Source organism: Pseudomonas sp. RP-B7 (genome assembly GCF_059803535.1).
Genome location: NZ_JAPFHC010000006.1, coordinates 57,672 through 115,342, shown reverse-complemented (window position 1 = coordinate 115,342; position 57,671 = coordinate 57,672). Strand labels below are relative to the sequence as shown.

Annotated in this window: 47 protein-coding genes (2 of these 47 cut by a window edge); 21 read left to right on the top strand and 26 right to left on the bottom strand. The window is 62.9% G+C overall.

Annotated features, from left to right (window positions below):
- The 4 genes from OPU96_RS08270 to OPU96_RS08255 all read left to right on the top strand — a co-directional run.
- Positions 1–547, top strand: partial view of a TonB family protein gene (locus tag OPU96_RS08270; RefSeq protein ID WP_192298017.1) — the 3' portion only. It extends 200 nt beyond the left edge of the window; only the last 547 of its 747 coding nucleotides appear in the window; its start codon lies off the left edge, out of view; the stop codon is at positions 545–547.
- A gap of 249 nt (positions 548–796) precedes the next feature.
- Positions 797–1,717, top strand: a complete 921-nt coding sequence (locus OPU96_RS08265; protein WP_226454684.1) for a hydrogen peroxide-inducible genes activator — start codon at positions 797–799, stop codon at positions 1,715–1,717.
- 8 nt (positions 1,718–1,725) lie between these two features.
- Positions 1,726–3,801 carry an ATP-dependent DNA helicase RecG gene (recG, locus tag OPU96_RS08260; RefSeq protein WP_192298019.1) on the top strand — a complete coding sequence of 692 codons (2,076 nt, stop codon included), beginning with the start codon at positions 1,726–1,728 and terminating at the stop codon, positions 3,799–3,801.
- Between the two features lie 77 nt (positions 3,802–3,878).
- Positions 3,879–5,279, top strand: coding sequence for an aminoacyl-tRNA deacylase and HDOD domain-containing protein (locus OPU96_RS08255; protein WP_192298020.1), 1,401 nt, complete (start codon positions 3,879–3,881; stop codon positions 5,277–5,279).
- Between the two features lie 131 nt (positions 5,280–5,410).
- Here OPU96_RS08255 and OPU96_RS08250 read toward each other — a convergent pair whose 3' ends face one another.
- The 13 genes from OPU96_RS08250 to tagH form a co-directional block, all read right to left on the bottom strand.
- Positions 5,411–5,785, bottom strand: a complete 375-nt coding sequence (locus OPU96_RS08250; RefSeq protein WP_058424462.1) for a hypothetical protein — start codon at positions 5,783–5,785, stop codon at positions 5,411–5,413.
- A 123-nt stretch (positions 5,786–5,908) separates the two neighbouring features.
- Positions 5,909–6,838 (bottom strand): type VI secretion system-associated lipoprotein TagQ, encoded by a 930-nt coding sequence (gene tagQ / locus OPU96_RS08245; protein ID WP_192298022.1) that lies wholly within the window; start codon positions 6,836–6,838, stop codon positions 5,909–5,911.
- 83 nt (positions 6,839–6,921) lie between these two features.
- Complete coding sequence (locus OPU96_RS08240; protein ID WP_192298023.1) at positions 6,922–8,631, bottom strand: formylglycine-generating enzyme family protein; 1,710 nt, start codon at positions 8,629–8,631, stop codon at positions 6,922–6,924.
- Positions 8,624–9,808 carry an ABC transporter permease family protein gene (locus OPU96_RS08235; RefSeq protein ID WP_226454687.1) on the bottom strand — a complete coding sequence of 395 codons (1,185 nt, stop codon included), beginning with the start codon at positions 9,806–9,808 and terminating at the stop codon, positions 8,624–8,626. Before OPU96_RS08235 ends, OPU96_RS08240 begins: the two co-directional genes overlap by 8 nt.
- Positions 9,808–10,512, bottom strand: coding sequence for an ABC transporter ATP-binding protein (locus OPU96_RS08230; RefSeq protein WP_305392807.1), 705 nt, complete (start codon positions 10,510–10,512; stop codon positions 9,808–9,810). Before OPU96_RS08230 ends, OPU96_RS08235 begins: the two co-directional genes overlap by 1 nt.
- Positions 10,512–13,478: a serine/threonine-protein kinase gene (locus OPU96_RS08225; protein ID WP_498558953.1), complete on the bottom strand. Its 2,967-nt coding sequence runs from the start codon at positions 13,476–13,478 to the stop codon at positions 10,512–10,514. The genes OPU96_RS08230 and OPU96_RS08225 overlap by 1 nt, the downstream gene beginning before the upstream one ends.
- Positions 13,475–14,194 carry a PP2C family protein-serine/threonine phosphatase gene (locus OPU96_RS08220; RefSeq protein WP_226454689.1) on the bottom strand — a complete coding sequence of 240 codons (720 nt, stop codon included), beginning with the start codon at positions 14,192–14,194 and terminating at the stop codon, positions 13,475–13,477. Before OPU96_RS08220 ends, OPU96_RS08225 begins: the two co-directional genes overlap by 4 nt.
- The gene (gene tagF / locus OPU96_RS08215; RefSeq protein ID WP_226454690.1) at positions 14,195–14,848 is read right to left on the bottom strand and encodes a type VI secretion system-associated protein TagF; all 654 of its coding nucleotides are present in this window, start codon (positions 14,846–14,848) and stop codon (positions 14,195–14,197) included. It abuts the gene before it with no gap.
- Positions 14,845–18,345, bottom strand: coding sequence for a type VI secretion system membrane subunit TssM (tssM, locus tag OPU96_RS08210; protein WP_498558952.1), 3,501 nt, complete (start codon positions 18,343–18,345; stop codon positions 14,845–14,847). Before tssM ends, tagF begins: the two co-directional genes overlap by 4 nt.
- A complete protein-coding gene (locus OPU96_RS08205) occupies positions 18,342–19,631 on the bottom strand; it encodes a DotU family type VI secretion system protein (RefSeq protein WP_226454692.1) in 1,290 nt (429 codons plus the stop codon). Before OPU96_RS08205 ends, tssM begins: the two co-directional genes overlap by 4 nt.
- A 6-nt stretch (positions 19,632–19,637) precedes the next feature.
- A complete protein-coding gene (tssK, locus tag OPU96_RS08200; RefSeq protein ID WP_192298030.1) occupies positions 19,638–20,972 on the bottom strand; it encodes a type VI secretion system baseplate subunit TssK in 1,335 nt (444 codons plus the stop codon).
- Between the two features lie 18 nt (positions 20,973–20,990).
- Positions 20,991–21,500 (bottom strand): type VI secretion system lipoprotein TssJ, encoded by a 510-nt coding sequence (gene tssJ / locus OPU96_RS08195; protein WP_192298031.1) that lies wholly within the window; start codon positions 21,498–21,500, stop codon positions 20,991–20,993.
- A gap of 53 nt (positions 21,501–21,553) precedes the next feature.
- Positions 21,554–22,879 carry a type VI secretion system-associated FHA domain protein TagH gene (gene tagH, locus OPU96_RS08190; protein ID WP_498558951.1) on the bottom strand — a complete coding sequence of 442 codons (1,326 nt, stop codon included), beginning with the start codon at positions 22,877–22,879 and terminating at the stop codon, positions 21,554–21,556.
- 393 nt (positions 22,880–23,272) lie between these two features.
- On the opposite strand from tagH, the gene tssA reads away from it, so the two are divergent.
- The 12 genes from tssA to OPU96_RS08130 all read left to right on the top strand — a co-directional run bounded on the left by tssA (position 23,273) and on the right by OPU96_RS08130 (position 40,742).
- Positions 23,273–24,289: a type VI secretion system protein TssA gene (gene tssA / locus OPU96_RS08185; protein WP_192298033.1), complete on the top strand. Its 1,017-nt coding sequence runs from the start codon at positions 23,273–23,275 to the stop codon at positions 24,287–24,289.
- Between the two features lie 54 nt (positions 24,290–24,343).
- Positions 24,344–24,850, top strand: coding sequence for a type VI secretion system contractile sheath small subunit (gene tssB / locus OPU96_RS08180; RefSeq protein WP_010207547.1), 507 nt, complete (start codon positions 24,344–24,346; stop codon positions 24,848–24,850).
- A gap of 2 nt (positions 24,851–24,852) precedes the next feature.
- Positions 24,853–26,349: a type VI secretion system contractile sheath large subunit gene (gene tssC, locus OPU96_RS08175; RefSeq protein WP_122485224.1), complete on the top strand. Its 1,497-nt coding sequence runs from the start codon at positions 24,853–24,855 to the stop codon at positions 26,347–26,349.
- Between the two features lie 174 nt (positions 26,350–26,523).
- Entirely contained in the window at positions 26,524–27,012 is a 489-nt protein-coding gene (locus tag OPU96_RS08170) for an Hcp family type VI secretion system effector (RefSeq protein ID WP_017735732.1), read from the top strand.
- A 78-nt stretch (positions 27,013–27,090) separates the two neighbouring features.
- A complete protein-coding gene (gene tssE, locus OPU96_RS08165) occupies positions 27,091–27,606 on the top strand; it encodes a type VI secretion system baseplate subunit TssE (protein ID WP_192298034.1) in 516 nt (171 codons plus the stop codon).
- Complete coding sequence (tssF, locus tag OPU96_RS08160; RefSeq protein WP_463983695.1) at positions 27,603–29,462, top strand: type VI secretion system baseplate subunit TssF; 1,860 nt, start codon at positions 27,603–27,605, stop codon at positions 29,460–29,462. The genes tssE and tssF overlap by 4 nt, the downstream gene beginning before the upstream one ends.
- Positions 29,426–30,469, top strand: coding sequence for a type VI secretion system baseplate subunit TssG (gene tssG, locus OPU96_RS08155; protein ID WP_192298246.1), 1,044 nt, complete (start codon positions 29,426–29,428; stop codon positions 30,467–30,469). Before tssF ends, tssG begins: the two co-directional genes overlap by 37 nt.
- Entirely contained in the window at positions 30,462–33,116 is a 2,655-nt protein-coding gene (gene tssH / locus OPU96_RS08150) for a type VI secretion system ATPase TssH (RefSeq protein WP_498558950.1), read from the top strand. Before tssG ends, tssH begins: the two co-directional genes overlap by 8 nt.
- 158 nt (positions 33,117–33,274) lie before the next feature.
- Positions 33,275–35,215, top strand: coding sequence for a type VI secretion system Vgr family protein (locus tag OPU96_RS08145; protein WP_305391752.1), 1,941 nt, complete (start codon positions 33,275–33,277; stop codon positions 35,213–35,215).
- Positions 35,216–35,230: 15 nt separating this feature from the next.
- Positions 35,231–35,662, top strand: coding sequence for a DcrB-related protein (locus OPU96_RS08140; protein WP_226454697.1), 432 nt, complete (start codon positions 35,231–35,233; stop codon positions 35,660–35,662).
- 12 nt (positions 35,663–35,674) lie between these two features.
- Positions 35,675–40,123 (top strand): RHS repeat-associated core domain-containing protein, encoded by a 4,449-nt coding sequence (locus OPU96_RS08135; RefSeq protein WP_498558949.1) that lies wholly within the window; start codon positions 35,675–35,677, stop codon positions 40,121–40,123.
- Between the two features lie 19 nt (positions 40,124–40,142).
- Positions 40,143–40,742, top strand: a complete 600-nt coding sequence (locus tag OPU96_RS08130) for a hypothetical protein (RefSeq protein ID WP_226454699.1) — start codon at positions 40,143–40,145, stop codon at positions 40,740–40,742.
- Positions 40,743–40,822: 80 nt separating this feature from the next.
- Here the strand turns inward: OPU96_RS08130 and OPU96_RS08125 are convergent, their stop codons facing one another.
- The 6 genes from OPU96_RS08125 to OPU96_RS08100 all read right to left on the bottom strand — a co-directional run bounded on the left by OPU96_RS08125 (position 40,823) and on the right by OPU96_RS08100 (position 45,114).
- A complete protein-coding gene (locus OPU96_RS08125; protein WP_305391754.1) occupies positions 40,823–41,356 on the bottom strand; it encodes a hypothetical protein in 534 nt (177 codons plus the stop codon).
- Positions 41,353–42,639, bottom strand: a complete 1,287-nt coding sequence (locus OPU96_RS08120; RefSeq protein WP_498558948.1) for a PAAR domain-containing protein — start codon at positions 42,637–42,639, stop codon at positions 41,353–41,355. The genes OPU96_RS08125 and OPU96_RS08120 overlap by 4 nt, the downstream gene beginning before the upstream one ends.
- Positions 42,640–42,682: 43 nt before the next feature.
- Positions 42,683–43,117: a DUF1795 domain-containing protein gene (locus OPU96_RS08115; RefSeq protein WP_192298042.1), complete on the bottom strand. Its 435-nt coding sequence runs from the start codon at positions 43,115–43,117 to the stop codon at positions 42,683–42,685.
- A 177-nt stretch (positions 43,118–43,294) separates the two neighbouring features.
- Positions 43,295–43,570, bottom strand: a complete 276-nt coding sequence (locus tag OPU96_RS08110; protein WP_003213368.1) for an HU family DNA-binding protein — start codon at positions 43,568–43,570, stop codon at positions 43,295–43,297.
- A 191-nt stretch (positions 43,571–43,761) separates the two neighbouring features.
- Positions 43,762–44,910 carry an NAD(P)/FAD-dependent oxidoreductase gene (locus OPU96_RS08105; protein WP_498558947.1) on the bottom strand — a complete coding sequence of 383 codons (1,149 nt, stop codon included), beginning with the start codon at positions 44,908–44,910 and terminating at the stop codon, positions 43,762–43,764.
- Between the two features lie 36 nt (positions 44,911–44,946).
- Complete coding sequence (locus OPU96_RS08100) at positions 44,947–45,114, bottom strand: rubredoxin (RefSeq protein WP_003213373.1); 168 nt, start codon at positions 45,112–45,114, stop codon at positions 44,947–44,949.
- 196 nt (positions 45,115–45,310) lie between these two features.
- Here OPU96_RS08100 and OPU96_RS08095 point away from each other — a divergent pair, with 196 nt between their 5' ends.
- A complete protein-coding gene (locus OPU96_RS08095) occupies positions 45,311–45,874 on the top strand; it encodes a chorismate--pyruvate lyase family protein (protein WP_498558946.1) in 564 nt (187 codons plus the stop codon).
- Positions 45,874–46,764, top strand: coding sequence for a 4-hydroxybenzoate octaprenyltransferase (ubiA, locus tag OPU96_RS08090; protein ID WP_192298045.1), 891 nt, complete (start codon positions 45,874–45,876; stop codon positions 46,762–46,764). The genes OPU96_RS08095 and ubiA overlap by 1 nt, the downstream gene beginning before the upstream one ends.
- A gap of 126 nt (positions 46,765–46,890) precedes the next feature.
- On the opposite strand, the gene OPU96_RS08085 is transcribed toward ubiA, so the two are convergent.
- On the bottom strand, positions 46,891–47,268 hold the full coding sequence (locus OPU96_RS08085; RefSeq protein ID WP_192298046.1) for a COG4315 family predicted lipoprotein: 378 nt from the start codon (positions 47,266–47,268) through the stop codon (positions 46,891–46,893).
- A gap of 153 nt (positions 47,269–47,421) precedes the next feature.
- On the opposite strand from OPU96_RS08085, the gene phoB reads away from it, so the two are divergent.
- The 3 genes from phoB (at position 47,422) to OPU96_RS08070 (ending at position 51,089) form a co-directional block, all read left to right on the top strand.
- Positions 47,422–48,111: a phosphate regulon transcriptional regulator PhoB gene (gene phoB, locus OPU96_RS08080; protein ID WP_003231714.1), complete on the top strand. Its 690-nt coding sequence runs from the start codon at positions 47,422–47,424 to the stop codon at positions 48,109–48,111.
- Between the two features lie 82 nt (positions 48,112–48,193).
- The gene (gene phoR, locus OPU96_RS08075; protein WP_230412680.1) at positions 48,194–49,480 is read left to right on the top strand and encodes a phosphate regulon sensor histidine kinase PhoR; all 1,287 of its coding nucleotides are present in this window, start codon (positions 48,194–48,196) and stop codon (positions 49,478–49,480) included.
- Positions 49,481–49,748: 268 nt separating this feature from the next.
- Positions 49,749–51,089 carry a hemolysin family protein gene (locus tag OPU96_RS08070; protein WP_305391758.1) on the top strand — a complete coding sequence of 447 codons (1,341 nt, stop codon included), beginning with the start codon at positions 49,749–49,751 and terminating at the stop codon, positions 51,087–51,089.
- A gap of 3 nt (positions 51,090–51,092) precedes the next feature.
- Here OPU96_RS08070 and OPU96_RS08065 read toward each other — a convergent pair whose 3' ends face one another.
- From OPU96_RS08065 to OPU96_RS08040, 6 genes are all read right to left on the bottom strand, one after another.
- A complete protein-coding gene (locus OPU96_RS08065) occupies positions 51,093–51,755 on the bottom strand; it encodes a M23 family metallopeptidase (protein ID WP_226454703.1) in 663 nt (220 codons plus the stop codon).
- Between the two features lie 220 nt (positions 51,756–51,975).
- Positions 51,976–52,890 carry a response regulator gene (locus OPU96_RS08060; protein ID WP_226454704.1) on the bottom strand — a complete coding sequence of 305 codons (915 nt, stop codon included), beginning with the start codon at positions 52,888–52,890 and terminating at the stop codon, positions 51,976–51,978.
- Positions 52,891–53,058: 168 nt separating this feature from the next.
- Entirely contained in the window at positions 53,059–53,820 is a 762-nt protein-coding gene (phoU, locus tag OPU96_RS08055) for a phosphate signaling complex protein PhoU (RefSeq protein WP_192298051.1), read from the bottom strand.
- A 70-nt stretch (positions 53,821–53,890) separates the two neighbouring features.
- Complete coding sequence (pstB, locus tag OPU96_RS08050; protein ID WP_192298052.1) at positions 53,891–54,724, bottom strand: phosphate ABC transporter ATP-binding protein PstB; 834 nt, start codon at positions 54,722–54,724, stop codon at positions 53,891–53,893.
- A gap of 140 nt (positions 54,725–54,864) precedes the next feature.
- Positions 54,865–56,535: a phosphate ABC transporter permease PstA gene (gene pstA / locus OPU96_RS08045; RefSeq protein WP_192298053.1), complete on the bottom strand. Its 1,671-nt coding sequence runs from the start codon at positions 56,533–56,535 to the stop codon at positions 54,865–54,867.
- Between the two features lie 15 nt (positions 56,536–56,550).
- Positions 56,551–57,671: the 3' portion of an ABC transporter permease subunit gene (locus OPU96_RS08040; protein ID WP_192298247.1), read on the bottom strand. 913 nt of this gene lie beyond the right edge of the window; 1,121 of the gene's 2,034 nt are visible here — the last part of the coding sequence; the start codon falls outside the window, past its right edge — the gene reads right to left on this strand; it ends in the stop codon at positions 56,551–56,553.

Below are 57,671 nucleotides of genomic sequence, written 5' to 3'. Positions count from 1 at the left end.
GCAACCGCCAGCGCCGGTGGAAGAGCTGCCATTGCCGAAACTGGCCGAGGCACCCAAGCCGACAATCCAGGTGCCCAAGCCGGTCAAGCCCAAACCGAAACCGCAGCCGCCCAAGCCGGTGGAGAAAAAGGTCGAGCCGGTCAAGGAGAAGCCTTCCGAAGAGCCGCCGAGCGACGCTCCACCGACCCAGGCACCGGCTGAAAAATCGGCCCAGCCCGTGCCCGGCCCATCGCCACAACAGATTGCCGCCAAGGCATCCTGGGAAGGCACCCTGCTGGCGCACCTGCAGAAATACAAGAAGTACCCGCCCGGCGCCCAGGCCCGTGGCAAGGAAGGCCTGAACCGCCTGAAGTTCGTGGTGGATGCAGACGGCAACGTGCTGTCCTATGAGTTGGTGGGTCGCTCCGGCAACGCCGACCTGGACCGTGCGACCCTGGACATGATCCGTCGTGCCCAACCGCTGCCCAAGCCGCCAAGCGACATGCTCAAAGGTGGCACCATCGAGATCGTTGCACCGTTCGTGTACAACATCGAGAAGCGCCGCTAAATACCGCGCGCAAGCGCGGCCTATGTGGGAGCGGGCTTGCTCGCGAAAGCGGAGTGTCAGTTGATACATTCATCACTGACACACCGCTTTCGCGAGCAAGCCCGCTCCCACATTTGATTTCATCGCTGCATAAAGTCTCTTTCCCACAAAATCCCCGGCATTCCCCGCTCAATCCCCAGCAAACTTCTGATAACGTGTGTCTATCGATTGCAGCCGGTATGCTTGGCCGCAACCTCATGGACGCCCGCTATGACTCTTACAGAATTACGCTACATCGTGACCCTCGCCCAAGAGCAGCACTTTGGCCATGCGGCCGAGCGTTGCCATGTCAGCCAGCCGACGCTGTCGGTGGGCGTGAAAAAGCTTGAAGACGAACTCGGTGTGCTGATTTTCGAGCGCAGCAAAAGCGCCGTGCGCCTCACACCCGTGGGCGAAGGCATCGTGGCCCAGGCGCAAAAAGTCCTGGAGCAGGCGCAAAGCATCCGCGAGCTGGCCCAAGCCGGTAAAAACCAGCTGACCGCCCCGCTCAAAGTCGGCGCCATCTACACCGTCGGCCCGTATCTGTTCCCGCACCTGATCCCGCAACTGCACCGCGTCGCGCCGCAGATGCCGCTGTATATCGAAGAAAATTTCACCCACGTGCTGCGCGACAAACTGCGCAACGGCGAGCTGGACGCGATCATCATCGCCCTGCCATTCAACGAGGCCGACGTGCTGACCCTGCCGCTCTACGACGAGCCATTCCAGGTGTTGATGCCCGCCGACCACCCGTGGACCAAAAAAGACACCATCGACGCCGCCCTGCTCAACGACAAGAGCCTGCTGCTGCTTGGTGAAGGCCACTGTTTCCGCGATCAAGTATTGGAAGCCTGCCCGACCCTGACCAAGGGCAACGACGGCGCCAAACACACCACCGTGGAATCCAGCTCCCTGGAAACCATCCGCCACATGGTCGCCTCCGGCCTGGGCATCTCGATCCTGCCGCTGTCGGCAGTCGACAGCCATCACTACGCCCCCGGCGTGATCGAAGTGCGCCCACTGACACCGCCGGTGCCATTTCGCACCGTAGCGATTGCCTGGCGCGCCAGCTTCCCACGGCCAAAGGCCATTGAGATCCTCGCCGACTCGATCCGCCTGTGTTCGGTGGCCAAGCCGCCTGTTGCGAGCTAAGTAACCGTATGACTGAGCTGTCGCAGGTATCGGTGACGGCACTCAAGGGTGTCGGTGAAGCCATGGCCGAAAAACTGGCCAAGGTCGGCCTGGAGAATCTCCAGGACGTGCTCTTCCACCTGCCCCTGCGCTACCAGGACCGCACCCGCGTGGTGCCCATCGGCCATTTGCGCCCTGGGCAGGACGCGGTGGTCGAAGGCACCGTCAGCGGCGCCGACGTGGTGATGGGCAAGCGACGCAGCCTGGTGGTGCGCTTGCAGGATGGCACCGGCGGCCTGAGCCTGCGCTTCTATCATTTCAGCAATGCGCAGAAGGAAGGTCTCAAGCGCGGCACCCGCGTGCGCTGCTACGGCGAAGCGCGGCCCGGTGCATCCGGCCTGGAGATCTACCACCCAGAGTACCGGGCCATCACCGGCGACGAGCCGCCTCCGGTGGACACCACCCTCACCCCGATCTACCCGCTCACCGAAGGCCTGACCCAACAGCGCCTGCGCCAGTTGTGCACGCAGACCCTGACCCTGCTCGGCCCGAAAAGCCTGCCCGACTGGCTGCCGCTGGAGCTGGCCCGCGACTATCAACTGGCGCCGCTGGACGATGCGATCCGCTATCTGCATCACCCGCCCGCCGACGCCGATGTCGATGAGCTGGCCCTTGGTCACCACTGGGCCCAGCACCGCCTGGCCTTCGAAGAACTGCTGACACACCAGCTGTCCCAGCAACGCCTGCGCGAAAGCATGCGCTCACTGCGCGCACCGGCGATGCCCAAGGCCACCAGGTTGCCTGCGCAATACCTGGCCAACCTCGGCTTCACCCCGACCGGAGCCCAGCAGCGCGTCGGCAATGAAATCGCCTACGACCTCAGCCAGCAAGAACCGATGCTGCGCCTGATCCAGGGCGACGTCGGCGCGGGCAAGACCGTGGTCGCCGCCCTCGCGGCCTTGCAGGCGCTGGAAGCCGGCTACCAGGTCGCGTTGATGGCCCCTACCGAGATCCTCGCCGAGCAGCACTTCATCACCTTCAAGCGCTGGCTTGAACCCCTGGGCCTGGAAGTGGCATGGCTGGCCGGCAAGCTCAAGGGCAAGAACCGCGCCGCGGCGCTGGAGCAGATCGCCGGCGGCGCACCGATGGTGGTCGGCACCCACGCGCTGTTCCAGGACGAAGTGCAGTTCAAGAACCTCGCCCTGGTGATCATCGACGAACAGCACCGCTTCGGCGTGCAACAACGCCTGGCCCTGCGCCAGAAAGGCGTGGGCGGGCGCATGAATCCGCACCAGCTGATCATGACCGCCACGCCGATCCCACGCACCCTGGCGATGAGCGCCTACGCCGACCTCGACACCTCGATCCTCGACGAACTGCCCCCCGGCCGTACCCCGGTCAACACCGTGCTGGTCACCGACACCCGCCGCGTCGAAGTGATCGAGCGCGTGCGCGGCGCCTGCGCCGAAGGCCGCCAGGCGTACTGGGTGTGCACACTGATCGAAGAGTCCGAAGAGCTGACCTGCCAGGCCGCCGAAACCACCTATGAAGACCTCACCAGCGCCCTCGGCGAGCTCAAGGTCGGGCTGATCCATGGCCGCATGAAACCCGCGGAAAAAGCCGCGGTGATGGCCGAGTTCAAGGCCGGCAACCTGCAACTGCTGGTCGCCACCACGGTGATCGAAGTCGGGGTGGACGTGCCCAACGCCAGCCTGATGATCATCGAAAACCCCGAGCGCCTGGGCCTGGCCCAACTGCACCAACTGCGCGGCCGCGTCGGCCGGGGCAGCGCCGCCAGCCATTGCGTATTGCTGTACCACCCACCGCTGTCACAGATCGGCCGCCAGCGCCTGGGCATCATGCGCGAGACCAACGACGGTTTTGTCATCGCCGAAAAAGACCTCGAACTGCGTGGCCCCGGGGAAATGCTCGGCACGCGCCAGACCGGCCTGCTGCAGTTCAAGGTCGCCGACCTGATGCGCGACGCCGACCTGCTACCCGCCGTGCGTGATGCGGCGCAAGCCTTGCTGGAGCGTTGGCCGGAACATGTCAGCCCGTTGCTGGACCGCTGGCTCCGACATGGGCAGCAATACGGCCAAGTGTGACGCTGCGCGCACTTATACGACCCCCATGTGTATCAAGCTGGTTATACTCCAACGACTGTAAGAAATTGGATCAGGCCATGTCAGAAGTTGCCCACGCCACAGCCCCACTGACCACTCCGCCGGTCATTCAGGCGCTGCTCGCCAAACTCGCCATCCCCTACACGGAAGTCACCGAACACCTTGGCTTGAACCCTGCGCGCAAGGTCCAGGCGGTGTTGTTGGAAGATGCCGTGGGCGCTCTGATGGTGCTGTTCCCGCAGAACCAACTGCTCGACCTCAACCGCCTCGCCGAACTCACCGGCCGCCGCCTCACGGCCGTGGCGCCGGATCGCGTCGCGCGCATGCTCGGCAAGCACGACCTGAGCCTGTTGCCCGGCCTGCCGGCACTGACCAGCTCGCCGTGCCTGTACGAAGGCAGCCTGCTCAACGAGCCGAACCTGCTGGTGCATTCGGGTGAAGCCGGGTTGCTGCTGGAGATCGCCAGCGAACACTTCAAGAGCATGCTCACCAAGGCCAGCGCCGCGCAGTTCGGCGAGCCCCTGAGCAACATCCGGCCGAACCTCGACCGCCCCAATGATGACCGTGAGGAAATCACCCAGGCGATGCAGGCGTTCACCGCCCGCCGTATCCAGCAGCGCCTGGAAGCGACCCTTGAGATCCCGCCGCTGGCCGACACCGCGCAAAAGATCATCAAGCTGCGCGTCGACCCCAACGCCACCATCGATGACATCACGGGCGTAGTGGAAACCGACCCGGCCCTGGCCGCCCAGGTGGTGAGCTGGGCCGCGTCGCCGTACTACGCTTCGCCGGGCAAGATCCGCTCGGTGGAAGACGCCATCGTGCGCGTGCTGGGCTTCGACCTGGTGATCAATCTGGCACTGGGCCTGGCCCTGGGCAAGACCCTGAGCCTGCCCAAGGACCACCCGCACCAGGCCACGCCGTACTGGCACCAGTCGATCTACACCGCCGCCGTGATCGAAGGCCTGACCCGCGCCATGCCACGCGCCCAGCGCCCGGAAGCCGGCCTGACCTACCTGGCCGGCTTGCTGCACAACTTCGGTTACCTGCTGCTGGCCCACGTGTTCCCGCCGCACTTCTCGTTGATCTGCCGGCACCTGGAGGTCAACCCGCACCTATGCCACAGCTACGTGGAACAGCACCTGCTGGGCATCAGCCGCGAGCAGATCGGCGCCTGGCTGATGCGCTACTGGGACATGCCGGACGAACTGTCCACTGCCCTGCGCTTCCAGCACGACCCGACCTATGACGGTCAGTACGCCGAGTATCCGAACCTGGTGTGCCTGGCCGTGCGCTTGCTGCGCAGCCGAGGCATCGGCTCCGGGCCGGACGAAGCCATTCCTGACGAACTGCTTGAGCGCCTGGGACTGACCCGGGACAAGGCGGAGGAAGTGGTGGGCAAGGTGTTGGATGCCGAGGTGCTGTTGCGCGAACTGGCCTCACAGTTCAGCCAGCCCTGACTCTGTAGCCTGTCAGACCGCTTTCGCGAGCAAGCCCGCTCCCACAGTTGACCGAGTTCCAACATGAGAATGCGGTCGAATGTGGGAGCGGGCTTGCTCGCGAAGAATCCACCTCGGTCTACCTGAAAACCCTACTTCTTTTTCTTCGGCTTCAAATACTTGGTCAACCCCTGGAACCAGATCACCAGCGCCGGGTTGCCCTTGATCTGGATCGACTTGTCCTGAATCCCCGTCATGAACGCCAATTGCTTGTTCTTCGCCTGCATCGTGGCGAAGCCGTAGGCAGCGTCCTTGAACGCGATGGCAAACGCCGGCGTCGGGTGGACACCCGAACGGCTGGTGATGCGTTGGTCTTTGACGATGAAGTGACGGGCGACTTTGCCGTCGAGGGTCTGCAACTGGAAGGCCAGGTCTTTATCACCCAGTTGTTGCTGGAAGGCAGGGTTGGTGCGGCTGGCTTTGCCCATCATCAGGCCCAGCACCCACAGGAGAAGACGGAATTTCATGCACACGGCCTCGGGTAATTATTGAGTGGCCGCAGCAGTGTAGCGATTTGCAAAAAGAACGCCACCGATCTGGCGCATTAGCGGAAGATCGGCTGGCGTTTGACGCTTATAGCAGCATGTTACTTAAACGTTTGGGCAAGGAACCGGCGCCCAGTCGGCCAGGTTCGGATCGCGGCAGCTGCCTTCGAGCTGAGCTTTACCGGCGCTGGCGACCTTCTTGCTTTCATCCTGCTTGGTCTGGGCGGTCTGGAAGGTCTTCTCGGTGCTCACCGCTTCTGTTGGTACGGTTGGAAGCGGCGGCTTTTTCGGCGGCTTGGAGCCTGTGCCTTTCTTCTTGCCCGCGGCTACCACAGGTGTCGTTGTATCGGCCTTGGCCACGGTGACCACGTCGGTACGCTGTACGCCAACCTGTTGCAGGTCTTTCTCGTAGGCCTGGGTGTAGTTGTTCAGGTCTTCGGCCGCTTTACCGTTGACCGCAACGATCAGGTCATTGGATTCCTTCAGGCCCGCGACGATTTCCGCCAGGCGCTTGCGGCCTTCGGTGTCGTTGACGGTCTTGGCTTTGCGATCAGCCACCAGCTTGGTGAACGCGCTCTGGTAGCACTGCTGGGACGCCTTGGCGTACGCGGTGCTGCGGTCGATGTCGGAGGCGCTTTTGTTCACATCAGCCGCATACGAGGCAATACGCTGGTTGTCATCGGCGATCTGCTTCTGGCGCTCGGTGTAGTAACCCGCTGCGCCGCCCGCCAGGGCACCGCCCGCAGCACCGATGGCGGCGTTACGGCCACGTTTTTCCTTGTCGCCGGTCAGGACGCCGAGCAGGGCACCGCCGGCAGCACCGATGGCCGCGCCGGTGACAACCGACTTGGTCATGTTCGAGTCGGTGGCGCGCAAGTGCTGCACCGGCTCGTAGCAGTTGGGGTAGTACTCGACCTTGGTGCTCGACGCGACCTTGGAGGCCGGCGACGTGGCGCAACCGGTCAGCACGGTGCTGAAGCCGGCTGCGATCAGCAGCAAGTGACGCTTGGAAACCGCCTTACGGGAAAAAAGCATAGGTGTGTTCTCTTTTAAGTTTGACTTGCCCAGCACGGCCACGGCCGCCTGAGTCCCTTCCAAGCTCGCTCTACAGCCAGCGCTCATCGCTGACCGCTCGCTGCGAGCAATTCCTTCAAGATCGTTGCCGGGTCGGCCCGCTGTTGCTTGCGGTAGTTGCCGACATGGCGAACGAACAGTGTCGCGCGCGTCACCAGGCTCTTGCCGAGCACCGGCTTGCGATCCAACTCTTCCTTGATCCGTTGAAACTGCGCCTGGATCACCGCATCGGTATAACGCGTGCCGGTGGCCAGGTTGTCGATATAGATCGCCACTGCGCCGTCGAGGGCACTGCGGCCATTGGCGATGGCCATGTCGAACAGTTGCGCGCTGGCCTCGTCCTTTTTGTCGAGCGCCTGCTGGCGACTCTTCTGCAGGTTCGCCAGGCGGATGTTGTAGTTGGCGATGGTCTCGGCCACCAGCGCGGCCGATTGAATCAGGTTGCCCGCCGCTTCCTCGCGTTGCTGGGCGATCAGCGAGACGTTGCGCTTGAGCTCCTCGTTGACCAGCCCCAGCTCGGCTTGCAGCTTGGGGTCGACGCTGGCGGCGATGATGCTGTCCAGGCGCTTGGTCGGGTCCTGGGCGTCGTCGATGGCGTCGGTCAGCGAGGCCAGGCGGCCCTCTTTCTGCCACTGGGCGAACAGCTCCTTGTAGCGCGAACGCGGTGCCGACAGCGCGCCGATCGCCACGCGGAAACCGGTGGTCTCGTTGCTCTGCTCGGTGCCATCGGCGCCAAACAGCGGGTATTCACGGCGCATGCCGGTGAACAGCGTGCCCTCACCTTCCAGGTAGTTGCCGCCCTTGACCACAAAGCCACCGTAGGTGCCCTGGCGACGTCCGGCGTGCACCAGTTGGAAGGATTCCTGGACCATCTCGGCGGCGTTGCCGATCACGTCGAACATCCCAATGGGATTGGGCAGCTTGGTGCCGATGGGCATCAGGCGTGCAGCCTGGCCGGTGCCGCCGGCGACCTGGTTGAACACTGCGTAGTCGCCCAGCGGGCCGTCGCTGTCGCTGCCTTCGGCGCGGCGCGGGAACAGGCGCCCTTCCAGGTCCTGACGGCTCACCGCCTGGCCACCGCGTGCAGCGAACTCCCACTCGACTTCGGTAGGCAGCCGCACAAAACCGACGCCGCCATCCTCTGCCGACGAACCACGCCCGCTCACCGGCAGCAGGTCGCGGTGGTACTTCATCAGCCACGCGCTGTACACCGCCGAAAAGCGTTCGGCCTCAAAGCGCGACAATTTCACCTTGGGCAAACGCCCGGCCATCCCGGTCGGCGCATCGCACGCCGGCGCAGGCTCGCCACTGGCCAGGGACTGCGCCTGGGACATGACCTGGGCGTACTGGCGCGCAGTCACTTCGTACTTGCCGATGAAGTACAGCATGGGCTTGAGCGGGGTCTTGGCGTCGGTCTTCGGCATCAAGGGCGCGATGACTTTGTTCCAGTCCTTGGGCAAGTCCTTGAGGGTGAACTGGCCGTTGATGAAGTCGCGGCGGTAACCGGAAATAAACGATTGCTGGTAACCCGCCTCGCCTTCGGCAAAGGGGTAGCCGAGGCTGATCTCGCGGTCATCCAGGGTGCCCTGGGCCAACACGTAGGCGTAGCGGAACACCATGTTGCCTTCGCAGGGCAGCGGCAGGCTGACATCCCCTTCCAAGGGCTTGGGGTTGTCGAGCTTGTCACTCGCCTCATCGGCCCAGGCCATCGAGGCCAGGGTCAGCGCCACACAGGCGCCCAGTAACTTATACATCTCTGATTCCTTCAGAAGCCTGGATACGCGCCACTCGCCAACCACCACAAGCCGCCGCCACGGCGCTGACGCCGAGGACCGCAACCAGGGCCAGGCCGTAATGGCGCGCCAGCAGGTGGCTGGCGTACTCGCCCGGCACCTGCACGAATAATTCATTCAAACCCGCCTCGGCCAGGCCATACAGACCGGCACTGAGTACGGCGGCAAAACCCGCGCTGTATAGCGCCTGCACCACCACGAACACCAGCAGCCCACCCGTGGAAAACCCCAGCAGGCGCAACACCGACAACTCCCGGCGCTTGCGCGCCACGGCGGCCAAGGCCCCGGCGAAGATCGCCGCAAACGCCCCTGCCAACGCCAACCCGCAGATCACCCAGAACACGATAGACAGGTTGCGGCTCAACGACTGCACCTGGGCGATGGTCTGCGCCTGGGTCGACACCAACAGGTTCTGCCCGGCGAAGTACACGCGCAGCGGTTCCACATCGGTGAGGTTGCGGGCGTACAGGCGGAATGCCGGGTACACACGCTGCTCACTCACACCCACCGCTTCACCGGCCCAACCCAACGCCGGCACTGCGCGGCCATCACGGTAGTCTTCCGCCGCTTCCAGCAAACCCAGGTCGGCAAACAAACCGTCACGGGCAAAGGCCTCCAGCGGCAACACCGCCAGCACCTGTACGCGTGTGCGCTGGGCTTCGACACGCCCGGCCACCTGTCGCGCAAAGCTGGTTTCCAGCCAATCGCCAGGCCGCGCCGCAAGCTTTTCGGCAGCGGTGTGGCTCAGCACGACCTGGTCCAGGCCCCGGGGCACCGGCAAGCCGGCCAGCAGCGGATCACCCGAGGCGCTCGGCAGCATTTCCAACGCCAGGCTGCCCACCTGCACCGTCGCTGCAATCTGCCGCGTACGCGGGATGGCGAAGGCTACCTCACTGCGCTCGCCCAGTTGCTCGATAAACGCACTGCTGAATCGACCACCGCCCAGCGGAATAATTTCACGGGTAGCGGGGTCGGTCTCCAAACGTTCGGTCAAACTGCTAACCAGTCCAAATTTCAGGCCGAATAACACCAGCAACGGCGCGATAACCGCGACCAACGCCAGCACCGAACAGGCCGACAGCCACGCATCGTTGCGGTAATCCTGCCAGGCCAGCGACGCCACCAAGCCGATGCGCATCAGCACGCCTCCCCGAGGGTCGCGGTGACGCCGCCGTCGGTGTCGCGACGGCAACTGATGCGCCGCACCGGCAAGCCGCTGGCGCGGGCCAGGGGCTCGTCATGGGTGGCGATCACACAGGCTGCCTGGTGCTGGCGAGCCTGCGCGAGCAGCGCCTGCATCACGCGCTCGGCGTTCAGGGGGTCGAGGGACGCCGTGGGTTCGTCCGCCAGCACCAGTTGCGGCGCATGGGCCAGGGCGCGGGCACAGCTGACGCGCTGGCGCTGGCCTACCGACAACGCCGCCGGCTTCTTGGCCAACTGGTCGCCGATCTCCAATTGCTCGGCCAGGCGCGTCACGCTGCCATCGTCCTTCAAGCCCAGCAGTTGCCGGGACAAGGCTATATTCCCACGCACATCGAGAAAGCCCAGCAGGCCGCCGGTTTGCAGCACATACCCCAAGTGCTGGCTACGCAGCGCGGCCAACGCGGATTGCCGATCAGCGCGCCACAGCCCGGCAATGTCCTGCTGATGAAACTCAAACTGCCCGACCTGATCCGGCGCCAATACCAGCGCCAGCAGGTCCAGCAAAGTGCTTTTGCCGCAACCGCTGGGCCCGACAATCGCCACTTGCTCGCCGGCACGCAGTGCCAGCGCCGGGATCACCAGGCTGTAGCGCTGGCTGCCGACGCCCCGGCTCTTGTGCACCGCGCTCAGGTTCAGCATCACGGCAACGTCGACAACGGCACGCGGTACAACGCGTCGCCCGGCTCGGCATCACCGAAACGGACCCAGTTGGCCAGGTCGTTGTGGAAGGTTTCGTAGAGGCGGATTTTCGAATCCAGCTCGTCGATAAAATCTTCCTGCTCGGCCACGCTCAACGACAACCACAAATCCTGGGTCATGTTCAGCGACTTGCTGCGGTACGGCAGGCCCTCCAGGTATTCGCCGAGAATGCCGCCGTCGGCCAGGTTGCCGCCCTTGCGCAGGGCTTGCGGGTCGCGGCTCATGTAGGCCGAGGCGCTGGCGATTTCCTGGAAGAAGTCCTTCGGCGAGGTCTGGGTCTTGCGCGCCGCATCGACGATCAGTTTCAGCGACTGCTGCAAGTCGTTGAGCTGCAACTTAGTCAGCATCACGCACACCTGGAACGCCGGCAGCGCCGGGTTGGTCAGGTCGCGGTCGGCGGTCCAGGCGCTGACCAGTTGCGGCGCCTGGCTCGCGGTTTTGCGCCCGAGGAAATCCATGTGCATGGCGTAGCCGACGGCGGCGGATTTGTCCGCCAGGCTCGGCGCGCTGCTCAGCAACGGCACCGGCTGGGGCGTGTTGCTGCGCACCTGGTGCACGAGGTTGGCGAACACCGTGCCGATCTCATCCACACGCTCACCGAGCTTGCGCACATCGCCACCGGGCACCGGCGTGTACAGGTCGCCGATCTGCGGGTTGGCGTCGGCGGTGAGGATGCGGTACTGGCTCTCGGCACCGGCGTGGGTTTTCTTGCCAACGTCGGTGCGCAGGTGCAGGGCGTAGATCTTGATCTGCTTGCCCAGCGCGGCCTGGCGCACTTCGGCTTCGTTCATCTGGGTGGCGGCGAACGGGTCGTTCTTGCGCAGCGCACCGGCGTCGGTGACCAGCAGGATGATGCGCCCGCCATAGCCGGACCAGTCCATGCCGTCCACCGCCTGCATCACCCCGGCGAACGCGTCTTCGTTGAAGGAATGGCTGGACACCGTGGACGCCTTGACCTGCCGCGCCATGTCGAGGAAGTGCTGCGGGTCGCGGCCTTGATCCAGGCTGATCAGGGTCTTGGCCACGTATTCCAGGCCCGGCGTCTTCTTCACGCTGCTGCGGAAACCCACCATGCCAAAGCTGACGCTGTCCAACTCGCCACGTTCGGCGATGCGGGTTTGCAGTTCGTGCACCACGTCGCGGATCTGGTCGATGTAGGGCTGCATCGACACCGTGGTGTCGACGACCAACACCACGGCGGTGCGAAAGGCGTCGGCGTTGGCGCTGATCACCGGCGTTGCGGGTTTTGCCACCGCGCTGCTGCCGGGATCGATGGACGCCACATTCAGCAACTGCACCGGCTGGCCGTTTTCGTCGAAGCTCTCTTTGGAGTCGAAGATCGGCAACAGGTAGAACTGGTTCTGCGGCACGGCACTGGCTGCGGGCTCCAACGCCAGGATCTGGCTGTTGTCTTCGCTGTTTTTCTGCGCCTTGGCCAGCACGCCTTTGGCTGCGGAAGGATCAGCCAGCAGTTTTTCCACTTCGCCGGATTGGCGCAGGAACATCACCGGTGCCCGGCCCGAGCGCTCGGTAAATTTCAGCACCAGGCTTTGTTTCCAGTCACTGACCTGTGCCGCCGGCAACCAGCCGTCGCTGCGCCCATCGGTGGCCGCGCCGACACGTACCCACGGGCTGCCATCGACGTCTTTGCGTTGGTAGACGTAGAGCACGGAGAACGCCGGCAGGGCCTTGCCTGGCGCGCCGCCGGCATCCGTTGACAGTTTCGCGCCCGGCTTGCTGAGCACGCGCTGGAACAGGGTCTTCTTGCCCGCCATCAACAGCGGGCGCTGGCCACCATCGACTTCGGCGACCGCTGGCGGCGGTGGCGTGACTTTCGGTACCTCGGCGGCAGGTGGCTTGGCCACCGGCTCGTCGCTGCCGCTCAACCACCAGTAACTCGCGCCACCCATTGCCAGTGCAACCGCCACTGCCACTGCCGCCAGCGCCAACACCGGCCCACGGCGCTGCTCGCTGTGCTGGGTCGGTGGCACCACGGGTTGGCGCACCGGCTGGGGTTTCTCGGTGGGGATTTCGATCGACTCTGGGGTGATGCCCCCCAGGTCAAAACTCATCGGGATCGGCAACGGCCGCACCAGCGTGGCTTCCGGGGAGTCCGCCGGCAGGTTGTCCAAGGCCCGCAACAGCGCCGCCGCATCCGGGAAACGCTCAGCCGGGTCCTTGGCCAACAGTTTGCGCAGCACGTCCTGATAACGGCCGTGATGCACCGGCAATTCCGGCAGCGGTTCGGTCAGGTGCGCCAGCGCCGTCGACAGCGCGTCGGTGCCGCTGTAGGGCAGCTTGCCGACGAGGATTTCATACAACACCACGCCCAGCGCATACAGGTCGGCGCGGCCATCGATCTCCTGGCCCCGCGCCTGTTCCGGGCTCATGTAGCTCGGTGTGCCCACGGCAAAACCGGCCTGGGTGAACTGGGTGCGGTCGTCCAGGGATTTGGCGATGCCAAAATCCGACAACACCGCCGTGCCGTCGGCGCGAAACAGAATGTTCGCCGGCTTCACGTCGCGGTGCACCAGGCCCTGGGCGTGGGCATAGCCCAGCGCCGAGGCGATCTGGCGGATCAGCGTCACCCCCTGCTCCGGCGTCATGCCGGCAGCGATGCGCTCCTTGAGCGTGCCGTTGGGCAGGTATTCCATGGCCATGTAATACAGCTCACCGACGTTGCCGATGTCATGGATGGTCACCGTGTGCGGATGCGACAGGCGCGCCAGGGTCTTGCCCTCGCGCAGGAATCGCTCGCAGAAGGTCGGGTCGGCCGCCAGCGCCGCCGCCATCACCTTCAACGCCACCTTGCGCTCCAGCGAACGTTGGGTCGCCAGGTACACGCTGGCCATGGCGCCTTCGCCGATTTCGCCGTCGATGTCGTAGCCGGGGATCAGGATATTCATGCCGAGACCTTCACGACGATGGTGGTGATGTTGTCCGGCGCGCCCCGGTTGAGACCCAGGTGCACCAGGCTGCGGACGATTTCGTCCGGCGCGTCGTGGCTGAGGACTTCGCGGATTTCGTGGTCTTCGACGGTCTTGTTGAGGCCGTCGCTGCACAGCAGGTAGCTGTCGCCGGGGGCGATCAGCAGGTCGACCACCGCCAGTTCCAGCTGCGCCTCGACGCCGATGGCGCGGGTGACAATGTTTGCGCGCGGGTGCACGCGGGCGTCGGCTTCGCTGAGCAGGCCGCTGTCTTGCAGGTCTTGCACGTAGCTGTGGTCGCGGGAAATGCGCTCCAGCACGCCGTCACGCAGGCGGTACAAGCGGCTGTCGCCGGCCCACACGCACACGCCGCGCAAACCGCGTGCGGCGAGCAACACCACGGTGCTGCCCATCAAGGTCACGCCACGGTTGACGGTTTCTTCGCGCACAGCGGCGTTGATGCGTACCAGGTCGTTGCGCAGCGCCGCCGAATACTCCTCAAGGGAACGGCCCGGCGCCACACTGCGCAGGCTGTCGACGATCAGGCTGCTGACATAGTCCCCCGCCGCATGCCCGCCCATACCGTCGGCCACCACCCACAGGCGGTTTTCCGGCAGATCCAGACAGGCGTCTTCGTTGACTTGGCGCACCATGCCCACATGGCTTTTGCTCGCGGATTTGTACGTCGCCCCCATCTACACCACACCTTCTTGTCCGAGCAAAAACTGCGCAAAATCGCCGGCGGCAGGCAGGCCCTGACACCGCAATAAACCGGGTGAAATACGTTGCGAACCTCGGCCCCACCACAGGCTCGCACCTTCGCAGGCCTGTTCGGCGAGCGCGGTCATGCGGCTATGGGGCTCAGTGGCGGACACCCGTTGCAGGCCGGCGAAGCGGCTGTCTACCGCACGCAGCTCAAGGGTCGGGACGCCCAGTTGGTCGAGGCCAGCGTTGAAGCTTTCAAAGCTTGCACCGCTGTCCAGTGTGCTCAGCAGCAGCTCTTCGGCCTGCTCGAACCAGGTGTCCGGCCCGCCCACCAGGGACGCCGGATTGGTGTCGTGATCCAGCAGCGCAACCACCGCCAACGGGAAATAGCGCCCGACCCGATCAATGCTCGGCATCACCACCCCTGCCGCTGCGTCCGGCCCGCACACACCCGGCGCCAGGACGAAGCGCCACAGCGGGCTGACCAGATACACGTTGAGCCAATCGGCGCCGAGGCTGTTCTGACTGGCGAGCAAACCGGCCGCCAGCCAGCTGTCCCACGGGCCGACAAAGCTCTGGGGCAAGGCGCGGCTGACAAAGTCGCCACGGCTGGCCAATTTGCCGTAGAAACCCAGCGTCGTCATAGCCGCTCCGGCAGGCTGAAGCCACTGAGTACGCGGCTCTTGAACGGGTTGAAGGCGCTGTTGGCGCGCAATTCGTAGGCGATGCTCGCGCCATCCACACGCAGGCGCAGGTTGAAACGGTCTGGCGAGTTGCCCGGGGTCAGGTCCGATTGCTCCAGCAGACGGAACCAGGCCCATGGCCCATCAAGGGTCACGCCGGAGCGGCCACTGGCGGCAGGGGGCATGATCGAGATGCGCACCACGCCGATGCTGCCGGGGTTCGGCCACTGCATGGCCACCGGGCGGCTCGGGCCGTGGTCGTAGCTCAGTTGCTGGCCGTCGAGGTCGAGCAGGAACTGGGTGATGGTCGGGTCCATCGACACCGGTTTGAGTTCGAAACGCACAATCGGCTGCGTACCGCCTGCGCGGAAGAACGCATCACGGATCGTCGCGGCGCGCTGGAAGGTTTGCAGCACGCCCGGCGCAATCCCGAGCTTCTGCGCCGCGCCCGGCTGCCAGCGCCAGGTCTGGGTGGAAGTGTCCACGTAAGGCTGCAGGTATTTGCGGAAGTAGTTATCCATCACCCCGCCCACGCCGAAGAACATGCCGAAGTCGTCCAGGGTCGCATCCCGCGCACTCCCCGGCGCCAGGGGATAACGCCCGGCCAGGGACTGGCGGTAGACGTTGACCACTTCGCTCATCCAGGCCGCGTTCAGTTGGTTGCGCACCCCGCCCATCATGCTGTTGGTGGTGGAGTTGACCACCGACTTGACCATGCCCTGCACCAACGGCGGCTGGCGTTCGGCATTCAGGCTGACCCGCGTGGCCGCAGCCGCCGCCTGGTTCTTCGCCTCGCCGAGCAACGCATCGCCGCTGGCGCCGACCATGGCGCTGACCTGCACGTACAGCGCGTTCATATCCGCGAGCAAAGCGTCGATGGCCGCCGGTTCACCTTCGTTCTTGCTGACGATGCTGTTGAGTTCGGCAAAGTGCGCCGTCACCGGATCATCCGAGGCTTGCGCAGCGTTAGCGCTCGGTTGTTCCTGGCCGAGCAAGCTGCCCAGGCGCTCCTTGAGCTTGTCGACGCCACCTTCCACCGGCACGCCTTTGGCCGCCAGTTGACGCTCCTCGGCCTGCAGATCGGTTTCCTTGGCCACCGCCACCAGCAGTTTTTTCAGCGGCGAGGTCGGGCCGGAAATCACCCGCAGTACATCGGCGGCCTGGGCCACGCTGGTGATTGGCACAAAGTCGATGTCGGCGAGCAGTGCATCCCACTGACGCTGGTAGTCCTGGAAGTACAGGCGGCGCACGTCGGCGGCCAGGCTCACCACATTTTGCTGGTCGGCCTGTTCATGGCCCAACACCCATTGCTCTTCGGCGAGGGTGCCGGTCTGGTTCAGGCTGCTCAGCAGGAACGCCTGGCGATACCCCTTGGCCGTGAAGAAGCCACTCAACGGCTCGCCCAGCGGCTTGCCGCTCTTGCGGCTGAACACCAGCGCGGCATCGCGGCCGGCGGCTTCGTTGAGGCGGAAATCCGCGATGCCTTCCGGCAGTTTCTGGCGCTTGACCCGGTCGTAGACGCGCTGCGCCACCGGCAGCTGTTGCAGTTGCCGACGCAGGTCGTCGATCAAGCGTGGATCAAGACGCGCACTCGGCGGATGACGATCGAACAGTGCCTGCAAATGCCCGCTCAACGCCTGGCGCTGCTCGGCCGGCAGATCACGCGGCAGGTTGCGGTCCCAGTCCAGGGCAATCCAGGCCTTGATGAAATCTGGATCGTAATGCTCGCTGTCAGCCAGCATCAGGTAGGCCTTGAGGCCTTCGTAGAGGAAGTCGGAATTGCCGCCCGCGTGCAGTTGTTCTTCGATGCGCGTCACCAGGCGCGGCGCGAGCACGGCGATCAACAGCTTGCGGTAGACGCTGGCGGACTCGGCTTCAAGCATGTCGCCCTGGTACAAGCCCAAGCCTTCTGACCAACTCGGCGAATCCCCAGCAAGGTTCTTCACCGCATTGAGCAACGGCAGTACAGCGAGCACTTCGCGTTGTGCCGGGCTCAGGTTCTGCACGGTCTGGCCCAGCGGCGCGACCTTCTGGTCGACCTGGGCGATATACGCCTGGTTGGCGCGATAGCTCACCCACCACAGGCTGCTGACCACCAGCACCAACGCCACGGTGGCCGCCAGTACGCCACGGGCGACCCACTTGCGCCGCCGCTCGACCTTGGGATTCACCCCCACCAGGCCGCGTTCGGCAAACGCCACGGCGGTGAAGAGTTTTTCGATGAAGTAACTGCGTCCGGTGCCGCTCTGGCGCGCCAGGTGCTGGCGGTCCAGGTTCATGCTCTGGGCCATCGCGCCGATCAGGCGGTCAATCGGGCTGCCTTCCTGGGTGCCGCTGGTGAAGTACACGCCGCGCAGCAATACGCGCTCTTCAAAGGCGTTGGGTTTGAACACACCTTCAAGAAAGCTTTGCAGGCAATCCTTCAACGCACCGAACTGCTGCGGGAAGCCGTAGATCAGGTCGCGTCGCGCCGGGTCGCGTTCCTGTTGCAGACGCTCCACCAGGCGTTCGTTGAGGCGCTGTTCGAGACCGGCGAATTCGCTTTGCAGGTGCGCCAGCGGGCTGTCGCTGTTCTTGCCGTCGTCCAGGGCAAAGGTCATGCCCCACACCTGGGCACGTTCTTCCTTGCTCAGGTTGTCGAAGTACTCCATGAAGCCCGGCACCAGGTCGAGCTTGGTGAGCATCAGGTAGATCGGGAAACGCACGCCCAGCTGGGTGTACAGCTCCTGGATACGCAGGCGGATCGCCGCAGCGTGGGCGGCGCGCTCGGCGTCGCTGCCGAGCAGCAGGTCCGACAGGCTGATGGCGATAAAGGCGCCATCGATGGGACGGCGCGAGCGCTGCTTCTTCAGCAGGCTGAGGAAGCCCAGCCACGCGGCTTTATCCACTGTGGAGTTGCTGTCCTGGGTGGTGTAGCGGCCAGCGGTGTCGAGCAATACCGCTTGGTCGGTGAACCACCAGTCGCAGTTGCGCGTACCACCGACGCCACGTACCGCACCGGCGCCCAGTTGGGCGGCCAACGGGAAATGCAGGCCCGAATTGACCAGCGCGGTGGTCTTGCCCGAACCCGGCGGGCCGATGATCACGTACCACGGCAGTTCGTAGAGATTGCGTCGCTCATCGCCGCCGAGCTTGGCTTTCTTCAGCAGCGCCAGGGCTTCGTCCATGCGCTGGCGCAGGGTGCTGAGTTCCTCGGCGGTGGCGACCGAGTTTGGATCGACCGGGGTTTCAGCGGCGAGGCTGCGCATCACTTCGGCGGCCTGACGGCGTGCCTGGATGATGCGCCACACGCGGTAGGCCAGCCACACGCCGAACACCAGGATGATCAGCGCCCAACGACGGCCTTGCGGGACCAACACATCGAGCAACGGCCCGACAAACCAGATGATCAAACTCAGGGCAATCAGCCCGAGCACTGGGATCACCCAGCGAATCATGAAACTGAAAAACGCCTTCACTCGACGCCCTCCGCCAATACGGTGATTTCAACCCGACGATTGCGGGCACGGCCTTCGGCGGTGCTGTTGGTAGCCACCGGCTCGGTGTCGCTGCGCCCTTCGGCGCTGAAGCGTTCGGCCTGGCCGGTCTTGGCCGCCAGGATCTCCAGCACCGACTTGGCCCGCGCCTCGGACAACGCCCAGTTGGACGGGAAGCGCAGCGTGGCGATCGGACGGTTGTCGCTGTGCCCGGTGACACGCACCTGGCCCTTCACTTTGCGAATCGCATCGGCGATGCGCAGCATCAGTGGCTGGTAGTCATCGACAATGCTGGAGCTGGCCGACGCGAACAGCTCATCGCCGCGAATGGTCACCACCGAACGGTCCACCGCATCCTCGACGGCGACGCGCCCGGCCTTGATGTCCTCGACCAGGAAGCCGGCCAGACGCGGCCGCTCGATCACTTTCGGCTGCGCCACCGGGCGGTCGATGGCCTGCACCGGGATCTCGCCCAGGGCATGAATATTCTTGAACACCGGCTCGGCATCCGCCGCCAGCTTGAGCCGCAGACCAAACAGCAACGCCAGCAGCAGCGCCACGCCGATGGCCACGGCGATCCACGGCGGCATGAATTGCGCTAGGCGATCACGCGCCACGGTCACCCCACGCCAGTGCGGCGACAGCTCGCGCTCGTGTTCACCGCGGGCACTGCGGATGGCCGCTGCGGTGCGTTCGCGCAAGGCTTCCAACTGGCTGCGCCCGTCGTTCATCACGCGGTAGCGGCCTTCAAAACCCAGGCACATGCACAGGTACAACAGCTCCAGCAGGTACAGGCGTTCCCGTGGGCTTTGCAGGCAATGGTCGAGCAACTGGAAGACTTTCTCGCCGCCCCAGGCTTCGTTGTGCACGGTGATCAGCAGGCTTTGCTTGCCCCAGTCGCTGGCGCTGCCCCACGGCGTGCTCAACACGGCTTCATCGAGGGCGGTGCACAGCGCGTAACGCGCCAGCAGCACCTCGTTGCGGGCAATGCCGGCGGCCTCGGCGCGCTCTTCGAACTGGCGCAGGTACGCCAGCAACTGCGCACGCAGGCTGGCCGGTGCCGGGTGAGCGATGGTGTTGCGCAGGCGCGTCAACAACGCCAGCAGCGGGCCGGCGGCGCTTTCCAACGGGTTGAGGCCCTGGCTTTTGCCAGTGAGCATCGGCGCGGCCGGCATCGCCAGGGGCGAGGGTTCGGCACGCGCAGGCTCCGGCGCACGGCCACCGGGGCGCGGCATGAACTGGGTGCGGTCGTCATCATTGGGGTGCATCGCGGATTATCCTCGGATCGCCCAGAAGGCCAGGTTCAAGCCCGGGAACTGCCCGGCGATGTGGAAGGCAAAACCACCGGAATTCTGCAGCTGCTGCCAGTGCTCGCTGCCACGGTCCAGCTCGTAATAGGTACTGCCCGCGTGGTACGGCAGTTGACGCGGCGCCACCGGCAGCGGCAGCAGGCCGATGCCCGGCAGTTGCAGGTTGACCATGTCGCGGATGTGCTCCACCGAGCCGACCTTGCTTTGCTGGCCGAAGCGCGCGCGCAGGGTTTCGCCGGGCACATCGGCACGCACCACGAGGATGAAATTGGCGCTGTCGAGCAGGGTCTTGTCGGCCAGCATCGCCACGTGGATGCCGTAGGCTTTCTCGACAATCGGGATCGGCGTGGCTTTGCTGTCGATCAGCATCGACAGCGCTTCACGCAGTGCGGCCATGACCGGGGCGAAGCTCACGGCCAGGTCGTCGTGCTGGTATTGCGGGTATTCCTGGGGGCGACGGCCTGAGGTGGAGAAGGTCGAAAACTCACCGGCCAGGCTCACCAGCTCGCTGAAAAACCGCTCCGGGTGCAGCGGGCTGAGTTGGCTGAAATGCTGGATCAGCGGCTGGGCGCGGTTGACCAGTTGCAGCAGCATGAAGTCGGCAATCTCCGACGCGCCACCGGCGCCCGATGCAACCACGCGCCCGGCCAGGGCTTCACCGCGCTGGTGCAGCAGGCCCAGCAGTTCGCTGCGAAAGGCCGCCAGCGGTTTGCTCGCGGCTACATCGAGAACCGGCGGGATGTAGGTGTCATCGAGGACCAAGGCGCGGTCGGCGCGTTTTTCCTTGATGCGCACCAGGCCGATGGCGGCGTAATCGCTGATGCCGTCCTGCGCGGTCAGCAGGCGCAGGGCGCGGGAGCCCACCGCCACCGGCGCACGGTTTTCGAACGGCGCGTTGTCGTCACGCACTTCGCGCACCTGGCTTACGTAGCGGGCGGCTTCCAGGGCTTCGCCTTCGTCCACGGTGTCGCGGGCACCGGCACGCTTGAGCGGCAAGGCCAGGTACACCAGGCCGTCGCGCAGGTGGTCGTCGATGTTCAGCGGGCTCGGCGCCAGGTCATCCTGGGGGATGTTGAACGGCGTGCCGTCGGGCAACAGGCCGCGTGCCGAGATGATTGCCAGCTTGCCCTGGGCCAGCAGGCCCTGGTCGATCAGCAGTTCGGAAAAGCCCCAGGCCCCTGCAGACAGCGGGCGGCTGCGGGCGTCGATCAGGTTTTCCAGGTAACGGTCATGCTGCTGGAAGTGCTGCGTTCCGATGAACATGCCTTCCGACCAGACCACGCGATTGTTCCAGGACATGGGGGCTCCGATTGCTTTTTATTGGGCAGGGCTGGATGGGGTGACCGCGATGTCGGCGCGCACGGCACGCACATCGAGGCTGATCTGGTATTCGGTGTATTGGCGCGCCGGCACGTTGATCACCGTGCGCCATTGCGCGCGGTCCAACTCGCGGTAACCCACCAGCAGGCCGATCTGGCGCGTGGACGGGTCGAGGTCGCGCTGGATGCTCAATTGCTGGCCGGGCTGCACCACCACTTCGTCCTGGTCCAGCAGGTCGAGGCCGAGGGTGGACTGGGCGCGGTCAGCCAGTGCGAAGTAATCGGAACGGGCGAAGGTAGCGGCGTTTTTCAGTTCGAAGATGCGCACCCGCACCGGGGCGGCCTGGCCGTTGGCGCCGGGGTTGAGGCCTTCGATGGCGTGGAAATGCAGCTCGATGGCGGCCGTGTTTGCCTCATCCTCGACGGGCGCTGCGGGTGCGGCGGCATCTTTGGCACACGCCGTCAGCAGCAGCATCGTGGCGACTGCGAGTAAAAACCTGGGAATCATCCTGCGTCCTCAATGACGTACTTAGCTTTCCGTTAATCCATGTACTGCGATGTTTAGCGACGCTGTCGTGCGCTGTGCTCTTCGTAGGCGCGGCTGAACTCGCGGCCGAACAGGTCCTGGAAATCTTCCTGGGCCTCGCGGGAAATATTGCTGTAGAGCTCGGTGAACTGCTGCCAGTACTGGGCCTGGCGCGAACCGTTGAAAATGCTCGAGAGCCCGCCGGGCTTGCCCATACGCTCTTCCAGCTGCGCCGGCTCAAAGCGCGTGAGCAGGTGTTTGATCGCTGCTTCAACACCAGCCATCACCGCCAGTTGGTGGGCACGCAGGTCGTTGAAACTGTCGCGCACGGCGGCATCCGGTGCCATAAACGCCTGGTTGCCGTGGCGCAGTAGAAGCAGTAACGCTTCGTCGGCGTTCGGCGCGAATTTCAACGGATTGTTTTCGGCAGGCTGGATCATCGTCTGCTGCATGCGGAACTCGCCCTTGAGGCTGGCGCGGGCGCGCAATACGTCGATCAGGCCGTCGACCATCAGGCGGTAGCTGCGGCCGATGTTTTCCATCTGCGCTTCAGCCTGGGCCTTATCGAGGTTCAACTGCTCAAGGCCGGCGCCGCGCAGGAAGGCTTGCAGCAGGTCGGGTTGTGCCGGGTTGGCGACCGGCGCTTCGATCACGGGTGGCGGCTGCACGACTGGCGCAGGCGCTGGTGACGGTGGCGGTGGCGCGGACACGACCGGGGCGGGCGCGTCGCCAAACAGGTCCCAGTCTTCGGGAATCACCGCACCGGATACCACGGGCTTCTCGACGACAACCGGCGTCGGCGGACGGAAATCATGCTGCTCGGACGGCACATGATCGGCGACGGTCGGCGGCGGCACGGCGGTGGGGCTGAGGAAGTCGAACAGGTCCGGCAGGGTGTCCATCGACGAGGCGCCCTGGAACTGCGGCGCGATCACAGGCGCGGGCATCGGCGCAGGCTTGCTCGCCACCGCGCCCATCAGCGCTTCGAAACTGTTCGAGGAATCGCCGACAAACGGCTGACTGTCGACGGCCTGCACATTGAAGTCGATGCGGGCCTGGATCTCGTAATCGCCGATACGGATCAACTCACCATCTTGCAGCGGCTCGCTATTACCTCTGCGCAGACGGATGCCGGCGTTAACCAACTCCACACCATTTGTACTGTTATCGGTTAAATAATAACGACCATCTTTGTATTGAATAACGCAATGCTGGGAAGACACCAGGCGCTCGGGGTCAGGCAATACCCAGTCATTATCCGCGCTGCGGCCAATAGCCATCACGCCCTGATTCATGGACTTTTCGGGGCATTGCCCAGGGGTAATCTTGTGATAACTAGTGATAGTCAAACACAGCGCCATCTTGCCTCCTTGCTGATACTTCGCGCGCGGTCGACTCCCGGGACAGCGGTTCCCGAGAAATCCCCATCAGGTCGTGCAATCGACCATCAAAACCAGCCAATGCCAGCATGATCGCTGATCTTAACTGGGCTCCATGACAAAAATCCTATCCCGGTGCGCCGTTCGACCCATCAGTCGCGCAGGTTGTTAAACACCGCACATCTGTCACAGAGGGCGAATAGCTTACCTTGACAAGGCATAAGTACTACACCAAAAATGCACAACTTCTCGAATACCAGTGATGGCACAGTAGTGGCATCTTGCTTATATGACCGAGAAAACATGCAAAGTTCCCCGCGCAACTAATGCATGAATTGCCCGCCATCTAACGGGCTGATAGGGAGATCGAATTCAGTGGATGTGCCGTTGCTGCTCACCGCCGTTTCCGCGACTTCGCCGTGTGGTGAAGACATGGAATATGACGCAGACTTTCTTCAACTTGAGCGTGCCGCCAAGGGCCAACCCGAGCGCAGCATGGGCGACTCCATCCTGCCCGCTGAACCGCCGGAATGGCGCAGCATCCAGCAGCAAAGCCTGGACTTGCTGCAGCGCAGCAAAGACCTGCGCATCACCCATTTCCTAGTGCAAAGCAGCCTCGCCCTCCAGGGTGTGGCCGGGCTTGCCGAAGCCCTGTCGCTGATCAACGCACTGCTGCGTGACTACTGGGCCGACCTGCACCCGCGCCTGGATGCCGACGACGACAACGACCCCACCGTGCGCATCAACGCCCTCACCGGCCTGACCTGCGACACCAACATTCGCCTGCTGCGCGAAAGCATCCTCACGCGCTCGCGCACCTTCGGCCCGGTGAGCCTTCGCGCAGCGCTCAACGCCAGCGGCCTGCAAAACTTCGCCGATGAAACCCTCGGCACCCAGCAGCTCAACGCCGCCTTCCTCGACAGCGACCCCGAGCACCTGCAAGCCACCCGCGACGCCCTGAGTGCAGCGCGGGCGGCCTGCGAAGCCATCGAGCAGCAGGTCAACGAGCAGGTCGGTTCCGCCCAGGGCGTGGACCTCAGCGCCTTGAAGCAGCCGCTCAAGCAGGCGCTGCAAATACTCAATCAAGCGGTGCCCGGCACCGAAGGCAGCAGCGAGCCCGAGGCCGTCAGTGACGACAGTGCCCCCTCGGTCGAATACGCCGCCCCCGCAGCACCGCGCCCGGTGGGCGACATCGCCAGCCGCGATGACGTGCTGCGCAGCCTCGACAAGATCCTTGCGTACTACACCCGGCACGAGCCTTCGAGCCCGCTGCCGGTGCTGTTGAACCGGGCGAAGAATCTGGTGCACGCCGACTTCGCGGCCATCGTGCGCAATCTGATTCCCGACGGCATGTCCCAATTTGAAAACCTGCGCGGCCCGGACGGCGAGTAAACCGCCCGGCTGTGCAGTAACAACACCGTCGCTCAAGCGACCAGGAGCAGCAACGTGGCGAAGCAAAGTTCTCAGAAATTCATCGCGCGCAACCGCGCGCCTCGAGTGCAGATCGAGTACGACGTCGAGCTCTACGGCGCCGAGAAAAAGGTCCAGCTGCCCTTCGTGATGGGCGTGATGGCCGACCTCGCCGGCAAGCCCGCCGAGCCTCTGGCGCCCGTGGCCGACCGCAAGTTCCTTGAAGTGGACGTCGACAACTTCGACTCGCGCCTCAAGGCCATGCAACCGCGCGTGGCCTTCCACGTGCCGAACGAGCTGACCGGCGAAGGCAACCTGAGCCTGGACATCACCTTCGAAAGCATGGACGACTTCAGCCCGGCCGCCGTGGCCCGCAAGGTCGACTCGCTGAACCAACTGCTCGAAGCCCGCACCCAGCTGGCCAACCTGCTGACCTACATGGACGGCAAGACCGGCGCTGAAGAAATCATCATGAAGGCGATCAAGGACCCGGCACTGCTGCAAGCACTTGCCAGTGCGCCCAAGCCTGCAGGGGACCAGTAATCATGACTGACAATACCGCCCGCGAAGGCTCCCAGATCCTGGGCGCCACCGAAGAAGCCAGCGAGTTCGCGAACCTGCTGCTGCAAGAGTTCAAGCCCAAGACCGAGCGTGCCCGCGAAGCCGTGGAAACCGCCGTGCGTACCCTGGCAGAACAGGCCCTGGCGCAGACTGACCTGGTGTCCAACGACGCGATCAAGTCGATTGAATCGATCATCGCCGCCATCGACGCCAAGCTCACCGCTCAGGTCAACCAGATCATCCACCACCAGGATTTCCAGCAGCTGGAAAGCGCCTGGCGCGGCCTGCACTATCTGGTCAACAACACCGAGAGCGATGAGCAGCTCAAGATCCGCGTGCTCAACATCTCCAAGCCGGACCTGCACAAGACCCTGAAGAAATTCAAGGGCACCGCGTGGGACCAGAGCCCGATCTTCAAGAAGATGTACGAAGAAGAATACGGCCAGTTCGGCGGCGAACCGTACGGCTGCCTGGTGGGCGACTACTACTTCGACCAGTCGCCGCCGGATGTCGAGCTGCTGGGCGAGCTGTCGAAAGTCTGCGCCGCGATGCACTCGCCGTTCATCGCCGCCGCTTCGCCGACCGTGATGGGCATGGGCTCGTGGCAGGAACTGTCGAACCCGCGCGACCTGACCAAGATCTTCACCACCCCGGAATACGCCGGCTGGCGCTCCCTGCGTGAATCGGAAGATGCGCGCTACATCGGCCTGACCATGCCGCGCTTCCTGGCGCGCCTGCCATACGGCGCCAAGACCGACCCGGTGGAAGCTTTCGCCTTCGAAGAAAACACCGACGGCGCCGACAGCTCCAAGTACACCTGGGCCAACGCCGCCTACGCGATGGCGGTGAACATCAACCGTTCGTTCAAGCACTACGGCTGGTGCTCGCGCATCCGTGGCGTGGAATCCGGCGGTGAAGTGGAAAACCTGCCAGCCCACACGTTCCCGACCGATGACGGTGGCGTGGACATGAAGTGCCCGACCGAAATCGCCATCAGCGACCGCCGCGAAGCGGAACTGGCGAAGAACGGTTTCATGCCGCTGCTGCACAAGAAAAACACCGACTTTGCCGCCTTCATCGGCGCGCAATCGTTGCAGAAACCGGCCGAATACGACGACCCGGACGCCACCGCCAACGCCAACCTGGCCGCGCGCCTGCCGTACCTGTTCGCCACGTGCCGCTTCGCCCACTACTTGAAGTGCATCGTGCGCGACAAGATCGGCTCCTTCAAAGAGAAGGACGAGATGCAGCGCTGGTTGCAGGACTGGATCCTGAACTACGTGGACGGTGATCCGGCCCACTCCACCGAAACCACCAAGGCCCAGCACCCGTTGGCCGCCGCCGAAGTGATCGTGGAAGAAGTGGAAGGCAACCCGGGTTACTACAACTCCAAGTTCTATCTGCGCCCGCACTATCAACTGGAAGGGCTGACCGTGTCGTTGCGTCTGGTATCGAAGCTGCCTTCGGCAAAATCCGCCTAAACCATTCGCTCGTCTGTGGGAGGGGCTTGTGTGGGAGCGGGCTTGCTCGCGAAAGCGGTGGGTCAGTCGAACTATCTTTGACTGATACACCGCTTTCGCGAGCAAGCCCGCTCCCACACAAAGCGACTCCCACACAAATCAAATTCAGTGGCTTGGGCCACACAGGGAGAAAACATGGCTGTTGATATTTTCATCAAGATCGGCGACATCAAGGGCGAGTCCATGGACAAGGCCCACAAGGACGAAATCGACGTGCTGAACTGGAGCTGGGGCATGGCCCAGTCCGGCAACATGCACGTTGGCGGTGGCGGCGGCGCGGGCAAGGTGAATATCCAGGACCTGTCGCTGACCAAGTACGTCGACAAGGCTTCGCCGAACCTGATGATGCACTGCGCCAGCGGCAAGCACATCGACAAGGTCAAGCTGACCGTGCGCAAGGCCGGTGGTGAAAGCCAGGTCGAGTACATGGTGATCAACCTGGAAGAAGTGCTGGTCACGTCCCTGAGCACTGGCGGTTCGGGCTCCGATGATCGCCTGACCGAGAACGTCACCCTGAACTTCGCCCAAGTGATGGTCGACTACCAGCCGCAGAAAGCCGACGGCACCAAAGACGGCGGCGCGATCAAGTTTGGCTGGAACATCCGTTCCAACACCAAGCGCTGATAGTTCTGGTGGCCGTGGCTTGCCGCCACGGCCCCAGCATTTTTGTTCCTCTCGCAACCCGTCCGTGGAGCTGCTTTGGTGGTAACTGAAATCGCTTCCCGCGACCGTCTGCAACCGTCCCTGCTGGACAGGTTGACCGACGACGACCCAACCAACCCCAAGGAAAGCGCCGACAAACGCGTGCTGTCCCTGACCCAATTGAAAGCCTCGGTTTTGCGTGACCTGGCGTGGCTGCTCAACACCACGTCGTTGCTCGATGCCGATGCCACGCTGCACACCCCGGCCGGTACGTCGGTGGTCAACTACGGCCTGCCGGCATTGGCTGGCAACAGTGTTTCCGGCGTCGACATCAAGGCTCTGGAAGCCTTGATCTACCAGGCGATCGCCACCTTCGAGCCACGCATTCTGCGCCACACCCTGCGCGTCAAAGCCCGCGTCGGCCACGGCGAGATGAACCACAACGCGCTGAGTTTCGAGATCGAAGGCGACCTGTGGGCGCAGCCGGTGCCGTTGCGCCTGTTGCTGCAAACCGACCTCGACCTGGAATCCGGCCACGTGCGCGTGGTGAATGCCGACCAGCGGAGACGCCCATGAACCCGCGCCTGCTGGAGTTGTACAACCAGGAACTGCACCACGTGCGCGAAAGCGCCGCCGAGTTCGCCAAGGAATACCCAAAGATCGCCAGTCGGCTGACCCTGTCCGGCATGGACTGCGCCGACCCGTACGTCGAACGCTTGCTCGAAGGCTTTGCCTACCTGACTGCCCGCGTGCAGCTCAAGCTCGACGCCGAGTACCCGACCTTCACCCACAACCTGCTGGAAATCGCCTACCCGCACTACCTGGCGCCGACGCCGTCGATGACCGTGGTGCAATTGCAGACCGACCCGGACGAAGGCTCACTGGCCAGCGGCTTCCCGCTGCCCCGCGACACCGTCCTGCGCGCCGCATTGGGCCGCGAAACCCAGACCTGCTGCGAGTACCGCACCGCGCACCCGGTGACGTTGTGGCCGTTGCAGGTGGCCAATGCCGAATACTTCGGCAACCCCGCCGCCGTGCTCGGGCGCCTGGCCGCCAGCGAGCCGAAAGCCAAGGCCGGCCTGCGCCTGACCTTGCGCACCGGCGCCGAATTGCCGTTCAACAGCCTCGACCTCGACACCTTGCCGCTGTACCTCAGTGGCGCCGATGAGCAACCGTTCCGCCTTTACGAGCAACTGCTGGGCAACGCCTGCGCGGTATTTGCGCGCAAGCCCGGCGGCGATTGGGTCGAACGCCTGCCGCAGGACGCGTTGCGCTCCCGGGGCTTTGACGACGCCGACGCCGCCATGCCGGTGGTGGCGCGCGCGTTCCAGGGCTATCGCCTGTTGCAGGAATACTTCGCCCTGCCCCACCGTTTCCTGTTCGTCGAATTCGCCGAGCTGGGCCGTGCGATCAAACGCTGCGACGGCCAGGAGCTGGAGTTGATCGTGCTGTTCGACCGCCACGAGCCGAGCCTGGAAGGCAGCGTCGGCGCGGCGCAGTTCCTGCCGTTCTGCACGCCGGCTATCAACCTGTTTCCCAAGCGCGTGGACCGTATCCACTTGTCCGACCGCGTCAACGAACACCATGTGATCGCCGACCGTACGCGGCCGATGGATTTCGAGATTCACTCGCTCAGCGGCCTGACGGGCCATGGCACCGGGCCGGAACAGCCGTTCTTGCCGTTCTACGCGGTGCGCGACCCGTCGCGTTACGGCCGCGACCAGGCGTATTACACGGTGCGCCGCGAGCCACGGGTGCTGTCCAGCGACCAGCGTCGCAACGGGCCGCGCTCGACCTATGTGGGCAGCGAAACCTTTGTCAGCCTGGTCGACAGCCGCCAAGCGCCGTACGGCCACGACCTGCGCCAACTCGGCGTGACCGCCCTGTGCACCAACCGCGACCTGCCGTTGTTCATGAGCGTGGGCAACGGCAAGACCGACTTCACCCTGGCCGACAGCGCCCCGGTGCTGGCCGTGCGCTGCGTCGCCGGTCCGAGCCGCCCACGGGCCAGCCATGCGCATGACGCCAAGGCCTGGCGCCTGATCAGCCAGCTCTCGCTCAATTACCTTTCCTTAAGCGAACAGGGCCAGGGGGCCGGCGCCTTGCGCGAACTGCTGCGCCTGTACGGCGACAGCAACGACGCCGCGCTGCAATTGCAGATCGAAGGCCTGCGCGAGGTCAGCAGCAAAGCCGTGACCCGACGCCTGCCGATGCCCGGCCCGATTGTGTTTGGCCGTGGCCTGGAGATCACCCTGGAGTTCGACGAAAACGCGTTTCGCGGCACCGGCGTGTTCCTGCTTGGTGCGGTACTGGAACGCTTCCTGGCGCGCTACGTGTCGATCAACAGCTTTACCGAGACGGTGATCCGCACCACGGAGCGCGGCGAGATCATGCGCTGGAAAGCCAAGCCCGGGCGGCGGCCAACCCTGTGAAGACCCTGGATGCGATGCATCAGGAACCCTGGGAATACGATTTTTTCCAGGCGCTGCGGCGTATCGAGTGCGAATCGCCAGAGTTGCCGCGCCTGGGCCATTCCCTGCGCCTGGCGGACGACCCGCTGCGCCTTGGCCAACGGGCCGATTGCACCTTCGCCCCGGCCACCCTGGCCTCGGTCGATCCGGGTGGCGACGGCAAACCGGCGCGCCTGGAGCAGTTCTTCTTTGGCCTTGGCGGCCCCAACGGCCCGCTGCCGCTGCACATCACCGAGTACGTGCGCGAGCGCCAGCGCAACAACGCCGACAGCACCAGCAAACAGTTTCTGGACGTGTTCCACCACCGCCTGCTCAGCCTGTTTTACCGGGCCTGGGCCGAGGCGCGGCCGACGGTCAGTCACGACCGCCCGCACGACGATTACTGGTCCGCCCGCCTCGCCGCCCTGAGCGGTCGCGGCATGCCGAGCCTGCTCGATCAGGGCCTGATCCCCGACACGGCGAAGCTGCATTACAGCGGCCACCTGTCGGCGCAAACCCGCTACCCGGACGGCTTGAAGGCGATCCTCGGCGAGTATTTCGGCCTGCCGGTGACGATCGAAGAGTACGTCGGCCAATGGCTGGAACTGCCCGAACGCAGCCGCGTCGGGGTCAGCGCCAACCGCCTGGGCGTGGATTTTTGCCTGGGCAGCCACGTGTGGGACCGCCAGCATAAATTCCGCATCCGCCTCGGCCCGCTCAGCCTCGACGACTACATGGGCATGCTGCCCGGCCAACAGCCGTTCAACGAGCTGGTGGCATGGGTGGCCGAGTACCTGGGGCATGAATTGGACTGGGACTTGAACCTGGTCCTGCAACAACCCGAAGTCCCGGCGCTGCAACTCAATGGCCGGTTCCGCCTGGGCTTCAACACCTGGCTCGGCAAACCCGAGCAAGACGCCAACGACCTAATCCTGGCCCGGCATTACGCCGATCACGCCACCACCTCAAGGAATCCAGAGCATGGGTGAAATCAGTCGCGCCGCACTGTTCGGCAAACTCAACAGCGTGGCCTACAAGGCCATCGAAGCCGCCACGGTGTTCTGCAAATTACGCGGTAACCCGTATGTGGAACTGGCCCACTGGTTCCACCAGTTGCTGCAACTGCAGGACTCGGACCTGCACCGCATCATCCGCCAATTCAACGTCGAGCCGGCGCGCCTGGCCCGTGAACTCACCGAAGCGCTGGACCGCCTGCCCCGTGGCTCGACGTCGATCACCGACCTGTCGTCCCACGTGGAGGAAGCCGTTGAGCGCGGCTGGGTCTACGGCAGCCTGATGTTCGGCGAAAGCCAGGTGCGCACCGGCTACCTGGTGCTGGGCATCTTGAAGACGCCGAGCCTGCGCCATGCGCTGCTGGGCCTGTCGTCGGAATTCGACAAGATCAAGGCCGAAGCCCTGAGCGAACGTTTTGACGAATACGTCGGCGACTCGCCGGAAAATGCCTTGAGCGCCAGCGACGGTTTCAACGCCGGGGTTCCGGGCGAAGCCAGCGGCGCCATGGCGCCGAGTGCCATGGGCAAGCAGGAAGCCCTCAAGCGCTTCACCGTCGACCTCACCGAACAGGCGCGCAGCGGCAAGCTCGACCCGATCGTGGGTCGTGATGAAGAGATCCGCCAACTGGTGGACATCCTCATGCGCCGCCGCCAGAACAACCCGATCCTCACCGGCGAAGCCGGTGTGGGCAAGACCGCCGTGGTCGAAGGCTTCGCCCTGCGCATCGTCGCCGGTGACGTGCCGCCAGCGCTGAAAGACGTGGAACTGCGCAGCCTCGACGTCGGCCTGTTGCAAGCCGGTGCGAGCATGAAAGGTGAGTTCGAACAGCGCCTGCGCCAAGTCATCGAAGATGTGCAGGCGTCGCCCAAGCCGATCATCCTGTTTATCGACGAAGCCCACACCCTGGTGGGTGCCGGTGGCGCCGCCGGCACGGGTGACGCGGCCAACCTGCTCAAGCCAGCGCTGGCCCGTGGCACCTTGCGCACCGTGGCCGCGACCACCTGGGCCGAGTACAAAAAACACATCGAGAAAGACCCGGCCCTGACCCGTCGCTTCCAGGTGGTGCAAGTTGCCGAACCTTCGGAAGACAAGGCCCTGCTGATGATGCGCGGCGTGGCCTCGACCATGGAGCAGCACCATCAGGTGCAGATCCTCGACGAGGCGTTGGAAGCTTCGGTGAAGCTGTCCCACCGCTACATCCCCGCGCGCCAACTGCCGGACAAATCCGTCAGCCTGCTGGACACCGCCTGCGCCCGCGTCGCCATCAGCCTGCATGCGGTGCCAGCGGAAGTGGACGACAGCCGCCGGCGTATCGAAGCGCTGGAAACCGAGCTGCAGATCATCGCCCGCGAGCATGCCATCGGCATTGCGATTGGCGCGCGCCAGAGCAATACCGAAGCCCTGTTGAGCGCCGAGCGTGAGCGTCTCGCCACCCTGGAAAGCCGCTGGGCCGAAGAAAAGGCCCTGGTGGACGAACTGCTCGCCACCCGCGCGACCCTGCGCGAGACCGTCGGCGCGGTGGACAGCGGCAACGATGCATTGCGCGCTCAACTGGTCGACCTGCAACAGCGCCTCAGCGCCCTGCAAGGCGAAACCCCGCTGATCCTGCCGACCGTGGATTACCAGGCCGTGGCCTCGGTGGTCGCCGACTGGACCGGCATCCCGGTGGGCCGCATGGCACGCAACGAACTGGAGACGGTGCTCAACCTCGACCAGCACCTGAAAAAACGCATCATCGGCCAGGACCATGCCTTGCAGATGATCGCCAAGCGCATCCAGACCTCCCGCGCTGGCCTCGACAACCCGAGCAAGCCGATTGGCGTGTTCATGCTGGCGGGCACCTCCGGCGTGGGCAAGACCGAAACCGCCCTGGCCCTGGCCGAAGCCATGTACGGCGGCGAGCAGAACGTGATCACCATCAACATGAGCGAGTTCCAGGAAGCCCACACGGTGTCGACCCTCAAGGGCGCACCGCCGGGTTACATCGGCTATGGCGAAGGCGGCGTGCTGACCGAAGCCGTGCGGCGCAAGCCCTACAGCGTGGTGCTGCTGGACGAGGTGGAAAAAGCCCACCCGGACGTGCATGAAATCTTCTTCCAGGTGTTCGACAAGGGCGTGATGGAAGACGGCGAAGGCCGCGTGATCGACTTCAAGAACACCCTGATCCTGCTCACCACCAACGCCGGCACCGAGCTGATTTCCCACGTGTGCAAAGACCCGGCGAACCTGCCGGAGCCGGAAGAGATCGCCAAGGCCCTGCGCCAGCCACTGCTGGAGATTTTCCCGCCGGCGCTGCTGGGGCGCCTGGTGACGATTCCGTACTACCCGCTCAGCGACGAGATGCTCAAGGCGATCACCCGCCTGCAACTGGGCCGCATCAAGAAGCGTGTGGAGAGTACGCACAAGGTGGCGTTCGATTACGACGACGCGGTGGTCGATCTGATCGTCTCGCGTTGCACCGAGACTGAAAGCGGCGGGCGCATGATCGATACGATCCTGACCAACAGCCTGCTGCCGGACATGAGCCGTGAATTCCTCACGCGCATGCTCGAAGGCAAGGCGTTGGCGGGTGTGCGGATCAGCAGCCGGGATAACGAATTGCACTACCAGTTCAACGATTGACCTGAAGAAATGCGGGAAAAACTGTGGGAGCGGGCTTGCTCGCGAAAGCGGTGTGTCAGTTGACACAACCGGCGACTGATTCACCGCCTTCGCGAGCAAGCCCGCTCCCACATTTTGATGCGGTTTCGTCAGACATAACGACATTTACGGGTTAACCGATGCTTTTTAACCAAGCCTCACGCCTGGCCAAAATCACCAGCCCCCTCGGGCCGGATGTGCTGCTGCTCAACGGAATGGGCGGCGGTGAGGAGTTGGGCCGGCTGTTCAACTATGAGCTGCAACTGACGTCCCTGGACGCCAACATCGACCTCAACCAGTTGCTCGGCAAGCCCATGAGCGTGGGCGTGCAATTGGCGGATGGCGGTGAGCGGCATTTCCACGGCATCGTTGCGCGGTGCAGCCAGGACATCGACCAGGGCCAGTTCGCCAGTTACCAAGTGGTGTTGCGCCCATGGTTCTGGCTGCTGACCCGCACCTCGGACTGCCGGATTTTCCAGAACCTGAGCATCCCGCAGATCATCAAGCAGGTGTTTCGCGACCTGGGTTTTTCGGATTTCGAAGACGCCCTGAGCCGGCCGTATCGCGAGTGGGAATACTGCGTGCAGTACCGCGAGACCAGCTTCGATTTCGTCAGCCGCCTGATGGAACAGGAAGGCATCTACTACTTCTTCCGCCACGAGCAGGACCGCCACGTCTTGGTGCTGGCCGACGCCTATGGCGCGCACACCACGGTGCCGGGCTACGCGTCGATTCCGTACTACCCCAAGGACGAGCAGCAGCGCGAACGCGATCATATGTACAACTGGCACCTGGCGCAGGAGGTGCAGCCCGGTTCGCTGGAGCTCAACGACTACGACTTCCAGCGCCCCAGCGCGAGCATCGAGGTGCGCTCGGCGATGCCGCGTCCGCACACTGCCGGTGATTACCCGCTGTACGACTACCCCGGCACCTACGTGCAAAGCCAGGACGGTGAACACTATGCGCGCACCCGCATCGAAGCCCTGCAAACCCTGCACGAGCAGATCGAGTTCAGCGGCAATGCGCGGGGCCTGGGCTCCGGGCATTTGTTCAGCCTCACCGGCTTCAGCCGCCAGGACCAGAACCGCGAATACCTGATCGTCGGCGTCCGCTACCACATCACCCAGGAGAGCCTGGAAAGTGGCGGCGGCTCGGGCGAGGCGCAGTTCAGCAGCAGCCTGACCTGCATCGATGCCCAGCAAAGCTTCCGCCCACTGGCGAGCACCTACCGGCCCATCGTCAAAGGCCCGCAGACCGCGTTGGTGGTCGGGCCCAAGGGCGAGGAAATCTGGACCGACCAGTACGGCCGGGTGAAGGTGCACTTCTACTGGGACCGTCACGACCAATCCAACGAGAACAGCTCGTGCTGGATTCGCGTGTCGCAATCCTGGGCCGGCAAGAACTGGGGTTCGATGCAGATCCCGCGGATCGGCCAGGAAGTGATTGTGAGTTTTCTGGAAGGCGATCCCGACCGGCCGATCATCACCGGGCGGGTGTACAACGCTGAGCAGACGGTGCCTTACGACTTGCCGCAGAACGCCACGCAAAGCGGCATGAAAAGCCGCTCCAGCAAGGGCGGCACGCCAGCCAACTTCAATGAAATCCGCATGGAGGACAAGAAGGGGCTGGAGCAGTTGTACATCCATGCCGAGCGCAACCAGGACATCGTGGTGGAGGTGGATGAGAGCCATTCGGTGGGGCATGACCGCAACAAGAGCATCGGCCACAACGAGACGGTGAGCATCGGCAACAACCGCCTGCGCATCGTCAAACAGGAAGACATCCTCTCGGTGGGCCAGCGCAAGACCGACAGCATCAGCCAGAGCTACGTCATTGAAGTGGGCGAGAACCTGCGCCTGGTCTGCGGTGAAAGCATCCTGGAGTTGAACGCCAGCGGGCAGATCAACCTCACGGGCGTGCAGATCAGCTTCTACGCCAGCGGTGATGCCGAGTTCAACACCGGCGGTGTGCTGCATCTGAACAACGGCGGCGGCCCCGGCGCAACACCCGATGGCCAGGGCGTGAAAGCCAGCATCGACGCCAATATCAAAGCCGCGTTCCCAACGCCCAAAAGCTCCTGACGAGGCCTGTTTGCGATGACGTACCGAATCAACGAATTCCAGTTCCAACTGCCGGCCGCCGAGTTGCAGGACGCCACGATCAATATCCTCAAGTTCCCTGAACTGGGCACTTCCCTGATCATCAGTCGCAGCCTCTTGGCCGAGGACGAAACCCTGCACAGCAACTTCGCCGACCAGCTCAAGCGCCTGGAACAACAGGTGCAGGATTTGCGCTGCCAGCCGAGCACAGTCGTGCGTTTGGGCGCGGCTCAAGAGATCGAAGGCATCGAGTTGCGCAGCCAGTTCAACAAGGGCAATGACAAGGTGTTCCAGTACCAATTGGCGCTGGTGTTGCCGGGCACGCGCAAGATGCTCGCGTTGAGCTATGTGAAAGCCGAAAAGCTCGGCGATGCCGAGGCCGCGCATTGGGCCTTGATCAAGCACTCGCTGTCGTTCGACGCCCCTTGATGAGCCGCCTGCATGGCTGACGCGCTATGGGCGGCCCGCATGGGCGACGCGCTTGCCCACACGTCGATGATGGCCGACATCCTCGGCGGTGTGCTGGAGGTGGCGGCCAATATTGCGATCACCGCCGTGGCGACCGCAGCGGTGGTGGCCGCCACCGGCATAACCGTCGCCACTGGCGGGCTCGGTTGCTTCCTGCTGGGCGCGGTGGTGGGCACGATTGTCGGGTTGGCCATGAGCAAGACGGGGGCGGACAAAGGCCTGTCGAATTTATGCGAGAGCTTTAGCAACGCCCTGTTTCCGCCCACGGTACAGGCAAACATTCTCACCGGTTCCACCAACACCCTGACCAATAACATCCCCGCCGCCCGCGCTGCCGGGGCGATCAGCTCCCACGTCGCGCCGGCCGGCACCGAGCTGGAAGAACCCGCACCAGAGCCCGGTTACCTGGACATGGCCGAGAGTTTCTTCTCACAGATGTGGCGCCCGACGGTCGCTACGCCGGCGCCAGGCGCGGTGCCCAAGCCGCTGGACCTGGTGGTGTGCATGAAGCACCCGCCCATGCCGCCGCAGTTCCTGGCCGAGGGCTCGGACAAGGTCACGGTCAACGGCCAGCCGGCGGTGCGCAGCGGTGATCGCAGTACGTGCGATGCGACGGTGGTGGGTTCGGGGCTGATTTCCGCCAATGTGACCATCGGCGGCGGTTCGGTGGTGGTGCGCGAGATTCGCAGCGGCAAGACGCCGGGCGTCGGGCTGGCGGTGACGGCGTTGTTGATGCTCAAAGGTGGCAAGGGCAAGTTCTTCAGCAAGCTGCCGTGCATGCTGATCAGCGGCGCGACGTCGATGGCCGTCAGCAGCGCGATGGGGGCGATGGCGAATGCGGCGATGGGCTCGTCGAACCCGGTGCATGCGGCGACCGGCGCGAAAGTGTTGGGCGATGTCGAGGAGCTGGATTTTGTGCTGCCCGGCATCCTGCCGATTGCCTGGCAACGGGTCTACAACAGCCGCGATGAACGCTCGGGCAGCTTGTTGGGTGCTGGCTGGAGCGTGGCTTATGAAGTGTGCGTCGACATTCGCCCCCATCCTGAGGGGGGTGAAACGCTGATCTACACCGACGAGCAGGGTCGGCCGATCGACATGGGCTCGATTCCTTTGGGCGGCGCGGTATTCAGCGCCGGTGAAGGACTCGCGGTGCGCCGCCACCTCAATGGGCAGTTGCTGATTGAAAGCGACGATGGTTTGTACCGCTTGTTCGAGCCTACGGCCAACCCGTCGCGGCTGCGTCTGAGCCAGTTGGGTGATCGTAACGACAACCGTATCTACATCGACTATGACGAAGCCGGGCATCTGGTAAGGCTGCGCGATACGCACGACCTGGTGCAAGTTGAGCTGATTCGTGAGCAAGGCCAATTGGCGCGCATCGAGCGTGTGTATCCCGATCAGCGTCGTGAAGTGCTAGTCAGCTACGGCTATGACATGGCCGGGAGCCTGGCTGAAGTACGCGACGCGACCGGCCAGGTGCAACGCCGCTTCGCCTACGACAACGGCCGCCGGATGGTCGAGCATCAACTGCCGACCGGGTTACGGTGTTTTTACGAATGGGCGTTGGTGGAAAACCTGGAATGGCGCGTGGTCCGGCATTGGACCGATGAAGGCGACGCTTACCAGTTCGACTATGACTTGCAGGCCGGCCTCACGCGTATCACCGATGGCTTGCAGCGCGTCAGCACCCGCTTGTGGAACACGCAGCACCAGATCATCCAGTACAGCGACAACCTCGGCCAGACCTGGCTGTTCGAGTGGAACGACGAACGCCAATTGCTCAGCGCCACCGATCCGCAGGGTGGGCGCTATGAGTACAGCTATGACGAGGCCGGAAATCTGATCGGCGAGAGTGACCCGTTGGGGCGCAGTGATTCGACGGTGTGGCTGGAGCATTGGGCCTTGCCGGTATCGGTGACTGACTGCGAGGGCAACACCTGGCTTTCACGTTACGACGCACGGGGTAACTGTACCGTCGAGACCGACCCGCTAGGGCATGTCACGAAGTATCGCTACGATAGTCACGGGCAACCGGTAGAGATCATCGACGCCACCGGCAAAAGCAAACGGCTACGCTGGAATCCGTTCGGCCAGCTCATTGAACACATTGACTGCTCCGGTTACCCGACGCGCTTCAGCTACGACGAGAGAGGTTATTTACAGGTCATCATTGATGCACTGGGTGAGCGCACGTCGTTTGTACACGACGCCCAAGGCCGAGTGCTGAGTACTCAACTTCCAGATGGGCGTACTGAATATTTCCAACGCGACGGCAGCGGCCAACTGGTTGCACATACCGACTTTGCCGGCCACTCCACACACTATCAGCGCAACCGTAAGGGGCAGGTCCGCGAGCGCGTCGATGCGCACGGCCGACAGGTCAGTTTTGCCTATGACAGCTATGGCCGCCTGCGTACGTTGACCAACGAAAACGGTGAACAATACCGTTTCGAATGGGACGCCAATGATCGTGTCTCCGAGCAACAGGATCTGGATGGCAGTCTCCGCCGCTATGACTACGACGCACTGAACAACATTTCACGCATGGAGGCGGTTGCAGCACCAGTCGGCAGTGGCCTGGCAGTAGTAACGGCGGTGCCCGAACCATCCATCGTGCATGACTTTGAGCGCGACGCGGCGGGACGAATGGTGGTCAAAGTCACCGATGACGGGCGTACGGAATACAGTTACGACTTACTGGACCAGCTCAAAGCTGTCACGTTTACCCATAAGACAGGCCAACAACACACCGTCAGCTTCACTTATGACGCCCTTGGGCAGACCGTCGAAGAAAAAACCAGGGCAGGTGTTTTACAACATTGCTACGACGAGTTGGGAAACCTCAACCAGACTCGCTTACCCGACGGGCGCTGGCTCAATCGGTTGTACTACGGCAGCGGTCACCTCCATCAGATAAACCTCGATGGACGGGTTATCAGCGACTTTGAGCGCGACCGCTTACACCGCGAAGTCCTGCGTACTCAGGGACACCTGAGTACACGCCAGCGTTATGATCGCTGCGGCCGATTGCGCTCGCGCGAACGCGGCCATATCAGCCGGGCATCGGTACTCCCTGGCGCAGTACTAAAACAGTTCGAGTATGACCCCGCCGATAACTTGGTGGGCAAGCTTGAGCAACGGCCCGGCGGTCAGCACAGCCAGTTGCTGCATTACGATGCAACCGACCGAATAATCGCCAGCCAGGACAATTTTGCAGCACGACACGAAACCTATTCCTATGACGCCGCTGCCAACCTGCTCGATGGCCCACAGGCTGGCGCCGGACTGGTTGTACACAACAAGCTCCTGACATACCAAGACAAACGCTATCGCTACGACGGTTTCGGCCGCATGGTCGAGAAGCGAAGTGCCCAACGCGGCGTCCAGCGATTCGCCTATGACGCTGAACATCGCTTGATTGAGGTACGAAATGAACAGGGCACGCAGCGATCAGTCGTCCGCATGTCCTACGACCCTCTTGGCCGACGAACATCCAAAACAACCCACGACGCAAATGGCCATTTACTGAGTGAAACTCGCTTCACATGGGATGGGCTGCGGTTGGTGCAAGAGCACAAACATGCGCAGACCAGTCTTTATATCTACGGTGACGAAGGTCACGAACCCCTGGCCCGGGTTGACGGGACAGGCGCCCAGCAAAAAGTGCGCTATTACCACAATGACATGAACGGGCTGCCCGAGTTGCTTTCGGAAGCAGAAGGCCAGACAGTCTGGCAAGCCAGCTATCAGGTCTGGGGAAACACCGTTCGAGAAACGCGTGAGCCTTACTACATTGAAGAGCAGAACCTGCGGTTCCAGGGGCAGTATCTGGATCGGGAAACTGGCCTGCATCACAACATTTTCCGCTTCTACGATCCGGATATCGGCCGCTTCACTACGCCTGACCCCATTGGCCTCGCCGGGGGGCTGAATCTTTATCTGTATTCAACGAATCCGCTGACGTGGATCGACCCCTACGGCCTGAACCCGAAGGATTTGGTACGGTACAAGCCCAAAGATTCCGTGACACCCAAGGCTGGTGGTCGTGGCACAGCCATCAATCGGGCTTGGGGAGAAGAGCGGGAGCTTGTGACCCGCGGTGGCGGCTCAAGAGACTGGGCGGACCATGAGCGTGAGTTGATCAAAAATACCAAGAGCAACGCACGCTTGAATTCTTTGATGTCCAAAGCAGGCTACACCGGCCACCACATCAACAGCGTCGAAGGTAACGGTGCATTGGGCAAAGCCTGGAAAGGTGACCCAAGGAACATTGTGTTCTTGCAAAACGCGAACCATCCAAGTGGCATTGACGAACACTTGAACAGCCCGCAAGGGCACAGGAAGAATTACGCCAACGCAGGCAAAGGCCGATTGATCGACCGAGCCAGAACACCCGCTACAAAACCCGGCTGCGGTAAATAGGTTTCCATTGGAGAAGAACATGAGCGCCCTCGATAACGCCTTTAAAGAATTGCGCCGCATCCACAAGAAATTTGACATCGAAGGGAGCTTCGAAAAAAACGGCCAGGCAAACGCCAAATGGCCACAAACCCTGCCTCGCTCCTCTGAGACGGACTACTTTTACGACTTTTGCGAGCCTGTCGATGTAGAAATCGAAACAGGTTTGACCCCCATCCGCTTTTTCAGCTTGGACGCATTGGAAGATGGTCAGGTCGGTTACAAGTGGGCAGGCGAATCCAACAAGACTGAGTTGAATGGAAATTGGCCGGCACAACATCTGGTTTTCATGGATGACATCGGTGGTGGCAAGCCGGTTATCGCAGTTACCGATATTCCAGGCACACCCGTATTGGCGAGCTACGATGCCATAGCGCCTTTCAAGATTGCCGACTCTCTTGCGGATTTTCTGCTGGCCTTCGCCAAGACTGTCGAGATCGTCCATGGAAAATTCGACATTTTTGATATCTACAACGACGACGATGAGCTCTCCAGCAAATTCGTTAAGCTACTCAACAAGGAAGTCGGCCCGTTACTGGGCGAGGAAAATTACCAACGCTTTTTTGACTACTTCTACGGCTGAGTCAGGTCAGACCCCACAAAAAAGGCACAGCCCAGTCGGCGTGGGACAAGCGTCCTGACCGTCCATGGTCATTCGCGACATCAGATGTTGGCGGGGACGAAGTCGGGCCCACCCAGTTTGTCCCGAACCACCAGCGCAGTACGCATCAACGGCCCCCACAGGCCGTTCTGGCTATTCCAGCCAGCGCCCGCCCAGCGGGTATCGCCGACAAGGGCAGCCTTGTTCCGTTCCAGCTGCTTCTGCAGGGCCACTGCCACGGCACCCATGTCGATCTCGAACAGGTCGGCATACAGACCATCGGGGTTCGTGCGCTTTTTGCTCAGGCAAAAACGGTAGTACCACACCCACACTGCCGCGGCGTAAATCGCCCGATTTCGATCAGGGTAAGTCGCGAGGATTTTAAGCAAGGCCGCGACGAAACAACCTGGGAATTGCGGGTCGCGGGTCTCTTGCCAATAGCGCACCACCAACAGATCGAACGCTGCGACCACATTCTGTGGCTCGTCGTTGTCGCTCTTGGCTTCTTGAAAGTAGAACGGTTCGCCCACCAGGAACTTATCCAGGTCGTTATTCGCCAGGGCAAGCAGCAGCACATTATCTAAATTGGCACTCATTGGATTCTCACTACATCGGGGTTCGCGAGCAGGAAATTGATGTCGTTGCCGTGTGGAATGCCCACATTGTCCAGCACCGCCTCACGCATCCCGCCAGGATGGGTCACGCCACCGGGGCGCCAGAGTGAGTTGGCTCCGCGTTCATTACCGGTTGGCATGACGACCTTGGGATTGTTCAGGTCCATCATATAAATTTCTTTGCCGGTAAAGGTGCCAGGGTCATAACCCAGGGCCTTTTCCAGGACCGCAAGGTCGCCGGTCTTTTTGAATTCGCCGACAACGCCGTGCAGGTCCGACTTCGCCATGACGTACTTGGAAGGACTGAATGTTGTGTACATCGGGTTGGCGATATCATCCGGCGTGAAGAGGAACGCCCCCCCTTCATCCTGAAACACCTTGAGGTGCTTGGAGATATAAGAACCCTCAAGATAGTCGGCAGGATTCGGTCGACTGTACTGGGGAATCGCCATGATGTCGTCTTGGGTATAACCCGGCTTGAACCGCACCTTGGGGGTCGTGCCGATTTTTGCCATTTTCGGCCCAAGCCCCAGAAGCGCCATGCCGGCAACCCCTTGCAGCAAGTCCCGATAGCCTGGGCCCAAACGATCCCCCAGGTCGCCCAGCAACGCCATACCGCCCATCACCGCGCCGCCGATTACCACGAACCCGGCCAGGGCAGCCAGCCCGGCCATCGCCGCCAGGATCGCAGCGCCACCCATGGCCAGGATGCCCAAGGCTTCAAACCCGGTATGCATCCAGCCCTCGATATCCAGCACAAAGGCGACCGAGACGGTTGGCCCACCGATAAAGGTATTGGGGCTGCCACTCTTGATATGGGCACCGCACACCATTTTGCTGTGCAGGCGTGCTGCCGGCTTGCCGTTGATAAACACGGTGGCACTGCCTTCGGCGATCAAAACCGGGAAGGGCCAAACCGGGTGATTCATCGGCAGCCCACTGCAGGAGGAGGCAATATCCTCACCGGCGCGCATCGCATTGAGGCCGTTGATATAGACGTTGAAACTGCCCGCCACCAGTGCCCCTGTCGTGGGCTCGGGCAGGTTGAAAATGGTACTCAAGCCCTTGACCACCTGGAACATCGACAGCCCACCCGCCGCGACTGAGCCGGCCATGATTGCCACTGCCAGTCCACCCGTGGCAACTGTCGCTGCGATCACCGCGGCACCGATCAATGCACCTGCGACTGCGCCCGCCAGCATTGCAGCGACGCCGAATCCGTGGGCTATTTCATCACCCAAGCGGGCTGCTGCTTGCGCATCCATTGCGTGTATCTACCGTATGGGTTAAACCGCTGCCGTGTGCGAATCAGGCGCCAGACACAAGGGGCTTCAGGCTGCTCATGGCGATTTTCCAGGCCGTCTCGTGAGACGCCAGGTCACCCGGTGTGGTCGTCAGTGTGGTAATCAGCACGGCCGGTTTTCGCTCAATAAACATCTGGCGCAACATCAGCTCGCGCCCTTCCCGCTTCCAGGTGTAATCCACCAGTGTGGCGGCATGTCCATGCAGCACCGTGTCCCAGCGCTGGATCAACTTGAACTCCGGCAATTGCTGCTCGGCGCTTTGCACTTGCTTGTCGATGTAATCCGCGAAGGTCGCATCACCTTGGGAGGCATCACGACTGATGACAAAGCTGGCTTCCTTGGCGCTGCCAACAGCTGGCAGCTTGAAGATATTGATACTCTGGTCCTGCCAGGTATCAGGGATTTCGAGGTCTGCTTCTTGAATTCTGTAGAGGGTCACAGTGATCGCTTTCCATGGACATGAGTGACTCGGGAAGGCGCAAATAGTCGAGTAATGCTTCACAACAATCAAGCCGAGGGCGATACCCTGACCCGGTCCCACAAAAAATGGGCACCCAACCCAGTCGGCGTGCCCATCTTTTCTACCACCCCACCTCCCTTCGAGGCGCTACCGCTGTTACGGGTTGACGCTGTCTTTGAGCGACTTGCCCGGCTTGAACGCAACGGTGTTGCTCGCCTTGATCTTCACTGGCTCGCCGGTCTGTGGGTTCTTGCCGGTGCGTGCGCCGCGGTGGCGTTGCAGGAAGGTGCCGAAGCCAACCAGGGTGACGCTGTCCTTGCGGTGCAGGGCGCCGGTGATTTCTTCGAGAACGGCGTTGAGGACGCGGTTGGCCTGTTCTTTGGTGAGATCCGCTTTTTCAGCGATGGCGGCTGCGAGTTCTGGTTTACGCATAAATGAAGCCTCTTTGACGGTTTTTTGTTGTTATGTCCGTGCTGCTCTCTAATGGAGCAGCGCCCAAAGCGCCGCAGGCTCTACTCTGCGGCAGACGGGAGTGAGGATGGCATGCCCTAGGACGCCGCGCCAGTCTCGCGGCGACCTTTCTGGGGATAGGAACGTGCTGATTCCGACAGAACGACTGGTATTTACGCCAACAATGGCGGGAGTTCTTTGTTGAGCGCCAGTTTTTCCATCACGGCGCCACCGGTCAGCGCGTAACCCAGCAGGCGACCGCTGGCGTCGCGGCACAGCGCCTTGATGTCGGCGCCCTGGCCTTCGACACTCCATACGCCTTCGCTGCCCCGTGGCGGCGGCGAGACCACCAGCGGGCAGATCGGGGTTTTCACGGTGATCGGCATCGGCCCGTAGCTGACCGTCGTGGCATTGCCGACCAGGGTCTGGGCCAGGGCGCGGGCGCAGCTCATCAGTGGCATCACGTACAGCAGGTTCAGGCCATCGACCTCGGCGCAGTCACCCAGGGCATAGATATTGGCGTGGGAGGTCTTGAGGTGGCGGTCCACCGTGACGCCACGATTGGTCTGCAAACCGGCGGCAGCAGCCAGGTCTACCCGTGGGCGCAGGCCGATGGCAGAGACCACCAGGTCGCAGTGGATCACTTCACCGTCCGACAGGTGCGCTTCCAGCCCGTCAGCACCGCGCTGCAGGCGGTTGAGCACCGGGCCCAGGTGGAAACGCGCACCAAGCCCTTCCAGCCCGGCCTGCACCGCAGCGGCCGCAGCCGGGTGCAGCAGGGTCGGCATGACTTGCTCGCACGGGGCCACCAGTTCGACTTCGTAGCCGCCAAGGATCAGGTCGTTGGCAAACTCACAGCCAATCAGACCTGCGCCAAGCAGCAACACCCGGCGCTTGCCGGCAGCGGCGGCACGAAAGCGTGCGTAGTCTTCAAGGTCGTTGATCGGGAATATCAGCTCGGCGGCATCGCCTTCCACCGGCACACGCACGGTCTCGGCGCCCCAGGCCAGGATCAGGTCGCGATAGGCCACCGCTTCCTCGCCGATCCACAGGCGCTTGTGGCCCGGGTCGATGCCGCTGACGCGGGTGTGGGTGCGCACTTCAGCCTTGAGTTGCTCCGCCATGGCGCCGGGTTCGGCCATACTCAGGCCATCGGCTTCCTTGTTCTTGCCAAAGCCGGTGGAGAGCATGGGCTTGGAGTAGGAACGCCCGTCATCGGCGGTGATCAGCAGCAATGGGGTCTCGCTGTCGAGCTTGCGAAACTCCCGGGCCAGGTTGTAACCGGCCAACCCTGTGCCGATGATCACGACAGGTGCGTTCATTCCTTTCTCCTTGTAGTACGTTTCTTTGCTTGAAAATTAACCGATTTCGATCATTTCGAAATCCATCTTGCCCACGCCGCAGTCAGGGCACAGCCAGTCTTCCGGGACGTCTTGCCACAGGGTGCCCGGCGCGATGCCGTCATCCGGCCAGCCGTCTTTTTCGTCGTAGATCAGGCCGCAGACTACACATTGCCACTTCTTCATTACTTGTTTCCTCAGGGTCCAGGCATCTTGGCCGACGGTCGATAGATCCAGCATTGCCGCACGGCTCAGGGCGTTTTGTACTGATCGGGGCGTGCAGATGCAAGCATGATCGACGCAAACGGCAGGGCCGGCCCGGCAAAATCCCGGGACGCCATGGTAAGCTCGCCGCCTCTTTTGCTGCCAATACTGACTCACCGTGCCGCACTCAATCGCCCTGCCCGATGCTTGCCAATGGCTGACCCAGAGCCTTCTGTCCCCAATGCCTGCGCCCCTGACCGTCAACTGGCTGTTCAACGAAGACTCGCTGACGCGCCGGCTGACGTGGCTGTCCAACGACGGTTTCAGCGTGACACCGCTGTTCGAGGGCTGGCAGCCGCTGCGTGACGACGAATGCGCCGCCCTGGAACTGGCCCCTGCCAGCGTCGGTTGGGTGCGCGAAGTGTATTTACGCGGGCACGGCCAGCCGTGGGTGTTTGCCCGCAGCGTGGCGGCGCGCAGCGCATTGCAGGGCGATGGCTTGCACATGGATCAACTGGGCAGCCGCTCGCTGGGCGAATTGCTGTTTTGCGACCAGGCATTCACCCGCCAAGCCATCGAGGTGTGCCACTACCCGCGCCAATGGCTGCCCACCGCGGATCAGGCCGACGGGCTGTGGGGCCGTCGCTCGCGCTTCGATCGCGGCGCGCTGAGCATTCTGGTCGCGGAAGTCTTCCTGCCGAACTTCTGGCACGCGTTGCACGCCCATCCGGAGAACTGCTGATGTATCAACGCCTGCTCAAGTCCCTGAACCGCTTGAACCCCAGGGCCTGGGATTTCATTCAACTGACCCGCATGGACAAGCCCATCGGCATCTACCTGCTGCTGTGGCCGACGCTGTGGGCGTTGTGGATTGCCGGCAAGGGTTCGCCGTCCTTCATCAATATCGTGATTTTCGTACTCGGCGTGGTGCTGACCCGCGCCGGCGGTTGCGTGATCAATGACTGGGCCGACCGCAAGGTCGACGGCCATGTGAAACGCACCGAGCAACGCCCGCTGGTGAGCGGCAAGATCAGTTCGAAAGAGGCGCTGGTGTTTTTCGCGGTGCTGATGGGCATCAGTTTCCTGCTGGTGTTGCTGACCAACGCCACCACCATCCTGCTGTCTCTGGGCGGCCTGGCCCTGGCGGCGAGCTACCCGTTCATGAAGCGCTATACCTATTACCCGCAGGTGGTGCTGGGCGCGGCGTTTTCCTGGGGCATGCCGATGGCGTTCACCGCCGAGACCGGCAGCCTGCCTGCCACTGCCTGGCTGCTCTACATCGCGAACCTGCTGTGGACGGTGGGTTACGACACGTATTACGCGATGACCGACCGCGATGACGACTTGAAGATCGGCGTGAAATCCACCGCCATCCTGTTCGGCGATGCCGATCGCGTGATTATCCTGACCCTGCAAGGGCTGGCGCTGGCGTGCCTGTTGCTGGCCGGGGCGCGGTTTGAGCTGGGGGGCTGGTTCCACCTGGGGCTGCTGGCCGCGGCGGGCTGTTTTGCGTGGGAGTTCTGGTACACGCGGGACAGGGATCGGATGAAGTGCTTCAAGGCGTTTTTGCACAACCACTGGGCGGGGTTGGCGATTTTTGTCGGGATTGTGTTGGATTACGGGTTTCGCTAAGTGCCATTTTTTGTAGTGACTGAACGATCGCCTTCGCGGGCAAGCCCGCTCCCACATTTTGATCGGTGAATACACTCAAAGTGTGGGAGCGGGCTTGCCCGCGATGCTTTTAGTGGCTCTGCTGGCTCAAGGCTTGATCACATGCCACGCCCCACCCTTGCCATCACCGGTCTTGTCCCCGGCCTTCTTGTCATCCTTGTAGGTGTACACCGGCTTGCCTTTGTAAGCCCACTGACTGGTCTGGTCATCACGGGTGATCACCGTCCAGTCGCCCATCGACTTGTCAGTGGATTCAGCCATCAGGGGCGGCCAGTTCATCGCGCACTGGTCCTTGCACACTGACTTGCCGTCGGCATCCTTGTCGAAGGTGTAGAGCGTCATCCCTTTGTGATCCACCAGCATCCCGTCTTTAGTCATCGCCGGGTCCATCGCGAAGGCCAGGCTCGGCAGCGCCAACGCCGCCGTTACCAACAGGGCCTTCCAGGAAACAGTACTGTAAGTCATCGGAACCTTCCTTTTGTGGTTGTCAGGATTCGGACTCAAAGCGTAGCCCACAGAGACGCAGATTGCCCAAGCGACTAAATTACTGTCACACGACTGCAATAATTCCGTTATCTAATGCGGCGCAAGACAGTTAAATGACAAGAGGATTTAGGCATGGTTGGCAGGAGCATTCTGATCGTTGACGACGAAGCGCCCATCCGCGAGATGATCGCCGTTGCGTTGGAAATGGCCGGCTACGACTGCCTGGAGGCGGAAAACTCCCAGCAGGCCCATGCCATTATCGTCGACCGCAAGCCCGACCTGATCCTGCTCGACTGGATGCTGCCCGGCACCTCCGGCATCGAATTGGCCCGCCGTCTCAAGCGTGACGAACTGACCGGGGACATCCCGATCATCATGCTCACCGCCAAGGGCGAAGAGGACAACAAGATCCAGGGCCTGGAAGTCGGCGCCGATGACTACATCACCAAGCCGTTTTCCCCACGCGAGCTGGTAGCGCGCCTGAAAGCCGTCCTGCGTCGCGCCGGGCCTACCGATGGCGAAGCGCCGATTGAAGTCGGCGGCCTGATCCTCGACCCCATCAGCCACCGCGTGACCATCGATGGCACGCCGGCCGAGATGGGCCCCACCGAATACCGCCTGCTGCAATTCTTCATGACCCACCAGGAACGCGCCTACACCCGCGGCCAGCTGCTCGATCAGGTCTGGGGCGGCAACGTGTACGTGGAGGAGCGCACCGTGGACGTGCATATCCGTCGCCTGCGCAAAGCCTTGGGCGATGCCTACGAGAATCTGGTACAAACCGTGCGCGGCACGGGCTACCGCTTCTCCACCAAAGGCTGAGCCAGCCCCTTACCCTCCTAAACAGCTGACAAGGACGCATGTTTAAGTGAACCAAAACTGGCACGGCACCCTGATCCGCCACATGCTCCTGCTGGTCACCGGCTGCCTGCTGGTCGGCCTGATCAGCGGTTATTACGGCTGGAGCCTGGCCATCGGCATCGGCCTGTACCTGGGCTGGACGCTCAAGCAATTGCTGCGCTTGCATGAATGGCTGCGCCAGCACAAACCCGACGAAGCACCGCCCGACGGCTACGGCCTGTGGGGCGAGGTGTTCGACAGCATCTACCACCTGCAACGCCGCGACCAACGGGTGCGCGGGCGCCTGCAAGCGGTGATCGACCGGGTGCAGGAGTCCACCGCAGCGCTGAAAGACGCGGTGATCATGCTCGACAGCGACGGCAACCTGGAGTGGTGGAACCGCGCCGCCGAAACCCTGCTGGGCCTCAAGACGCCCCAGGACAGCGGCCAGCCGGTGACCAACCTGGTACGCCATCCGCGCTTCAAGGAATACTTCGAGCAGGACAACTACGAAGAAGCCCTGGAAATCCCCTCGCCCACCAATGACCGCGTGCGCATCCAGCTGTACCTGACGCGCTACGGCAACAACGAACACCTGATGCTGGTCCGCGACGTGACCCGCATCCACCAGCTCGAACAGATGCGCAAGGACTTCGTCGCCAACGTCTCCCACGAGCTGCGTACACCGTTGACGGTGATCTGTGGCTACCTGGAGACGCTGCTGGACAATGTCGACGAGATCAACCCGCGCTGGAGCCGGGCGCTGCAACAGATGCAGCAGCAAGGCTCACGTATGCAGACCCTGCTCAATGACCTGTTGCTGTTGGCCAAGCTGGAGGCGACCGACTACCCGTCGGACAACCAGCCGGTGGCCGTACAAACCCTGTTGCAGACCATCAAGCACGACGCCCAGGCCCTCTCCGGCCAACGCGGCCAGCAGATCACCCTGGAAGCCGACCCGTCGGTGCTGCTCAAAGGCAGCGAAGGTGAGTTGCGCAGCGCGTTTTCCAACCTGGTGTTCAACGCCGTCAAGTACACCCAGGACAAGGGCACCATCCGCATCCGCTGGTGGGCCGATGAACAAGGCGCCCACTTGAGCGTGCAGGATTCCGGCATCGGCATCGACGCCAAGCACCTGCCGCGCCTGACCGAGCGTTTCTACCGCGTCGACTCCAGCCGCAACTCCAACACCGGCGGCACCGGGCTTGGCCTGGCAATCGTCAAGCATGTGCTACTGCGCCACCGTGCGCGCCTGGAAATCAGCAGTGTACTGGGCCATGGCAGCACGTTTACCTGCCACTTTGCGCCGGCGCAGGTGACCCGCTCGCGCGTCCTCGGCACCGACGAATAACCCGAATACACCACTGGATTAAATGTGGGAGCTGGCTTTTGTGGGAGCGGGCTTGCTCGCGAAGGCGGTGTATCAGTCAGCACATCCTTTTCTGACAAACCGCCTTCGCGAGCAAGCCCGCTCCCACACAAGCCCGCTCCCACAGTGGATTTGCGACGTATCGGACTAGGCAAGCGCCCCATCAGCCGCTACATTGGCCGACTTGCGTCCGCGTTTGCGGGCCACCTGTTAACCCTTATTGAACACACGGAACCTGCAAAACCCCATCATGGACCCTTCCCCTGGTATCACCCTCGCTACACTCTTCGCCGACTTCGGCATGATTCTTTTTGCACTGATCCTGGTACTGCTCAACGGTTTTTTCGTTGCGGCGGAATTTGCCATGGTCAAACTGCGCTCCACCCGGGTCGAGGCCATCGCCCACACCAACGGCTGGCGCGGGCAGATCCTGCGCACCGTGCACAGCCAGCTCGACGCCTACCTGTCGGCCTGCCAGTTGGGTATCACCCTCGCCTCCCTGGGCCTGGGCTGGGTCGGCGAACCGGCGTTTGCGCATATCCTCGAGCCGCTGCTGGGCGCCGCGGGCGTCGAGTCGCCGGAAGTGATCAAGGGCGTATCGTTCTTCGCCGCATTCTTTGTGATTTCCTACCTGCACATCGTGGTCGGCGAACTGGCGCCCAAGTCCTGGGCGATCCGCAAACCGGAGTTGTTGTCGCTGTGGACGGCGGTGCCGCTGTACCTGTTCTATTGGGCGATGTACCCGGCGATCTACCTGCTCAACGCCAGTGCCAACGCGATCCTGCGTATCGCCGGCCAAGGCGAGCCCGGCCCGCACCATGAACACCATTACAGCCGCGAAGAACTCAAGCTGATCCTGCACTCCAGCCGTGGCCAGGACCCCAGCGACCAAGGCATGCGCGTACTGGCCTCGGCCGTGGAAATGGGCGAACTGGAAGTGGTCGACTGGGCCAACTCCCGGGAAGACCTGGTGACCCTGGATTTCAATGCCCCGCTCAAGGAAATCCTCGCGCTGTTCCGCCGCCACAAATTCAGCCGCTACCCGGTGTATGACGCGGTGCGCAACGAATTCGTGGGCCTGCTGCACATCAAGGATTTGCTGCTGGAACTGGCGGCTTTGGACCACATCCCCGAGTCGTTCAACCTGGCCGAGCTGACCCGCCCGCTGGAGCGCGTGTCGCGGCATATGCCGTTGTCGCAGCTGCTGGAGCAGTTCCGCAAGGGCGGCGCACACTTCGCCCTGGTGGAAGAAGCCGACGGCAAGATCATCGGCTACCTGACCATGGAAGACGTGCTGGAAGTGCTGGTGGGCGACATCCAGGATGAACACCGCAAGGCCGAGCGCGGCATCCTGGCCTATCAGCCGGGCAAGCTGTTGGTGCGTGGCGACACGCCGCTGTTCAAGATTGAGCGCCTGCTGGGCATCGATCTGGACCACATCGAAGCCGAAACCCTGGCCGGCCTGATCTACGAAACCCTGAAACGGGTGCCGGAAGAAGAAGAAGTGCTGGAAGTCGAAGGCTTGCGGATCATCATCAAGAAGATGAAAGGGCCAAAGATCGTATTGGCCAAGGTCCTGCTACTGGATTGAGCCTCAGTTGCCCAACGCAAAGTTGGGCAATGCGCCCACCGGCTGGTTGAACTCATACGGGATCGACACCAGCCCCGCCTCACTGGCGCGCTGCACCACAAAATGCAGATGCGGCCCGCTGCTGTTGCCGGTATTGCCCGACAGCGCCAGCGGGCTGCCCACCGCGACCCGTTGCCCCACCCGAACGCTGACCGAACCTTGCTTGAGGTGCAGGTACACGCCCTCGGTGCCGTCATCATGGCGCACCCGCACAAAATTTCCCGACGCATCGTTGCCACGTCCGGCCTGCTGGTTCTCGGTTTTCACCACCACGCCGCTGCGCGCCGCGATGATCGGCGTGCCTTCGGGCATGGCGATGTCCATGGCGTAGCGGCTTTTGGCGTCGGTATGGCTGAAGCTGCCGTTGGGCCCTTGGCTCAGACGGAACGGCCCACCGCGCCAGGGCAGCGGGTAGCGGTAGGCTTGCGACGAGTAAGTGGGCTTGGGTCTATCAAGCACGGGCCGCTCGGGCTTGCGCTCCTGGATCACGAACGCCTGCGCCCCGGGGGTTTGCCGGTCGCTGTAAACCACGTTGCCGTTGGCATCGACTGATTTGTAGACGGTCATGGCCTGGGCCGACATGGCAACCGTGGCCAGCCCGCAGCACAGCAAGCAGCGCATGAGCATGGTGTGAACCTGCCGAGATGAAACGGCAGGCTAGCAAGGAATCATGACAACTCTGTATGCGGCAAAGCAGATCAACCGTGGGTGCGGGCTTGGTGGGAGCGGGCTTGCTCGCGAATGCGGTGGGTCAGTCGGCACATGCATCAACTGGTACACCGCATTCGCGAGCAAGCCCGCTCCCACACAAGCCCGCTCCCACAATGTTCAGGTGTCGTTCCTAAGGTTACGCACCCGGCACAAAATGCTTCTGCGCGGTGCCGCGGGCGATCAGGCGGGAGATGTAATCGAGCTTCTGCGCGTCCTGGTCGATAAACCGGAAGGTCAGTTGCAGCCAGTCGCTGTCGGGCTTGGGCTCGTGGGCGACGATGGCGTGCAGGTAGCCGTTGAGGCGTGCGACTTCGGCGTTGTCGCCTTGCTCAAGGTCGAGCACGGCGCTTTCCAATACCTGGGGCAGGACCTCGCCGCGACGCACCACCAACAGCGCCTCCTTGATGCTCAGGCCCTTGATCACGCATTGCTGGGTGCCACTGGACAGGCGCAACTGGCCCTGGCCGCGCCCAGCCGCCGGCGCGGCCGCCGCGGCAGGTGCCTGCACCGGCTGGCTGTTGAGCAGGCCTCGGTTCGGCGCAGGCGCGGGGGCGGCGGCCGGCGCCGTGCGAGCGGCTTCGGGTTTGCCGCCGGTCAGGGCGCTCAGGGAGTCGTTGCCGAAAGCCGAGTTCATCTTGGTCGGTGCGCTGGCAACCAGGGCGTCGAGGCGGCCGACCTTGTGCAGGGCCTGCTTGACCTTGTTCAGCAACTGCTCGTTGGTGAATGGCTTGCTGACATAGCCGGAAACCCCGGCCTGGATCGCCTGGACCACGTTTTCCTTGTCGCCACGGCTGGTCACCATCACGAACGGCATGGCTTTGAGATGAGGCTGTTCGCGGCACCAGGTCAACAGCTCAAGGCCGGACATCTCGGGCATTTCCCAGTCGCACAGCACCAGGTCGAACGTCTCGCGCATCAGGATGGTCTGGGCCTTCTTGCCGTTCACCGCATCTTCAAGCTTGATCCCAGGGAAGTAGTTGCGCAGGCACTTCTTCACCAGATCGCGGATAAACGAGGCGTCATCCACCACCAATACACTGACTTTACTCATCGACCCTTCATCCTATAAAAACTTCGGCACGCAAGACGCCTGACTGGTGGCATTTTGCCAAAACTCGTTAGTCACAGCAGGACTTTATTACGCCTGCCGCGCAAAAAATTCAGAAGCCACAAACGAAAACGCCCGGCCAATGGCCGGGCGTTAATTTCTCGGGCAACCTTACTTATCGTCAGATTCGCCGGGAACATTAGGGATTTGATCGGTCGAGCCTTCAACTTCGGCCTTCATGCGCTTGAGCCCCATGTGCCGTACGTCGGTGCCGCGCACCAAGTAGATCACCAGCTCCGAAATGTTGCGCGCGTGGTCGCCGATCCGCTCCAGCGAACGCAGTACCCAGATAATGCTCAAGACCCGCGAGATAGAGCGCGGGTCTTCCATCATGTAGGTCGCCAGTTCACGCAGCGCGGTCTTGTATTCGCGGTCGATGATCTTGTCGTACTGGGCGACGGACAGCGCCAGCTCGGCGTCGAAACGGGCGAACGCGTCCAGTGCATCACGCACCATATTGCGTACTTGGTCGCCAATGTGGCGCACTTCCACATAACCACGCGGCGCTTCGCCCTCTTCGCACAGCTGGATGGCACGACGGGCGATCTTGGTGGCTTCGTCGCCGATGCGCTCCAGGTCGATCACCGACTTGGAGATGCTGATGATCAAACGCAGGTCGGACGCCGCCGGCTGGCGACGGGCCAGAATGCGCAGGCATTCTTCGTCGATATTGCGTTCCATCTGGTTGATCTGGTCGTCGATCTCACGCACTTGCTGGGCCAGGCCCGAGTCGGCCTCGATCAGCGCGGTCACGGCGTCGTTGACTTGCTTCTCCACCAGACCGCCCATCGCCAGGAGGTGGCTGCGCACTTCCTCAAGCTCGGCGTTGAACTGCGCGGAGATGTGGTGGGTAAGGCCTTCTTTGCTAATCATGTTGGCGTCCTTGGAGCGTCCGGTAAGGTGCGGAGAACCGCAGCGTCAGTGCAATCAGAACCACGGCTGACTAGCCGTAGCGACCGGTGATGTAGTCTTCGGTCTGCTTCTTCGCCGGATTGGTGAACAGGGTATCGGTATCGCCGAATTCCACCAACTTGCCCATGTACATGAATGCGGTGTAGTCGGAAACCCGCGCCGCCTGTTGCATGTTGTGGGTCACGATGACGATGGTGAACTTGGATTTGAGCTCGTAGATCAGCTCTTCGACTTTCAGCGTCGAGATCGGGTCGAGTGCCGAGCACGGTTCGTCGAGCAGCAGTACTTCCGGCTCCACGGCGATGGTCCGTGCGATCACCAGACGTTGCTGCTGGCCGCCGGACAGGCCGAGTGCCGAATCGTGCAGGCGGTCCTTCACTTCGTCCCACAGCGCCGCGCCTTTCAAGGCCCACTCAACCGCTTCGTCGAGGATGCGCTTCTTGTTGATGCCCTGGATACGCAGGCCGTAGACCACGTTTTCGTAGATGGTCTTGGGGAACGGGTTGGGCTTCTGGAACACCATGCCCACGCGACGACGCAGCTCGGCCACATCCTCGCCCTTGCGATAGATGTTGCTGCCGTAGAGGTTGATGGCGCCGTCGACGCGGCAACCGTCCACCAGGTCGTTCATGCGGTTGAAGGTGCGCAGCAGCGTGGACTTGCCGCAGCCCGACGGGCCGATGAAGGCGGTCACGCGCTGCTTGGGGATGTTCATGCTGACGTCGAACAGCGCCTGCTTCTCACCGTAGTACAGGCTCAGGCCCGGTACTTCGATGGCCACGGTTTCCTGGGCCAGGCTCAGGCTCTGCTTGTCGCGACCCAGGGCAGACATGTTGATGCCGTGGGAATGGGTTTCGTGTTGCATGGGATGCTCCCTGTGCTACCAATTCGTTGTGTGGGAGCGGGCTTGCTCGCGAAGGCGTCCGGTCAGTCGACCTATGTGTTACTGAGACACCGCATTCGCGAGCAAGCCCGCTCCCACATTTAGTCCGCGTTCAATTCAGATCAGCTATCCAACGCTTTGTATTTTTCGCGCAGGTGGTTACGAATCCACACCGCCGACAAGTTCAGCGTGGCGATCACCAGCACCAGCAGCAAGGCGGTGGCGTACACCAGTGGCCGTGCCGCTTCGACGTTGGGGCTCTGGAAGCCGACGTCGTAGATATGGAAGCCCAGGTGCATGATCTTCTGGTCCAGGTGCAGGTACGGGTAGTTGCCATCCAGCGGCAGCGACGGCGCCAGTTTCACTACCCCTACCAGCATCAGCGGCGCCACTTCACCGGCGGCGCGGGCCACGGCGAGGATCATGCCGGTCATCATCGCCGGGCTGGCCATCGGCAGCACGATCTTCCACAGCGTTTCCGCCTTGGTCGCGCCGAGTGCCAGGGAACCTTCACGCACGGTGCGGGGAATCCGCGCCAGGCCTTCTTCGGTGGCCACGATCACCACCGGCACCGCCAGCAGTGCCAGGGTCAGCGAGGCCCACAACAGGCCCGGCGTACCAAAGGTCGGGGCCGGCAGGGCTTCGGCGAAGAACAGGCGGTCTACCGAACCACCCAGTACATACACGAAGAAGCCCAGGCCGAACACGCCGTAGACGATGGCCGGTACGCCCGCCAGGTTGTTCACGGCGATGCGGATGATGCGGGTCAGCGCGTTCTGCTTGGCGTATTCACGCAGGTAAACCGCCGCCAGTACGCCGAACGGCGTCACGATCATCGCCATGATCAGGGTCATCATCACGGTGCCGAAGATCGCCGGGAAGATCCCGCCTTCGGTGTTGGCTTCCCGCGGGTCATCGCTGAGGAACTCCCAGACCTTGCTGAAGTAGAAGCCGATCTTGGTAAAGGTGCCCATGGCGTTCGGCTGGTAGGCGTGCACCACTTTGCCGATGCCGATCTCGACTTCCTTGCCGTTGCCGTCACGGGCGGTCAGTGCGTCACGGTTGAACTGGGTGTGCAGATCGGCCAGGCGCGCTTCGATGTCTTGGTAGCGGGCATTCAGCTCGGCGCGGTCGGCAGCCATGTCGGCCTGGGCGGCAGCATCAAGCTTGCCTTCCAGTTCCAGCTTGCGACCGTGCAGGCGGATGCGTTCCAAACCGGCGTTGATCGCGCCGATGTCGGTTTTTTCCAGGCTCTTGAGCTGGGCAGCCAACTTGTTCACGCGGTCAACGCGGGCTTGCAACTCCGGCCACGCAGCCTCGCCTTCGGCGATGATCTTGCCATCTTGCTTGACGTTGACCAGGGTGCCGTAGAAGTTACCCCACTCACGGCGCTCGATGGCCATCAGCTCGACCGGCTTGGTCTGGTCCTTGAGCCACTCGCCGACGATCCAGGTGAAGTCGTTGCCGTTCAAGTCCCGGTTGCCGACCTTGATCAGCTCGCGGGTCATGAATTCCGGGCCTTGTTCCGGCACGGGCAGGCCAGCGCTTTTGAGGCGCTCGCGCGGCACTTCTTCTTTCTGCACCACTTCGCCGATGACGATGTGGTTTGCCTGGCCCGGTACGCTGTAGTTGGCCTGGATCAGGTCAGCCGGCCAGAAGTGGCCCAAACCACGCACCGCAATCACAGCCAGCAAACCAATGGTCATGATGACCGCGATGGACACCGCGCCACCGCTGATCCAGACGCCTGGGGCGCCGCTCTTGAACCATCCATTCAGGGAGTTCTGTTTCACAGACTTCTACCTTTCTTAAAGCGACGAGTATTTCTTGCGCAGACGCTGACGGATCAGCTCGGCGAGGGTGTTCATGATGAAGGTGAACAGCAGCAGCACCAGCGCCGAGAGGAACAGCACGCGGTAGTGACTGCCGCCCACTTCCGACTCGGGCATTTCCACCGCGACGTTCGCCGCCAGCGTGCGCAGGCCTTCGAACAGGTTCATCTCCATCACCGGGGTGTTCCCGGTGGCCATCAGCACGATCATGGTCTCGCCGACGGCGCGGCCCATGCCGATCATCAGGGCCGAGAAGATGCCCGGGCTGGCGGTCAGGATCACTACGCGGGTCATGGTCTGCCACGGCGTGGCACCCAGGGCCAGCGAGCCCAGGGTCAGGCCACGCGGTACGCTGAACACGGCGTCTTCGGCGATGGAATAGATGTTCGGGATAACCGCAAAACCCATGGCCAGGCCGACGACCAGGGCGTTGCGCTGGTCGTAGGTGATGCCCAGGTCGTGGGAGATCCACATGCGCATGTCGCCGCCGAAGAACCAGGTTTCCAGGTACGGGCTCATGTACAGCGAGAGCCAGCCCACAAACAGGATCACCGGGATCAGGATCGCGCTTTCCCAGCCATCGGGAACACGCAGGCGGATCGACTCAGGCAAGCGGCTGAAGATGAAGCCGGCCACCAGGATGCCAATCGGCAGCAGCATCAACAGGCTGAAAATCCCCGGCAAATGCCCTTCGACATACGGCGCCAGGAACAGGCCGGCGAAGAAGCCGAGGATCACCGTCGGCATCGCTTCCATCAGTTCGATCACCGGCTTGACCTTGCGGCGCAGGCTCGGGGCCATGAAGTAAGCGGTGTAGATCGCCGCGGCGACAGCCAGTGGCGCGGCCAGCAACATGGCGTAGAACGCCGCCTTCAGCGTACCGAAGGTCAGTGGCGCCAGGCTCATCTTGGGTTCGAAGTCGGTGTTGGCGGCGGTCGATTGCCAGACGTATTTAGGCTCGTCGTAGTTCTCGTACCAGACTTTGCTCCACAACGCGCTCCACGAAACTTCCGGGTGCGGGTTGTCCAGCGCCAGCGGTTGCAGCTTGCCACCGGCTTCCACGATCACGCGGTTGGCCCGTGGCGACAAGCCGAACA

Bases quoted from the DNA above. Each gene is read 5' to 3' on its own strand.
- OPU96_RS08125 (WP_305391754.1), bottom strand. From the start codon at position 41,356: ATGAGTGCCAATTTAGATAATGTGCTGCTGCTTGCCCTGGCGAATAAC.
- phoU (WP_192298051.1), bottom strand. From the start codon at position 53,820: ATGATTAGCAAAGAAGGCCTTACCCACCACATCTCCGCGCAGTTCAAC.
- OPU96_RS08135 (WP_498558949.1), top strand. From the start codon at position 35,675: ATGGCTGACGCGCTATGGGCGGCCCGCATGGGCGACGCGCTTGCCCAC.
- OPU96_RS08120 (WP_498558948.1), bottom strand. From the start codon at position 42,639: ATGGATGCGCAAGCAGCAGCCCGCTTGGGTGATGAAATAGCCCACGGA.
- OPU96_RS08085 (WP_192298046.1), bottom strand. From the start codon at position 47,268: ATGACTTACAGTACTGTTTCCTGGAAGGCCCTGTTGGTAACGGCGGCG.
- tssH (WP_498558950.1), top strand. From the start codon at position 30,462: ATGGGTGAAATCAGTCGCGCCGCACTGTTCGGCAAACTCAACAGCGTG.
- tagF (WP_226454690.1), bottom strand. From the start codon at position 14,848: ATGACGACGCTGGGTTTCTACGGCAAATTGGCCAGCCGTGGCGACTTT.
- OPU96_RS08170 (WP_017735732.1), top strand. From the start codon at position 26,524: ATGGCTGTTGATATTTTCATCAAGATCGGCGACATCAAGGGCGAGTCC.
- OPU96_RS08265 (WP_226454684.1), top strand. From the start codon at position 797: ATGACTCTTACAGAATTACGCTACATCGTGACCCTCGCCCAAGAGCAG.
- OPU96_RS08255 (WP_192298020.1), top strand. From the start codon at position 3,879: ATGTCAGAAGTTGCCCACGCCACAGCCCCACTGACCACTCCGCCGGTC.
- OPU96_RS08110 (WP_003213368.1), bottom strand. From the start codon at position 43,570: ATGCGTAAACCAGAACTCGCAGCCGCCATCGCTGAAAAAGCGGATCTC.
- tssK (WP_192298030.1), bottom strand. From the start codon at position 20,972: ATGTCCTGGAACAATCGCGTGGTCTGGTCGGAAGGCATGTTCATCGGA.
- OPU96_RS08130 (WP_226454699.1), top strand. From the start codon at position 40,143: ATGAGCGCCCTCGATAACGCCTTTAAAGAATTGCGCCGCATCCACAAG.
- OPU96_RS08070 (WP_305391758.1), top strand. From the start codon at position 49,749: ATGGACCCTTCCCCTGGTATCACCCTCGCTACACTCTTCGCCGACTTC.
- OPU96_RS08060 (WP_226454704.1), bottom strand. From the start codon at position 52,890: ATGAGTAAAGTCAGTGTATTGGTGGTGGATGACGCCTCGTTTATCCGC.
- tssF (WP_463983695.1), top strand. From the start codon at position 27,603: ATGAACCCGCGCCTGCTGGAGTTGTACAACCAGGAACTGCACCACGTG.
- tagH (WP_498558951.1), bottom strand. From the start codon at position 22,879: ATGGCGCTGTGTTTGACTATCACTAGTTATCACAAGATTACCCCTGGG.
- recG (WP_192298019.1), top strand. From the start codon at position 1,726: ATGACTGAGCTGTCGCAGGTATCGGTGACGGCACTCAAGGGTGTCGGT.
- OPU96_RS08105 (WP_498558947.1), bottom strand. From the start codon at position 44,910: ATGAACGCACCTGTCGTGATCATCGGCACAGGGTTGGCCGGTTACAAC.
- phoR (WP_230412680.1), top strand. From the start codon at position 48,194: ATGCTCCTGCTGGTCACCGGCTGCCTGCTGGTCGGCCTGATCAGCGGT.
- OPU96_RS08225 (WP_498558953.1), bottom strand. From the start codon at position 13,478: ATGAATATCCTGATCCCCGGCTACGACATCGACGGCGAAATCGGCGAA.
- OPU96_RS08140 (WP_226454697.1), top strand. From the start codon at position 35,231: ATGACGTACCGAATCAACGAATTCCAGTTCCAACTGCCGGCCGCCGAG.
- OPU96_RS08065 (WP_226454703.1), bottom strand. From the start codon at position 51,755: ATGCTCATGCGCTGCTTGCTGTGCTGCGGGCTGGCCACGGTTGCCATG.
- OPU96_RS08205 (WP_226454692.1), bottom strand. From the start codon at position 19,631: ATGCACCCCAATGATGACGACCGCACCCAGTTCATGCCGCGCCCCGGT.
- OPU96_RS08220 (WP_226454689.1), bottom strand. From the start codon at position 14,194: ATGGGGGCGACGTACAAATCCGCGAGCAAAAGCCATGTGGGCATGGTG.
- OPU96_RS08145 (WP_305391752.1), top strand. From the start codon at position 33,275: ATGCTTTTTAACCAAGCCTCACGCCTGGCCAAAATCACCAGCCCCCTC.
- phoB (WP_003231714.1), top strand. From the start codon at position 47,422: ATGGTTGGCAGGAGCATTCTGATCGTTGACGACGAAGCGCCCATCCGC.
- pstB (WP_192298052.1), bottom strand. From the start codon at position 54,724: ATGCAACACGAAACCCATTCCCACGGCATCAACATGTCTGCCCTGGGT.
- tssC (WP_122485224.1), top strand. From the start codon at position 24,853: ATGACTGACAATACCGCCCGCGAAGGCTCCCAGATCCTGGGCGCCACC.
- OPU96_RS08250 (WP_058424462.1), bottom strand. From the start codon at position 5,785: ATGAAATTCCGTCTTCTCCTGTGGGTGCTGGGCCTGATGATGGGCAAA.
- ubiA (WP_192298045.1), top strand. From the start codon at position 45,874: ATGTATCAACGCCTGCTCAAGTCCCTGAACCGCTTGAACCCCAGGGCC.
- tagQ (WP_192298022.1), bottom strand. From the start codon at position 6,838: ATGCTTTTTTCCCGTAAGGCGGTTTCCAAGCGTCACTTGCTGCTGATC.
- OPU96_RS08240 (WP_192298023.1), bottom strand. From the start codon at position 8,631: ATGTATAAGTTACTGGGCGCCTGTGTGGCGCTGACCCTGGCCTCGATG.
- OPU96_RS08230 (WP_305392807.1), bottom strand. From the start codon at position 10,512: ATGCTGAACCTGAGCGCGGTGCACAAGAGCCGGGGCGTCGGCAGCCAG.
- tssJ (WP_192298031.1), bottom strand. From the start codon at position 21,500: ATGATTCCCAGGTTTTTACTCGCAGTCGCCACGATGCTGCTGCTGACG.
- OPU96_RS08235 (WP_226454687.1), bottom strand. From the start codon at position 9,808: ATGCGCATCGGCTTGGTGGCGTCGCTGGCCTGGCAGGATTACCGCAAC.
- OPU96_RS08100 (WP_003213373.1), bottom strand. From the start codon at position 45,114: ATGAAGAAGTGGCAATGTGTAGTCTGCGGCCTGATCTACGACGAAAAA.